Origin of the sequence: Halobacillus andaensis (assembly GCF_014636475.1) — a bacterium.
GTDB classification, from domain to species: Bacteria; Bacillota; Bacilli; order Bacillales; family Halobacillaceae; genus Halobacillus_A; species Halobacillus_A andaensis.
This window is the reverse complement of sequence record NZ_BMEL01000002.1, coordinates 576714-634384: the sequence shown is the minus strand read 5'-3', so window position 1 is coordinate 634384 and position 57671 is coordinate 576714. Positions and strand designations below refer to the sequence as shown.

The window sequence follows — 57671 nt, the reverse complement described above, 5'->3', positions numbered from 1 at the left end:
TCAATGGAACGCGGATTCGTCGGTGTCGTAGATGGATCATCTTCTAATCCCATGTTCATGATATCCTGACGGTTCGTATACCCTTGAGATTTTTCCAGATTTTCATCCAGATTTTGTCCGCATCCTACGGTGATAAGAAGAAAAAGAATAGCTGTTAATCGAAACATAAATTCACCTCTTCTCTTTTTTTCTAGTTTGACCGAGAAGAGGATGTTTATGCTTTAGATCTTAAGAGTTATGATTTTCGCGCGATCGGCAGTGTACAGCAGCGGAAGGAACCACCTGATTTTATAATTTCGGATAAATCAACTTCAACGACGATAAAACCTGCATCCTTAAGCTGTTGATTCACGTTTGAGTTTTGCGGAAGGCTGATGACCAACTGCTGACCAATGGACAAAACGTTTGTCCCCATTTGGAATTGCTCATTTTCATCGACTTCAATGCAGTGAAAGGTCTTCTTTAACAACTGAACATCTTGCTTTTCAAAAGCAGGAGAGTGTAGGAGGGCGGTGTTCTCATCAACAATATTGAACGCGCAATCTAAATGCAGAATATCGTCACGCAATTTTAATGGAATGACTTCATATTCAGGAAGCGCTTTTTGCAAATGTTCAACGGCTGCCATACTCGTACGATCACTGATTCCTACATAAATGGTGCCATGATTAATAATGACGTCCCCACCTTCAATCGAAGGACCAAACAGTCTCGTGAACGTGACGTCTTCTTTTTCTAGAAAATCAAGCAGCGGTTTAACCTCCTCCTGGCGGACATCGCTCGCAAGTGAGGAAACAAACATTTGATCTCCTATGCAAAATCCTATATCTCTCGTGAAAACCTGCTCATTTAATTGGGGGCTTGTTGGTAAGTAGTCGACTTGAATATGGTGGCTTTGAAGGACTTTTACGAAATGGGTATGTTGTTCCACGGCTAGATCAATATCAATATTTTCGTTTGCGAAATGCTTCTGTGTTTCATTAATAATTTTAGTGATCTTCATATGCTCAGGTTTACTTACGAGCACCTTCTTCAGAGCGTCATATTCATTTCGACATCCCTTTGACTGATTTGAATTCGCGTTCTTTGTTTGCATCTTGATTCCTCCATCGACCGGATTGTGTATTTCTTATATTTTCACATAAACCGACATACTCTAAACATAAATCGTAAATCTTACTATTATTTCTAATTTGAAGGCTTTCCTGCGCACACTGTTTACAAAGTTCAATCGATGACTCAATGGCCCAGCTGCTCTCTGTTTTCTCGTTCACTTCTACAGCATAAACATAAGCATCAGAACACTCTTTCAACAGACGTGCCTCTTTTAATTGTTCGGTCGATGAGTTCATGAGTATTCCCCTTTTTTATTGATTATACTATAAGGATTCCTCTTTCCGGGCTTCTAAAACAGAGAAGAGCACATTAGCAGCGTGGCGTTACAGAGGAATTACTTCCAATTGTGGGTCTTTACGATGATATAGCAAAAACCCGCTTCCTTTTTAAAAAGTAAACGGGTTTTGAGCTCTATTTAAAGCTTTCAGCATGAGCCTTCACTTGCTCTTGCCTGGGTTTATTAGGGACTTCGTGATGGTGACGGCAGCGTGGCTCGTACGATTCAGAAGCACCTACTAAAATAATCGGATCATCATAGGATGCAGGCTCCCCATTGATCAAACGCTGCGTTCGACTTGCAGGTGAACCGCACACAGGACAAATCGCATTCAGTTTCGTTACACTTTCGCTTAACGCCATAAGTTCTGGAACTTTGCCAAATGGCTCTCCCCGAAAATCAGTGTCGAGTCCGGCGACAATCACACGAATTCCTCGATCGGCCAAGCATTCCACGACTTCTACAATATTGTCATCAAAAAACTGCACTTCATCAATGCCCACAATATCCACGTCATCGCCAACCTCTGGAAGAATCGCCAGGGATTCACTAATTGGACGAGCCAGTACAGAAGTTCCGTTATGAGAAACAATGGAATCTTCTTTGTAACGATTGTCAATTGCTGGTTTATATACTCGAACGGACAAATTTCCATATGTAGCTCTACGTACACGACGGATGAGTTCCTCCGATTTTCCACTGAACATACTTCCACAGATGACTTCAACCCAACCACTTTGCTTCATTACATACACGTTCACTGCCGCTCCCTTCTCCTACTTACACGTCATTAAAAAAGCTCTCCCTTTGGCGAACGCTACAGCTGATCGCCTCAGGACAGCTTTTAAAATTCATTCTGTTTTATTTATTGCCGAAGCGAGGGTTTGCTAACCATTCGCTAACCTTTTATTCTCAAGCGGCCAGACACTCGCGGCATAGACCGCCACTGCATGGTTTTGCTTGGGCGGCCAGGACGGGGGTCAGTTCGACGTTGGCACAGGACGTGCCGTTCTTAGTCGAACTTCTTCTACCCAGGCCTAAGCCGCCCCTTTCCGCTTTTCTTACTGTCTAGCTGCAAGGGGCAGGCCTTAGCGTCGTAAGCAACCCCATTACGTGGCATAGATCGCCACTGCATGGTTTTGCTTACGCGTGTCAGGCCTAAACCGCCCCTTTCCGCTTTTCTTACTGTCCAGCTCCGGCTCGCAGGACCTAGCGACATAAGCAACCCGGCTACGTGAAGAAAGAACACTTCACTTCGCCGGTTTGCTTATGCGTACGCTCCTGAACACTCGCCTGCGCTTTTCTTTTTACTAACAAAAAACAGGCAAACGGTTTGATATTTGCCTGTTTTTGCTCAAAATTATCAATGTTCACCATAGAAGGTGTCCATTCATTATTATGAAAGGTTATATTTTTTCTTAAAGCGATCAACACGGCCGCCAGCTTTGTCAGCTTTCTGTTTGCCTGTGTAGAACGGATGAGACTCTGAACTAATTTCAACACGGATCAATGGGTACGTGTTGCCATCTTCCCACTCGATCGTTTCGTTAGATGATTGTGTAGATCCGCTTAGAAACTTGAAATCAGAACTTGTGTCTAGAAATACCACTTTACGGTATTCTGGATGAATTCCCTCTTTCATGTTCTTCCACTCCTTTTTGCCCTGAATCCTTTTGAAACAGAGTTATTGTAAGAGCCTTCGAAGGTTAGTCGTTACACCTTTTACTGAAACTCACATAGAAAGATTATATCAGCACTAGATTGTCATTGCAACAGCCTAATTGCATTATTATTTTCTAGCTCCTGCTTTTGCTGGCTTGCCCTGCTTCCCTTGCATATCCTGATCCATGAGTTCGAAAAATTCTTCGTTGTTCTTCGAAGCACGCAATCTGCGCAAGAAACGATCGGAGAAATCATGGGCATCGGACATCGTTTTGCGGATGGCCCATATCTTATCCAGTTCGGTTTTTGGCAGAAGCAGCTCTTCTTTTCGCGTTCCGGAGCGAACGATATCGATCGCTGGGAAGATGCGGCGTTCCGCTAAGCTGCGGTCAAGATGCAGCTCCATGTTCCCGGTTCCTTTAAATTCTTCATAAATGACATCATCCATGCGTGAGCCCGTATCAACGAGCGCCGTCGCTAAAATCGTTAAGCTGCCGCCTTCTTCAATATTACGCGCCGCACCGAAGAAACGTTTCGGACGGTGAAAGGCTGCTGGATCAATACCACCAGAAAGTGTACGTCCACTTGGCGGGATGACTAAGTTATACGCCCTGGCAAGACGAGTAATGCTATCCATTAACACGATAACGTCACGCTTATGTTCCACTAAACGCATCGCTCGTTCAAGGACAAGCTCCGCTACTTTAATATGGTTTTCTGGTACTTCATCAAATGTTGAACTAACCACATCAACATCAGGAGCAACAGATCGTTCGATGTCTGTTACTTCCTCTGGACGTTCATCGACGAGTAAAATAATTAATTTTGCCTCAGGATGATTGGTTGTAATGCTGTTCGCCATCTGTTTTAAAAGCATCGTCTTCCCTGCTTTAGGCGGTGCGACGATTAAGCCACGCTGCCCATATCCAACCGGCGCCATGATATCCATGATTCGCGTAGAAAGCTTTTTGCTTTCTGTCTCCAGCGTCATTTTACGATCTGGGTAAAGAGGCGTTAATGCTGGAAAGTGAACGCGTTCTTTTGCTGTTTCCGGGTTCTCACCGTTGACGGCGTCTACGTGAAGCAAACCGTAATAACGTTCATTTTCTTTAGGAGGGCGAACCTTCCCTGAAACTTTGTCCCCGTTTCTCAAATCGAATCTACGAATTTGAGAGGCTGAAATATAAATATCTTCGGCACTTGGCGAATAGTTAATTGGGCGTAAGAATCCAAATCCTTCTGACGGAATAATCTCAAGAATTCCGTCCATAAATAAGAAACCATCTTTCTCTGCCTGTGCTTTTAAAATTGCAAAAATCAACTCTCGTTTTGTTAGCTTCGCATAATAGGAAACTTTGAATTGCTTAGCTAAAGCGTAGAGTTTTTTCAAGGTCATCGTCTCTAAACTTGAAATTGTTACTTCTGACACATGATCACCACTTTAATTTATTTTTGACCTGTAGATGTTGTATACCCGAGCGTGCCTTCAATCATCGATCCTTTTGACAATCTTATGTTTGGATGAATACGTGAAGATGGGTTGGAAGGTAAATGAAGTCTGCAGAGGGTTACGGTTTATTTATCTTTTAAGAAACACTATACATTGTACAACTTGTTTGGATAAGGATTCAAGAATTTTATCAGGCAGGTGAATTTAGGAGAAATGAAAAAGGGAAGAAGACCAGATAGGCTCTGGTCTCTTTAGTTAACCCTTTTAGCAGAAAAGCTCTTCTTTTATCTAATCACTAGATTTGGTTTCTTCTTCAAACTATGATCGCCATCAATAAAACGGACGGTGCCTGACTTCGCTCTCATCACAAGCGTTTGAGTCGTTGCTTTCTGTCCTTTAAACTGAACGCCTTGCAACAGTTCCCCGTCAGTTACGCCTGTAGCAGCGAAAATGGCATCTTCTCCTCCACAAAAATCATCCATGTAGAGGACCCGGTTAACATCATCAATACCCATTTCCTTGCATCGAGCCAGCTCTTCGTCGTTGGCAGGAATGAGTTTCCCTTGGATTTCGCCTCCGAGGCATTTCAAGGCTACAGCAGCAAGCACCCCTTCAGGTGCACCACCCGAACCAAATAGAATGTCGACACCCGTATCATCAAAAGCGGTGTTAATCGCCGCAGCTACGTCCCCGTCAGGGATTAGCTTGATTCTAGCTCCAGCCTCACGAATTTCTTCGATAATACCCTGGTGGCGTTTACGGTTCAATACTGTGGCTACGACATCTTCTACATCTTTATTCTTCGCTTTCGCGACAGCAGCTAAATTATCTGCAATCGAAGCATTAATATCCACTTTTCCTACAGATTCGGGCCCGACCGCAATTTTATCCATATACATATCAGGAGCATGCAAAAGCTGGCCGTGGTCCGCAATCGCAATAACAGCAAGAGCGTTCCACGTTCCCTCAGCATCGATGTTCGTTCCTTCAAGGGGGTCTACGGCCACGTCTACTCGCGGACCATAGCCATTTCCTAGCTTCTCCCCTATGTAAAGCATCGGCGCCTCGTCCATTTCGCCTTCCCCAATGACGACCGTCCCTTTCATAGGAATGGTATCAAAAACATCACGCATGGCAGAAGTAGCTGCATCATCAGCCTCTTCTTTTCTTCCTCTTCCCATCCAACGGGCAGACTTCAATGCAGCTGCCTCTGTCACTCTTACTAATTCCATCGATAAACTTCTTTCCATGGATCTTCTCCCCTTGGCGGTACCAGGTACATAAATGCTTTATTATTGTGGTTTTACCTCTATTTCAGCTGTTGTTGTTGCTTTCCCACTGTTTCAGCTGTTGCTGTTGCTTTCCCACTGTTTCAGCTGTTGCTGTTGCGGTACCAGGTACACAAAACGCTTTATAAGATTCATTGATGCTTATGTGTATTTGTGTACCTGGTACCGTAGTGCTTGCTACATTCAGTGCTGCTGCGGTTTTTCCACTGTTTCGGCTGTTGCTGTAGCGGTACCAGGTACACAATCGCTTTATAAGATTCATTGATGCTTACGTGTATTTGTGTACCTGGTACCGTAGTGCTCTAACTATAGTCTGTGCTGATACCGTTGTGCACTTACTATAGTCAGTGCTGACACCGGAGTGCTCTCACTACATTCTGTCCTGGTACCGTTGATACCGCAGTTATTTAAATTAAGAGTTCTGGAATTGTTCGACTTCTTCTTCGGACATTTCCTCATACCAGATGTTGGCACCGAGTTCGATTAGCTTGTTCGTGATGTTTTCATAGCCTCTTTCGATATGGTCTACACCTGTAATTTCGGTGATCCCGTCCGCCATCAATCCAGCAATGACGAGGGCAGCGCCGGCTCGTAAGTCAGAGGCTTTCACTTTAGCTCCTTCGAGCTTAGAGGGGCCGGCAACGATCGCCGATCCGCCTTCAACTTTAATCGAAGCATTCATACGCCGTAATTCATCGATGTGTTTAAAGCGGGCTTGATAAATGGTGTCGGTTACGACTCCTGTCCCACCTGCCTTTGTCAGCAGCGTCGTAAACGGCTGCTGCAGATCCGTTGGGAACCCTGGGTAGACGAGCGTTTTTATATCGACGCTCTTTAATGCTTTTCCAGGTTTGACATAGAGCTGTTCATCATTCTCTTCAATCGTGACGCCCATCTCTCTAAGCTTCGCCAATAATGATTCAAGGTGTTGAGGAATGACATTATCAATTATCATCTCTTCGCCTTGAGCTGCGGCCATAATGGTATAGGTTCCTGCTTCAATACGGTCTGGAATGATCGTATGCAAGCAGCCGTTTAATTCTTCTACACCTTCAATACGGATGACGTCCGTACCAGCACCTTTGATCTTAGCGCCCATACTAGCCAACAATGTAGCCACGTCAATGATCTCTGGCTCTTTAGCAGCATTTTCGATCACTGTTTTGCCTTTGGCTTTTACAGCAGCGAGCATGATGTTAATGGTAGCTCCCACACTGACCACGTCTAAATAAATGCGAGCACCACGAAGCTCTTTGGCTCTTAAATAAATCGCACCTTGCTCGTTTGTTACTTCAGCACCTAAAGCTTCAAATCCTTTAATATGCTGATCGATGGGTCTTGGTCCTAAGTGACAACCGCCCGGCAGACCAATCACTGCCTTTTTAAAGCGCCCAAGCATGGCTCCCATAAAGTAATAGGAAGCTCTTAACTTCTTCACTCGACCATTTGGAAGCGGCATCGATATCATTTCCGATGGATCAATTTCTAAGGTTTGTCCATCTTTATGAACGGTACCGCCAATTTCCTCCAACAATTCTGATAAGGTATGAACATCAGAGATATTAGGAAGACCTTCAATGGTTACTTTTGAATTCGCCAAAATAGCTGCCGGAAGTAAAGCTACAGCACTGTTCTTTGCTCCACTTACGCGCACTTGGCCGCGCAAGCGAGTTCCACCTTCTACTAAAAGTTTTTTCATGAGTAACTCCTCACTTTAAGGTAAAGATTCTGACCTTAGTGTATGCATGTTTTTCCAATTGACTCGTTACTTTTGATTATTCCAGTCATTTAAGAATTTTTCAATACCCTGATCAGTGAGCGGGTGCTTAACAATTTGTTCAAAAAGCTTGAATGGAACGGTGGCGATGTGGGCTCCATTTAGTGCGGATTCAGTAAGGTGCATAGGGTGTCGGATGGATGCTGCGATGATCTCAGATTCAATCGCATGGCGGTCGAATATCTCTGCAATTTGAGCAATTAGCTCCACTCCGTTTTGGCCAATATCATCCAAACGACCTAAGAATGGTGATACGTAGGAGGCGCCGGCACGTGCAGCAAGAAGGGCCTGATTAGCTGAGAAAATTAATGTGACGTTTGTTTTAATATTTAAATCGCTTAACGCTTTAACAGCCTTCAAACCTTCCAGCGTCATAGGCACTTTGATGGTAATATTTGGAGCGATGGCAGCTAGTTCTTTGGCTTCCTTTAACATTCCTTCTGCATCCAATGAAATCACTTCAGCACTTACCGAGCCTTCTGTTACTTCACTTGTAATTTCGCGCAGTCGATCGTGAAAGGATACCCCTTCCTTAGCAACTAAACTTGGGTTCGTTGTTACTCCGTCAAGAAGACCGAGTGCATTTGCTTCTTTAATCTCTGAAATATTTGCTGAATCAATGAAAAATTTCATAATTAATCCTCTCCCTGAATGAGATTTTGTCGAATGATGGCGTTTTCATAGATGTGGAAAAGGAAACCGCTACATCGTAACGGCTTCCTTTTTGTTCATTATGCTTTTTGAGAAGAACCAAATTCACGCATTTTTCCAATAACTGTTTCCTTGATCGCGTCGCGGCCAGGTCCAAGATATTTACGTGGATCATATTGCTCAGGCTGTTCAGCCAATACTTGACGTACAGCTTTACCTTGAGAAATTTGGTTTTCTGTGTTTACGTTAATTTTCGCTGTACCGAAAGAAATAGCTTTCTTAATGTCAGCTGTAGGGATTCCTGTTCCACCGTGAAGTACAAGCGGCTTGTCCACAAGACCCATAATTTCTTCCATGCGGTCGAATCCTAGGTTCGGTTCACCTTTGTAAGGTCCGTGTACAGAACCTAGTGCTGGTGCAAATACGTCAACGTTTGTTTCGTCAACGAGCTGCTTACACTCAGATGGAATCGCGTATGCCGCTTCAGCGTCATCAACGATTAGGTCGTCTTCCTGCCCGCCTACACGGCCAAGTTCTGCTTCAACAGAAACTCCGTGGATGTGTGCAAGCTCTACAACTTTTTTCGTAACAGCAATGTTCTCTTCTAGAGGATCGTGGGATGCGTCGATCATTACAGAAGTGAATCCAGCATGAATTGCTTCCGCACACTTCTGGAAGCTTGATCCGTGATCTAAGTGAATCGCTACAGGAACAGTCGTACCGTAGGACTCCATAAGAGATTTAACCATTGCTACGACAACGTTAAATCCTCCCATATAACGTCCAGCACCTTCAGATACCCCAAGGATAACTGGAGATTGTTCTTCTTCAGCAGCCTGAAGAATCGCTTGAGCGTACTCTAAGTTGTTAAGGTTAAACTGTCCTACTCCGTAGCGTTCTTCCTTCGCTTTTTCTAGCATTTCTTTCATTGAAACTAACGGCATGAAAGATCCTCCTTTAAAAATGTATCTTATCTATTACTAACATATATTTGTGCATTTTCAACAAAAATATGTCACGTAAGCTGATGTACAGTATTAGAATACCAATACCCTAAAGAAGGTGCAACAGCAATCAGGAGAGATAACGCTTACATGCCAAAAAAAGATTATAGTTTCTCTTTCGAAATGGTTTTTGCTACTAAATCACGCATCATATGGATATCAAATGGTTTTGGGATAATCTCTTTCACAAAGGAGTAATCCGTATCTTCTTGTATTGAATTCGGGGAGAGCCCTGTCATAATTAACACAGGCTGGTGAATGTTTTGATTATGCAAATACTCGAGCACTTCGCCGCCGCTCATCAATGGTAGTTTATAATCCATTAAGATAAGATCTGGATGATGTTCAATAACTTGTTCACATGCTTGCTTTCCTGTTTTTGCTGTGATGATTTCATAGCCGTCGCTTTTCAACAATTCCTCAAGCAACAGGCGTATGCCTGGTTGATCGTCTACTACGAGCACTTTGTTTCCCATCTTTTTTCACTACCTTTCCACAGAAACATGCATCTCCTATACTCATTAAGTCTTTTAGGCTATATTTCTACATACTCCTGCCGTAATCCTTCATTTTTTGAAAAAAAGTGAAAGGATTAAAAATAATTCTCATCTATTAAGTTGGAAATACTCCTAAAAACTGGGCTTTTCTTTGCTTTTCTTCCAAAAATCGAGAAGTTATTATTTTGTAAAATTTAGAGGGATGTCCTCGAATCCCGTATAAATATTCACTGGATTTTATTTTTACAATATAAAAAACTGCCTTAATCGTTCTTACCTGGACAGGAAGAACTCTCAAGACAGTCCTTTATTACTTCGTATTAATTACAGCTCCGATAAAGCCATGGAACAGCTGCTGTGGACGCTCTGGACGAGATTTGAATTCTGGGTGGAACTGGCTGGCAACAAACCATGGGTGATCTTCCACTTCGATGATCTCAACGAGTCGGCCATCGGGGCTCGTACCGGAGAAAATAAACCCATTTTCTTCCATTTGTTCACGGTAATGGTTGTTAAACTCAAAACGGTGACGGTGGCGTTCGTATACGACTTCTTCCCCGTATGCTTCCATTGCTTTTGTTCCGTGCTTCAAGCGAGAAGGATAAATTCCAAGGCGCAAAGTTCCGCCAAGGTCGGAAACTTCTTTTTGCTCTGGAAGCAGATCAATGATCGGGTGAGGTGTAGCTGGGTTAATCTCAGCTGAGTGCGCACCTGTAAGCCCTAGTTCGTGACGAGCAAACTCTACCGTTGCCAGCTGCATACCTAAGCAAATTCCAAGGAACGGTACTTTTTGTTCGCGAGCGTAACGAATCGCTTGAATTTTCCCTTCAATCGCACGATCTCCAAATCCTCCAGGGACAAGGATGCCATCAACATCTGATAAATGCTCGGCTGCGTTTTCAGGCGTCACCTCTTCAGAATTCACCCATTTAATTTGAACATCTGCATCGTAGCTGTAACCTGCATGCTTCAATGCTTCAACAACTGAAATATAGGCATCCGGTAGTTCCACATATTTACCAACAAGACCAATGGTTGCTTTATCTTGTAAATTTTTCACGCGATTGACGAGCTTGTTCCACTCGGTCATATCAGCAGGCTCGGTTTGCAAGCCAAAATGTTCACATGTTAATTCATCAAGTTTTTGCTGCTGCAGCGTAAGCGGCACATCATACAACGTATCTGCGTCTCCCGCTTCAATGACAGCGCCCTTATTAATGTCGCAGAAAAGGGCAATCTTTTCTTTCATATCGTCGGAAATTTCCATCTCGGTACGAAGCACGATGACATCAGGCTGAATGCCTAATGAACGAAGCTCTTTTACGCTGTGCTGTGTTGGCTTTGTCTTCATTTCCCCTGCGGCTTTTAAATAAGGCACAAGTGTACAATGTAAATACATCACGTGCTCGCGTCCGATGTCGCTCTTAATTTGGCGGATCGCTTCTAGGAATGGCAAGGATTCAATATCCCCTACGGTTCCGCCAATTTCAGTGATAACGACATCTGCATTCGTCTCATGACCTGCACGGAATACCCGATCTTTGATTTCATTGGTAATGTGAGGAATAACTTGAACCGTTCCGCCAAGGTAGTCTCCGCGACGCTCTTTCTTAATCACGTTGGAATACACTTTACCTGTTGTCACGTTACTAAATTTATTTAAATTAATATCAATAAAGCGCTCGTAGTGACCTAAATCCAAGTCCGTTTCCGCACCATCATCCGTTACAAAAACTTCACCGTGTTGATAAGGACTCATCGTCCCTGGATCGACGTTAATGTATGGGTCGAACTTTTGAATCGTTACTTTAAGACCGCGGTTTTTCAGCAAGCGACCCAGCGATGCTGCTGTGATCCCTTTTCCTAAAGACGAGACTACGCCGCCTGTTACGAAAATATATTTTGTTGCCATGGAGTATCCCTCTTTCTATTAATTTCATTTGGTTGGCTTTTCGATCTATTGAAAAAGACATATCTATAGTATGTGTCAGAGAAAAACAAAAAACGCTCCCCACGAAAGGGGAGCGTTATTAACGTTCAAAAAATTAAAGAGCCCAAATAAAATAATACTCATTCGGCATTTGAAAGTCAACCTTAGGATTCATCTTCCTCGTCTTCATCACCAATGAAGCTGACATCATTTTCAACGACCTCTTCTTCCTCTTCGTCGAGATCATCTTCATCATAGTCACCTTCGAAGCCATCATCGTCGTCAAGATCAAGATCTTCATCCGTCAATTCGATCTCATCCAGTTCGCTCTCTTCTTCATCATCATAACCTTCTACCCCAAGCTCGTCCTCAAGCAGCTTGGAAGGCTTTTTCTTTTTCTTTTTCTTCTTACGTTTTTGTGGAAGAGCGGCGATTTCTTCTTCCAGTTGCTCAACAGGATACCAGTTCTTTAATCCCCACCGGTTTGTACCAATGGTCATAAAGCTGCCATCCAAGTTTAAATCCGTATAGAATTGTGCAATATATTGTTCCTTCTGAGATTCACTGAAGTTTTTAAGATTAGCGATTTGTTCAAAAATATCATTGAAATCTTTCGCTTCTCTCTCTTCCTCTAAAATGATCGTAGCCAGTCTAATCATGGAAATTTCTTCAATTTGCTCTTTGCTTAGTTCTTTAATCGTCACGATCCTAGCACTCCTTTAATCATTCAAATGCAAGCATACAGGCATACGAATGACATATAATCATACCCCTCATTATATGGTTAGCTTTAACAAAAATCAATCTTTCTATATGGAATAGACGATCTTATTTGGTGGTGGTACAATTTTAGCGTAAAATAAGAGCAGATTGAGCATAAAGGAGAGTCAAATCATGCTTAAAAAAGTACACCCATTTAATTGGATTGTTGCCATTATTCTACTCGTTGCTGTTGGTATTTGGCTTTACATGAGCTTTGGTTATATCTACGAAGAGCATGTAACCGAAGCGACACTTGAAGAGAAAAGCCACGATGATGATGGTTACTATGTGACGATCGACGGCGAGGAGATTGTCGTTGAAGACGAGAGCCTGTGGATGGTTCTTGAAGAAGATGAGGATTACGAAGTCACTTATGAGTGGTACGGTCAAAAACAACCGTATATGGTAGATATTAATCAAGCGCACGACGATGATTCTGTTGGCGGCGGGCATTAATAGAAGAAACGAGCTTCCTTTTTGGGAGGCTCGTTTTTTTACATCTATTTTCTTCTATCCTTGGAAAGAAAATGATTCCCAAAGCTTCCATAGGTGAAGGATCCACCATTTCCGCGGACGAGCGCCCGAGCTTCCTCGCGAAACCCACTCTCGGTGATCTCGGCTCACTCGTTCTTCCGCAGGAGTGAAAGAGGCCTCAGTCCTGGTAGTCCCTTAAAACAGAAGAAGACTTTCCCCATCTAGCTCACATTAGCTAGAAGAGATCCCTCTAAATATACTATATCAGCTTACATAGATGGTCAGGAGAAAAGGAACAGGAAAAAGTGCCGCTTTCCGCGGGGCAGGACGGAAAGCCTCCTCGGTCTGTGACCTCCGGGGTCTCTCCTGTCTGCTCGTCCCGCAGGAGTCGTCACTTTTTCCGTTCCTTTTATTAAAAGAGGCTTTCGGAACTATCCTAGAATGAATGCCCTGCTACAAGATCTATTTCCATAAGTGCACAGCTTTATTTTCGTTAAAGGGTTTTAGGAAACGGCGAGACTCCTGTGGAAGAGACGAATAAGGTGTGACCCCGGAAGGCGTTAGCCTGAGGAGGCACACCATTCGCCCACGGAAAGGGAGTCGTTTCCTAAAACCCTTTCCTCTTTCTCCTGCAAGGAAGTTTCACACGGTCAAGGTAAAAGAAAAAGCTAAGGTTTCTCTACTGTAGCTACCGAGGCTTTCTCTACACCCTTATACGCTGCCCATACAGTATAGCGTGGCAAAGCTTACATATTACGGCGGTATTGGCCGCCTACTTCATATAAAGCGTTCGTAATCTGACCGAGGCTGGCTACTTTTACCGTTTCCATTAATTCGGCAAAAATGTTTCCACCGCCGCTTGCGACTTGCTGCAGTCGTTTCAGTGCGTCATCGGCCTCTGTTTCATGCGTACGCTGGAAGCTGCGCAGCTCCGTGATTTGATGCTCTTTCTCTTCTTTAGAAGCGCGGGCAAGCTCCATCGAGTCGATCTCCTCTTCAGATGGCGGGTTCGGATTCAAGTACGTATTGACTCCGATAATCGGCAGTTCTCCGGAATGCTTCTTACCCTCGTAATATAAGGATTCCTCTTGAATCTTCCCACGCTGGTATTGGCGTTCCATCGCGCCTAATACGCCGCCGCGATCGTTGATACGTTCGAACTCTTGAAGTACGGCTTCTTCTACGAGGTCAGTGAGCTCGCGAATAATATAGGAGCCTTGCAAAGAGTTCTCGTTTTTCGTTAATCCGAATTCTTTACTAATGATCATCTGAATCGCCATGGCGCGGCGCACCGATTCCTGAGTCGGCGTAGTGATCGCTTCATCATAAGAATTGGTATGAAGGGAATTACAATTATCCTGTATCGCGATAAGCGCCTGCAGTGTCGTACGAATGTCGTTAAAATCGATTTCCTGGGCGTGCAAGGAACGCCCTGACGTCTGAATATGATATTTCAGCTTTTGGCTTCGCTCATTCGCTCCGTATTTATTTTTCATAACGATCGCCCAAATGCGGCGGGCCACACGTCCAAGTACAGTATATTCAGGATCGAGACCGTTTGAGAAAAAGAAGGACAAGTTTGGTGCGAACTTATTAATATCCATCCCGCGGCTTAAATAATACTCCACATACGTAAAGCCGTTCGCCAGCGTAAAGGCCAGCTGGGTAATCGGGTTCGCGCCTGCTTCGGCAATGTGATAGCCGGAGATCGAGACGGAATAGTAGTTACGCACTTCATGATCGATAAAGTACTGCTGAATATCACCCATCATGCGCAGAGCAAATTCAGTGGAGAAGATGCACGTATTCTGTCCCTGATCTTCTTTTAAAATATCTGCCTGCACCGTTCCCCGGACGACTTTGATCGTGTCTTCTTTAATTTGAGCCGCTTCTTCTGCATTTGGTTCGCGTCCATTGTCTTCCTTAAATTTGTTTAACTGCTGATCGATGGCCGTATTGAAAAACATCGCTAAAATAATCGGAGCCGGGCCATTAATCGTCATGGAAACGGAAGTAGTCGGATCCACCAGATCGAATCCCGAATACAGTTTCTTCATATCTTCCAGCGTACAAATGTTTACGCCGCTTTCGCCGACTTTTCCGTAAATATCCGGCCGTTCATCTGGATCTTCTCCGTAAAGCGTCACCGAGTCAAAAGCCGTGCTTAAACGTTTGGCGTCATCACCTTCGGATAAATAGTGGAATCGACGGTTTGTACGCTCAGGCGTACCTTCGCCAGCGAACTGACGCTTCGGATCCTCTCCCTTTCGTTTAAAAGGAAAAACACCTGTCGTAAATGGAAACGCGCCGGGTACGTTTTCCTGCATCAGCCACAATAAACGATCTCCCCAGTCGTGATAGTTAGGAAGCGCAACCTTAGGAATTTTAAGTCCAGACAGACTTTCTGTCGTAATGTCCATCGTGATATCTTTATCCCGTACTTTAAACGTGTACGTATCCCCGCTGTAACGCTCGTGTAGATCGTCCCAGTCATTTAAAAGCACCGTCGCTTCTCGATCCAGCTTCTCTTCATAGTCTTCGATTAACCGCTGAATGCTTTCTTTTTGCTGCTCATCGTCTAACAACGCCACCGTACCTTTTAATTGGTACAGTTTACGCGCCTGCTCGGCTTGATCATCAGCATGCTTGTGATAGTCACGGACAGCTAATGAAATATCACGCAAATATTGTTTGCGTTCATTAGGAATGATGACATTTTGTTTCTCAACTTTATCCACGCGTTCAAGCGTTGTTCCATCCTGCCAGTTATAGTCTTCATTCAGCTTATCAACAATGCCGGCAAATAGTGTGTTCGTGCCCGGATCGTTAAACTGGCTGGCAATCGTTCCGTACACCGGAAACTTGGACGTATCCTCGTGAAAGAGCATATGGCTGCGCTCATACTGTTTGCGAACTTGATTTAACGCATCTTCTGATCCTTTTTGTTCAAATTTATTAATGACAATAAAGTCAGCAAAATCAATCATATCAATCTTCTCAAGCTGAGACGGTGCTCCAAACTCAGCCGTCATCACATACATGGAAAGGTCAGTGACGTCCGTAATCGCAGCGTCTCCCTGGCCAATCCCGCTCGTTTCTACAATAATAAAGTCCATTCCAGCTGCTTTCATGACTTGAATCGATTCTTCCACAGCGGAGGACAGCTCCGAACGTGCTTCCCTCGTGGCTAATGAACGCATATAAACGCGCGGGTTAAAAATCGCATTCATCCGAATACGGTCGCCAAGCAGCGCCCCGCCCGTTTTCTTTTTCGTCGGATCCACGGATAGGATACCGATTTTCTTCTCAGGAATTTCGTTCACAAACCGGCGAATCAGCTCATCCGTTAACGAGCTTTTACCGGCGCCGCCCGTTCCAGTAATCCCGAGTACAGGTATTTTTCGTTCGACCGATTGTTCGACAACGCTTTCAAAAGTGGCGACAGCTTCCCGCTCTTCCTTCGGCGTATTCTCAACATACGTAATGAACCGGGCAATCGATTGATGATCCCCTTTTGTTAAATCCGAAACGGCTTCTTCTATATTGTTTAACGGCGGAAGAAAATCGCATTCTTCCATCATTACGTTGATCATGCCTTGTAATCCGTGTTCACGTCCATCCTCTGGAGAAAAGACGCGGGCGACCCCGTAGTCGTGAAGTTCTTTAATTTCACGAGGGATAATGACACCGCCTCCCCCTCCGTAGACACGAATATGTCCTGCTCCTTTTTCACGAAGCAGGTCGACCATGTATTTAAAATATTCGACGTGCCCGCCCTGGTAGGAAGAAATGGCGATCCCCTGCACATCTTCCTGAATGGCTGCGTTCACCACTTCTTCCACGGAGCGGTTGTGTCCAAGGTGGATCACTTCTGCTCCAGTAAATTGAAGAATGCGGCGCATAATATTAATCGAAGCATCGTGTCCGTCAAATAAGCTTGATGCCGTCACAAAGCGAATCGGGTGCTTTGACTGATAGACATTTGGCTTTTCCATACAATGTCCTCCCCTTTAGGTTAGTTCTTTTTCTTCGACCTGTAAGCCTTGAAGCAGCAGCTTGATCTGCTGTTCGGTATATGTTTCTAATGTAAAGGTACGCTGCAAGATCCAGCGTCTGAAACCCCACATTTGTCCTTGCACGAAAATGTTATTAGCAATCAGCGTTACCTGCTCTTCGGAAATGGAAAATGGAAGGCTGTTCTTAATCACTTTTTCAAGCATGGCGACCATATCGCGCTCTTTTTGCAGCACGTAATCCTGGGCATCCTTCGACAACGACTTTACTTCCTGATACATCACGAGCACTTCCCCCTGCATGTCATGCATCAGATGAAAATACGCACGAATCGCAAGAATGAGATTCGCGACGCTCTTTTCATCTTGATTAATGGACGCTTCCATCCGCTCCTTTACTCGTTCATAAATCGAATCACAGACGAGAAACAGGACATCCTCTTTTTTTCGGATGTATTCATAAAGCGTTCCTATGCTGAACCCTGAAGCCTTCGCGATTTCGCGAGTCGTCGTTTTATGGAAGCCTTTCTCTGTAAAAAGGGTTACGGCGCCTTTCACCATTTGCTGGCGTCGTTTTTCTACGAGGGCTTCATCTTTGATTGTCGAAGGTACTTGGTTTTTCTCCATTAGGAATCACCCTTCCATGCTCCGTACCAGTCCTTGGCCAGTTGATAAGGATCGGCTTCTGGATCACGCAGCTGTTCCGCCTTCTCCTGATCAGAATCGATGGTGCTTTGTACGTCGCGCCAAATTTCTTCTCGAATTAATTCATACACTTCAAGCTCGAGCTGCTTCAACCGTCGTTCTTCTCCCTGCTTCGTTTCATATAAATAATTTCGATGCTGCTCCATGCCGTTCCACAACTCATTCATTCCCTTATTTTCGGTAGAAATCGTTTTGACAATAAGCGGGTGCCATCCTTTTGGCTGGGCGATCATCATATATTCTTCGAGCGTTGCTTTTAAACGAACGACTCCTGGCAAATCGGCTTTATTAATAATGAAAAGATCAGCAATCTCCATAATGCCGGCTTTGAAAATTTGCAGCACATCTCCACTGTTCGGTGTAAGCACAAGACCTGTGGTATCTACGACCTTCATAATATCCAGCTCGGACTGTCCGACGCCTACGGTTTCCACTAACACGATATCGAAACCATACGCATCACATACACGTATCGCATCTTTTGTCGCGCGGGCTAACCCGCCTAAACTGCCGCGTGTCGCCATGCTGCGAATAAAAATCCCGGGGTCGAGAAAATGCTGGTTCATTCTCGTTCGATCGCCGAGCAGCGATCCGCCGCTAAAAGGACTTGTTGGATCCACAGCAATTACAGCCACCGTTAAATCTTGAGCGCGCAGGTGAGTGAGCAGCCGATTGATCAGCGAGCTTTTTCCTGCGCCGGGTGAACCGGTGATGCCGATATGATGAGCTTTTTTCCCAACAGAAAAAATATCGCTCATCAAGTTCAGCTTATCCGGATCATCGTTTTCAATTAAAGTAATAGCACGAGCGAGGGCCCGCATGTCTTGCTGCTGTATTTTTTCCGCTAATGAATGCATGACCGGGCCTCCTCTCGTTTATTTCGTCAACATTCGGCCAATGACAAGACGCTGGATTTCATTGGTTCCTTCATAGATTTGGGTGATTTTTGCATCACGCATGTAACGCTCCACCGGATAATCTTTCGTATAGCCATACCCGCCGTGAACTTGAACAGCTTCCACTGTAATGCGCATCGCTGCATCCCCGGCATAGAGCTTCGCCATCGCGGACGCTTTCGCGTAAGGTTTGCCTTCTGATTCTAAGTAAGCGGCCTGGTAGGTTAAGAGTCTGGAAGCTTCAATTTCAGTAGCCATATCCGCCAGTTTAAACGAAATCCCTTGGTGCTGAGCGATTGGTTTGCCAAACTGTTCGCGCTCTTTCGCATAGTTTACGGATTCATCGAGTGCGCCTTGAGCAATGCCTAATGCTTGAGCTGCAATTCCATTTCGACCGCCGTCAAGCGTCATCATCGCAATTTTAAAGCCTTGACCTTCTTCTCCGAGCAAGTTCTCTTTTGGTACGCGGCAGTCTTCAAAAATAAGCTCCGTTGTTGGAGAAGAACGAATGCCTAATTTCTTTTCTTTTTTACCAAAAGTAAACCCTGGGGTTCCCTTCTCAACGATAAAAGCACTGACTCCACGGCTTCCTGCGTCTGGATCTGTTTTCGCAAACACAACATAAAGATCGCCTACACCGCCATTTGTAATCCATACTTTACTGCCGTTGAGCACGTAGTCATCGCCGTCGCGTTTTGCCTGAGTACGCATGGAAGAAACGTCGCTTCCTGCCCCTGGCTCTGATAAGGCATACGCGCCTAGTTTTTCCCCGCTTGCCAGCTGCGCAAGAAACGTTTTCTTCTGTTCCTCTGTACCGAATTTATAGATTGGCCAGCTGGCTAACGAGATGTGCGCGGATAATGTTACACCTGTTGACGCACAGACGCGTGACAATTCTTCGACGGCAATGACGTAGCTGACGAAATCCGAACCAATCCCTCCGTATTCTTCAGGCCACGGAATCCCGGTTAGCCCAAGCTCTGCCATTTTATCGAAAATCTCACGGTCAAAACGCTCCTCTTCATCACGTTCTGCTGCGGTCGGCTCCACTTCATTTTTAGCAAAATCACGAACCATTTTTCGCAGCATGACCTGTTCTTCAGTTAATGAAAAATCCATAGTTGTTCCTCCTATTTCTTCGTTAGATGATTGCTGATAACAATTCGCTGTATTTCACTCGTACCTTCATAGATTTGGCAAACCTTGGCGTCCCGGAAAAATCGTTCAACGGCATAATCTTCCGTGTAGCCATACCCGCCGTGAACTTGAACAGCTTCAATCGAGGCATCCATCGCCGCTTGCGAAGCAAACAGTTTTGCCATCGAAGCTTCTTTTCCGCATGGCTTACCGGCTCCCTGTAGAGAAGCCGCTTGATAGACTAATAGACTTGCTGCCTCAACACTGGTGGCCATATCCGCGAGCTTAAAGGAAATGCCTTGATGCTGAGCAATCGGCTTACCGAACTGCTCCCGTTCTTTTGCATAAGCAACCGCGTGCTCAAGAGCCGCTTCAGCGATACCAAGAGACTGAGCTGCAATCCCAATCCGCCCTGTATTTAAATTAGCGAGTGCAATTTTAAAGCCTTCTCCTTCGGTGCCGAGCAGCTGTGAAGCTGGGACTTTACACTGATCAAAGCTTAACGAAACCGTGCTCGATCCATGCATGCCCATCTTCTTCTCGGCTTTTCCAATCGTAAATCCAGGTGTATCTTTTTCAATAATAAAAGCGCTGACGCCCTTCCCGCGTTTCTCATCACGATTCGTACGGGCAAACACGATAAACGTATCCGCTGCGCCGCCGTTTGTTATAAATATTTTTTCTCCATTTATGATATAGTGATCGCCCTGCTTCTCCGCTCTTGTCTTTAGACTTCCCGCATCCGACCCTGCGCTTGGTTCTGTGAGGGCAAAAGCTCCTAAATATTCCCCTGAAGCAAGCTTTGGAATGTATGTTTGTTTTTGTTCTTCCGTTCCGAAGTAAAGAATCGGGTTCGTCCCTACGGAAGTATGAACAGATAAAATGACACCAAGTGTTGCGCTGACTTTTGAAATTTCGTGGATCGCCATCACGTAAGACGTGTAATCCATTTCGGCACCGCCATACTGTTCCGGTATAGGAATCCCCATTAAGCCGAGTTCGCCCATCCGTCGCACAAGTTCGATCGGAAACCGATCCTCCCGCTCCATCCGCTCAATGGCAGGCGCCACTTCTTTCTCGGCAAAATCACGAACCATTTTTTGAAGCATGATTTGTTCGTCCGTAAACTGTAGGTTCATCTTGCTTCTCTCCCTCACCTGTTATTCGTAGCTGTAAAATCCACGGCCGGACTTCTTGCCGAGCCAGCCAGCTTTCACATATTGCCTTAGAAGTGGACACGGACGGTATTTGCTGTCCCCGAACCCTTCATGAAGGACTTCCATAATCGATAGACATGTATCTAATCCAATAAAGTCAGCCAGCGTGAGTGGTCCCATCGGGTGATTCATGCCGAGCTTCATGACGGTATCTACATCTTCTACGGAAGAAACACCTTCATATACGGTGTAAATGGCTTCGTTAATCATCGGCATTAGAATGCGGTTAGATACGAAACCAGGAAAGTCGTTTACTTCCACTGGTGTTTTATTGAGTTTTTCCGTCATTTGCTCAATGGCTTCGTATGTCTCGTCACTCGTTTGCAGCGCCCGAATAATTTCAACTAGCTTCATCACCGGTACCGGGTTCATAAAATGCATGCCAATCACTTGAGAAGGGCGCTTCGTTACAGCCGCAATTTCAGTAATCGGCAAGGAAGACGTATTTGATGCCAAAATCGCATGGTCAGGTGCAATCGCATCTAAGCTTTGGAATACTTTTGTTTTTACTTCCATCTTTTCGACGACGGCTTCGATAATGAGGTCGCAGTCAGAAGCGGCGCGAAGGTCAGTTGTTCCTTCTAGATTCTCAAACGCCTGCTGCTTTTCGTTTTCTGTCATCTTTTCTTTTTCTACAGCTTTCGTAAGCCGTTTTTTTATGCCATCTAAACCTTTTTGTAAAGCGTCTTCGTTTAGGTCATTTAATTTAACGCGGAGGCCGGCTTGAGCAAAAACCTGTGCAATGCCTGCGCCCATCTGCCCGGCCCCGATCACCATCACTTGATTAATCAGCATTACTCTTGACCTCCTGCCACTTCGATCAATACAGCATCTCCCTGTCCTCCGCCTGAACAGATCGAAGCAATGCCTAATCCGCCGCCGCGGCGTTTTAATTCATGAGCAAGTGTCAGGATAATACGGGCACCGCTTGCCCCGATTGGGTGTCCTAATGCAACTGCTCCCCCGTTGACGTTTACTTTCTCTGGATCAAGTCCAGCAATCTTTCCGCTTGCGAGTGAAACAGCGGCAAAAGCTTCGTTCACCTCGAAAAGGTCGATATCATCAATCGAGATCCCTGTTTTTTTCAACAGTTTGTTAATGACCAGTCCTGGCGTCTGCGGAAAGTCCTGCGCTTCTACAGCAATTTCTTCGTGAGCGATAATCGTTGCCAGCGATTTCACTCCAAGTTCAGACGCTTTCTCGTCTGACATAAGCAGCATAGCCGCAGCTCCATCGTTCACCCCGGGAGCGTTTCCTGCGGTGATCGTCCCTTGCGGATCAAATACAGGCTTCAGTTTTGCAAGAGCTTCGACCGTTGTATTGCTGCGTGGTGCTTCATCCGTTTCGATGACAACCGGATCACCTTTACGCTGCGGTACTTCGACAGGAACAATCTCTTCTGCTAATTTCCCCTCATTAATCGCTGAGCTGGCTCTCTGGTGGCTTTGATAGGACCATTCGTCCTGGGATTCACGGGTTAATTCTAGTTCAGATGCCGTGCGGTTTCCGTAATTGCCCATGTGCACATCCTCAAATGCACAGGTTAATCCGTCATGCACCATCATGTCTTTAACTGGTGCGTCACCCATGCGCAATCCCCAGCGAGCTTTAGGCATAAAATATGGCGCATTGCTCATGCTCTCCATTCCACCTGCGACGATGACTTCTTCTTCTCCAAGACGAATAAACTGATCGGCCATTGTCACACTTCTCATGCCGGACGCACATACTTTGTTTACCGTTTCTGTTTTCACGTCCCACGGAATACCTGCTTCTCTTGAAGCTTGGCGGGACGGCAGTTGACCCTGCCCTCCTTGTAAAACTGTCCCCATAATGACTTCATTTACATCTTCTGCTTGAACGTTTGCTCTTTTTAACGTTTCTTTAATGGCAATTCCGCCCAACTGAGCTGCCGTTAATGGTGCTAACCCACCGCCAAATTTTCCAAAAGGTGTTCTCGCTCCTGCCACAATAACCGTTTTACGCATCGTTTAGTTCCTCCTCTGTATTTGTGCAGATCCTATGTTTCAAATTTGATAACGCTTTCATTTTATGGCGATTGAACGCTCGCTCAATTCCCTCTCATAAGGAAAGTGTACAAAAATTTCTGTACACTTTCCACCATTTTTTTCTAATCCTTATTTTGTTTTCGCGGGCAAATTGTATAATTCGCGGCTATTTAGCTTAAAGCGCGGCTAAATAATTTTTTTCGCGGCGAATCTTAGATTTTCGCGGCCATTTCCAAAAAATCGCGGCAAAAGCTGATTAAGCTGTTTTCTCTACTTTTTCAGGAAAAATGGACTTCGCTAAGATTTCTGCAATATCCATTGTGCTCACTTCTTCTTCTACTTCTTTCGCTTTCGTTCCATCAGACAGCATCGTTAAGCAGAATGGACATCCACTGGAGATCATCGTTGGCTCCACTTCTAATGCCTGTTCTGTACGCGCTACGTTCATGCGGTTTCCTGATTTCTCTTCCATCCACATCATTCCACCGCCGGCACCACAGCACATGCCGTTCGAACGATTACGCTTCATCTCCACAACCTTAACGCCAGGGATCATTTCAAGTACGTCACGCGGCGGCTGGTATACTTCGTTGTAGCGGCCCAAGTAACAACTGTCGTGATACGTGATCGTTTCGTTCACTTCTGCCTCTGGCTTCAATCGGCCATCCTTGAGCCATTCCGCCAGCATTTCTGTGTGGTGATAGACCTCCGCTTCAAAGCCTAAATCCGGGTATTCATTTTTGAAAATGTTATACGCGTGTGGATCAATCGTAATGATCTTCTTCACATCATTTTTCTCAAATTCTTTAATATTCTTCTCAGCAAGCTCTTGGAATAAGAATTCATTTCCCATTCGGCGCGCGGTGTCGCCAGAGTTCTGTTCTTTGTTTCCTAGAATCGCAAACTTGATGCCTGCTGCGTTCATCAGCTTCGCAAACGCCATGGCAATTTTTTGACTGCGGTTGTCGTACGATCCCATGGAGCTCACCCAGAACAAGTATTCAAACTCTTCTCCTGATTTCTTCAATTCTTTCACGGTTGGAATGTGAACATCTTCTTCTCCATCGCGCCAGTTTTCTCGATCTTTCTTAGACAGACCCCACGGATTGCCTTGACGCTCGATATTCATGATCGCGCGCTGTCCATCTGGATCCATTTTTCCTTCTGTAAGGACAAGGTAACGACGCAAGTCTACAATTTTGTCCACGTGTTCGTTCATAACGGGACAAGCATCTTCACAGTTACGGCATGTGGTACATGCCCATAGCTCTTCTTCCGTAATGACATCACCAATGAGGCTCTTATTATGGACCGTATCCATGCTGGCCGCTGCTTCTTCAGACCCATGCGTTTGTGCCATTTGAGCCAGCGTATTTCCTTCTGTATTCGAAAACGCATAAGCCGGCACCCAGGGCGCCTGACCGGTTACAGCTGCTCCTTTTTCAGTTAAGTGATCACGTAATTTAATGATCAAATCCATCGGCGACAGCATTTTTCCTGAACCAGAGGCTGGACATACATTTGTACAGCGTCCGCATTCTACACAAGCATAGAAGTCTATCATTTGCAGCTGGTTGAAATCTTCTATTTTACCAACACCAAATGATACATCCTCTTCATCTGCTTCTTCATCGATTTCAAAATCAATTGTTTTTAATTTTCCAGGAGGATCTTGTCTGCTTAAAAACGTGTTAACCGGTGCCGCAATTAAGTGTGCATGCTTTGATTGCGGGACATACACGAGGAATGTAAGTAAAATTAACGTGTGAATCCACCACATTATAAAGAATATAGTAGCTGCTGCAACAGGAGGCAGCCAACCGAAAGCGCTTGCAATTGAGCTCGCAACAGGTTCTGTCCAAGTGGGCTCATGACCATGCCAGATGATTCCCATCCCGTTTCCTATGAGAACAGATGCCATCAGGCCGCCAATGAACAGAAGAACTAATCCAGCTTTAAACCCACGCTTAAGTCGGACAAGTTTTTCCACATAGCGGCGGTGAAACGCCCAGATTACGGCAACAATAATGGTAAGGGTTACAATCTCTTGAAAAAACGTAAATCCAGGATAGAACGGTCCAAGCGGCAAATGTGAATCAGGAGCTAGTCCTTTCCAAATAAAATCGATCGCTCCAAATTGCACAAGAATAAAACCGTAGAAAAACATAACGTGAATAATTCCAGACTTCTTATCTTTTAAAAGTTTCTTTTGACCGAATACATTGACCCATACCCTATTGAGACGATCTTTGATTTCCCCATCAAATTCGAATTTACGACCAAGTTTAATGTATGCGATACGAGTTCGCACAACACGAACAAATAAGTATAAACCGTAAGCTGTAACCCCAAGAAATAGGATCCAATTGGCGATTAACAACGGATTCATATGTTCTCCCCCTCTTCGTTGTTAGACCAGAAACTGCTAATTTTCTGAATCTTATAGCTTTACTATAAATTATGAATGAGCATTCAGTCAACAAGTTTCCGAAATTTTTCATGTTCAAGAATGCCCTTAATAGGGAATACTTACTAAATAATCTTGGAAGGAGGCCCACAATGATTTTACCAACGATCGTCATAGGCATCATTCTCATCGTAATTCTAGCCATCATCGATTTTAAATTAGGAAGAAAAGACCATTTAGCAAAACAGCGTTTTCTTCCATTTGAAATTACGACCGGAAATTATCAATTATACAAAAACGGTTCCCCTTTGTATGAAGACCTCTGCCAGGAGATCGCGAACGCCAAACATCATGTGGATGTATTTTTTTACGTCATCAACGTGGATAAGGCAGGACGAAAACTGCTGGATTCTTTAAAAAAGAAAGCAAAAGAAGGAGCCGAAGTGCGATTGCTTGGAGATCGAATGGGAAGCTACCAAATTAATAAAAGGGTTCGTAAAGAACTCAGGGACGCAGGCGTTCAATTTCAATTTGCTGAGACTCCACGTTTCCCCTACTTTTTTTATAAAGTGAATCGCCGCAACCACCGAAAAATTGCTGTAATCGATGGGAAAATCGGATACGTAGGCGGTTATAATATTGGGCGGGTCTATTTAGGAGAAAGTTCTTATTTTCAAGATTGGCGTGATTACCATTTGCGCGTGACGGGACCTGTTGTGAATGACCTGCATAAAACGTTTCTCGATGACTGGGGATTAGCTACGAAAGAAATCGATCAGCCATTCATTCGTAACCGGGAGGAAGAACATACCGTCCGCATACGAGCTACAGACGGAGGAGAACTCGAGGACGATTTTTTCGAGATGATTCAAAACGCCAAATTTGAGCTTCTCATAGGAACACCGTACTTTATCCCTACTGAAATGCTTATGGCAGCCTTAAAGGAAGCCATTGATCGCGGAGTAAATATTCACGTGATGATTCCAATGAAGCCCGACCATCCACTCGTGAAGGAAGCCGGACTCCCTTTTATGTATGAGTTATACCGGCATGGAGCAAACATAAGCTTTTTTGATGCCGGATTTTATCACGCTAAAGTAATGATGGTGGATCGCACCTTCGCATACTTAGGTACAGCCAATTTTGACCGCCGCAGTATGTTTTTAAATAAAGAAGTGAACATGTATATTTACGAAGATGAATTTGTAGAAGACTTACGCAAAACTTATTTAAATGATGTAAAAGATGCACGTGTCCTGGATAAAGAATGGATCGCCAATCGTTCGCTTGCCACTCGAATCAATGAACAAATCGCAAAGTTTTTCCGACCGCTTCTTTAATTTAATATCGATGTAATCATTGGCGTGACCCAGCCAATAAATTTAAATCCTAAATAAATGCCTACAATTCCTGCAATACCGGCTAATGCTGGCGGGGCAGGAATTGGGAGTTTAAATACGGCAAATATGGCACCTACAATGAAACCCGCAAGTAGTGCTAAACCTACTTCCTTCATTGGTCATTCCCCCTTATCTTTACTATACCCATCTACTTATTTTAGATGAATGAAAAAAACCGCTTCAACTATTTTATGCTGAAGCGGTTTTTGTTGTGGTTTTTTCGTTTTATTTTAGTACTTATGCGTGTCGTGTCTACCGGGCCACTTCCGCTTTTCTTCTGGCCAACTCGGCTCGCAGAACTTATTGACATAAGCAATCCCATTACGTGGCATAAACCGCCACTACATGGTTTTGCTTATGCATACAGTTCTAACCGCTCGCCTCCGTATTTCAACTGTCCAGCTGCAGCGGCCAGACACTCGCGTCATAAGCAATCTACCTGCGTGAAGAAAGACCACTTCACTTCGGCATCTTGCTTATGCGTGGCGTGTCTATCAGGCCGCCTCCGCTTTTCCACCTACATTTTCTCTGGTGCGGAGACTCCGATTAGGTGCAGGGCGTTTTGCAGTGTGGTGCGTACGGCTTTCATTAGTGCTACGCGTGCTACGGTACGTTCTTGATTGTCTGGATCGAGTACTTTTTCTGCGTTGTAAAAGCTGTGTAAGTTCGATGCTAAATCGAATGCGTACTGTGTTACTCGGTGCGGTGTGCGTTTTTCAGCTGCATCGGATACGACTTGCGGGAATTCGCCTAAGCGTTTGAGTAAGTCTTCTTCTTTTTCAGAAGTCAGATGGCTTCCTTCAAATTGTCCGGCTGATAATCCTTTTTCTACCGCCTGGCTCAGCATTGTACAGATACGAGCGTGGGCATATTGCACGTAGTAGACCGGGTTTTCGTTCGATTCAGAGCGAGCTAAGTCCATGTCAAAGTCAAGGTGTGAGTCGCTTGAACGCATGGAGAAGAAATAACGCATGGCATCAATCCCTACCTCTTCCATGAGTTCACGTAACGTCACGGCTTTGCCTGTACGTTTACTCATTTTGACTTTTTCGCCGTCTTGGAACAGATTCACCATTTGAATAATTTCGACTTCAAGGGTGTCTTCGCTGTAACCGAGGGCTTGGATAGCCGCTCTCATTCGTGGAATATATCCATGGTGATCGGCTCCCCAAATGTTTATTAACGTATCAAATCCGCGGTCGAGCTTATTTTTGTGATAAGCAATATCCGGTGTTAAATACGTGTAGCTTCCGTCATTTTTAATTAAAACACGGTCTTTATCATCACCAAATTTCGTTGTTTCAAACCATGTAGCATCGTCTTTGTCGTAGACGTAGTTTTTATCCTTTAATACTTGAAGGGCATCTTTGATTTTATCGCCTTCATAAAGCGACGTTTCAGAGAACCACTCGTCAAACGGTACACGAAACTCTTCTAAGTCGTGCTTAATTTTATCTAATTCAAACTTCAGACCGTACGAACGGAAAAATTCTAAACGCTCTTCTTCTGGAGTGTCGACCCACTTGTCGCCATCCTCCTCAGCCAGCTTCTCGCCAAGCTCAATGATATCCTTGCCGTGATAGCCGTCTTCAGGCATGTCCCATTCTTTACCAAGAGCCTGCATGTAACGAGCTTCTACAGAAAGAGCTAAATTTGCCATTTGGTTTCCGGCATCGTTAATGTAATATTCACGTGATACATCGTATCCTGCCGCATCCAATACATTGCAAAGCGAATCGCCGACGGCCGCTCCACGAGCATGTCCAAGGTGAAGCGTGCCTGTCGGGTTAGCCGAAACGAACTCCACTTGAATTTTATGACCGTTTCCGACATTTGTACGTCCGTATGCCTCTCCCGCCTCAAGAATAGATGGAACTAAGTCAGTTAAGTACTGGTTGTTCATATAAAAATTAATGAAGCCAGGTCCCGCAATTTCAATCTTTTCAATCGACGCTTTCGAACGGTCAAACTGCTCCACTAGTTCTTTCGCAATTTGACGCGGATTCTTTTTCGCTACACGTGCCAGCTGCATCGCCATATTTGTCGCATAATCGCCGTGAGACTTATCCTTCGGCTGTTCCAGCACGACGTCCGGCATTTCTTCGTCGGCTGCTAACCCTGCTTCCTTAACCGCACGGACGATTTCATCTTTAAGCTTTTGTTCCGTCTGCTCTACAATATTCATTCGCTTTCCTCCTCAAAAAGTAACGTCAACCGATGACGCTGCGTCACTTCATGATTCAGCGTCATTTGATAGCTAATAAATAAACGTCCACGATCTCCATCTCCCATAGAACGGTACTCAATTTGATCGGTGAAAGTTTTCATATGAAAATCACCATACGTATGGTGATAAATATTTTCTGTCTCTAGCTTTTTTTGAAAGACCTGCCGCATATCTACGCCGCCTGTTCGCTTAATACTCACATGCCCAGGCTTCACCGTTACCATCGTATGAATCGGTTCACCTTCTTCGGGAGTCTCCGTAAACTTAAGAACTTCCGTTTCTCCACGCGAGAAAAATTGGCCAGGCTCCGACAGCGTCATTTCTTCTTTACGGTCTGCATCGCGGATCTCTGTGACGAGCTTAACGCGCACATCTTTAGCTGTCATTCTATCGCTCCTTGTTTAAGCGTACATCCTTAACCTTTATATTATAAGAATTCACAACCGAAAACTCAAGTCCTGTCTAGTTTAAGAGAGCGTTTACCTGATCATTTACCGACTGAATTTCTCCAATATAGGACGGTACGGTAGCCACTGCATAAATCACAATAATCCCTACCGTCATGGCAATAAACCACTTTCGAGGAACCTGCTCTTTAAAGGGCTGGGTTTCTTTGAAAACGGAAAATAAAATAAGCGGAAATACTAACGAAATAACGATTAAATCCTGCTGCCAGTGACGCTCCACCTCTTGAACTGATGATTGTAAAAGTAACACTTCTGTAGGATTCTCAGAAAAATCGAGCTGTCCTACCTGGTTTTCTGCTATTCCTTCTTTAATGACAACCGAAGACCCTTCGCTTTCATACGAATATCCAGAAGGATTCCAATCATTATTTATCGTGATAAAAAGCAGCGCTGCCATAATAATCGCATAAACGGATGTGAAGGCAATGATTCTTTTATTCATTCTAGCCATATCTCCTTTATTCCAAGCTTCTTCAACAAAAAGAAAAATCCGTTACATACGAGTAACGGATGAATTCTATTCTATCATCTATTTCACAAAACCTAAAAGCATTTCCCTGATGAATTTACTAGCCGCGATGGCTGTCTGTTCTGTCGGATCGTAAGCGGGGGCCACCTCAACAAGGTCACATCCTACGACATTTACGTCTGAATGGACAATCTCGTGAATGGATGCGAGCAGTTCCTTTGATGAGATCCCTCCCGCTTCAGCCGTTCCCGTGCCCGGCGCATAAGCAGGATCAAGCACGTCAATGTCGATCGTGACATATACATTTCCACCTGCAAGATCAGGCAAAACTCGCTTCAGCGGCTCCAGCACTTCATAACGGTACATGTGCATCCCGCTTGCTTTCGCGTACTCAAATTCTTCACGCATGCCGGAACGAATACCGAATGAGTAAACGTTCTCAGGACCAAGCAATTCGCACGCTTTGCGGATTGGAGTGGAATGGGAAAGGACTTCTCCCTCGTACTCCTCTCTTAAGTCGGCATGGGCATCAATATGGATAATCTTCAGGTTCGATAGCGTTTCGTGAAACGCCTTAATGACCGGCCAGCTGACGAGATGTTCTCCACCAAGCCCGATCGGAAACTTTCCTTTTTTCAAAAGATCTTTCATGTAATCTTCGATAATATCAAGGCTTTTCTGTGCATTTCCGAATGGAAACATGAGGTCGCCGGCGTCGTGGTAGGCGACTTCTTCGAGATGACGGTCGAGATATGGGCTGTATTCTTCAAGGCCGATGGAAGCTTCACGAATCCGGTTTGGGCCAAAGCGTGACCCAGGACGGAAGCTGACGGTATAGTCCATCGGCATGCCGTAGATGACGGCCTGCGCTTCTTCTTCGGTAGCCCGGCTCATGATAAATACCTTGCCTGAATAGGATTCGTCAAAATAGTGGGGCATTGGTTTAACCTCCTTTATTGCGCTAAGGGTACCAGGTACCCAATTCTTTTTCTATAATTGAAGGGGAGCTAATTGTTCTTGTTCTATATTGTGAAGAGCAATATCCTTTCTCTCTTTCTATATCAAATGCTATTCAGTCAGCTCTTTTACAAACTTTGGCAGCACAAATGAGGCGCCGTGGAGTTCATTTGTGTAGTATTTGGTGTTGATGTCTGTAAAGCGCTCGGCTGGGATTTGCTGGGGGTCGTAGATTTTACTTCCCATGGTGAATGTCCATAAGCCGCTCGGATACGTTGGGATGTTAGCTGTGTATACTTTTGTAATAGGAAACGTTTCTTTTACGTCTGCACATACTTGACGGATGAGATCAGCTTTAAACCATGGGTTGTCCGTCTGAGCGACAAAGATGCCGTCTTCTTTGAGAGCTTTCGATATTCCCTCATAAAAGCCTTTTGTAAATAGGTTAACGGCTGGACCGACGGGCTCTGTAGAATCAACCATGATGACATCATATTCGCGTTCGCTCTTGGCGATATGCATAAATCCATCGTCTACTTGAACATCCACTCTTGGATCGTCTAACGTACCTGCGATGGAAGGCAGATACTGCTTCGAGTATTCAATCACTTTGCCGTCGATTTCGACGAGGACCGCTTTTTCAACGCTTTCGTGCTTTAACACTTCACGAATCACACCGCCGTCTCCCCCGCCAACGACCAAAACTTTCTTCGGACTTGGATGGGTAAATAACGGCACATGAGAGAGCATTTCGTGATAAACAAACTCATCTTTTTCCGTCGTCATCACCATATCATCAAGGACGAGCATGTTGCCCCACTCCTCGGTTTCCAGCATTTCTAATTCTTGAAAATCTGTTTTTTCTTTATGCAAAGACCGGTTCACTTTTGCTGTAATCCCAAAGTTATCGGTTTGTTTTTCTGTAAACCATGTACTCATTTATGATTCTCCTTTCACTTCCTGTAAACAATCAAATTATAGAGCAATCTATGGAAAAAGCAAGAGAATGTTTAATTTACTCCTCATTTTCCCATAATAATAGCAATTATAACAGGTGGGAGATTGGGAGAATGCTATTATTTATTCGTTTATCATGGAAGTGGGTGCGCCGCAGTTTTAAAGCGTTTTTTACGTTAGGACTCTTGGGAATTATTGCTGTGCTCGGACTGCTCGCTTACGCCATTGTGCTCGGTCCTCCGTCGCTGTCCACCGCACAAAACACAACCTATTATTTAGCTGATGGCGAGGAAATGGAAGGATATGACGTCGGGGCCAGCAGACAGTGGATCAGCTTAGATGAGATGCCTGAGGAAGTGATTGATGCGACCCTGGCCATTGAGGATCATCGTTTTTATAATCATTATGGTTTTGATTTTAAACGAATGGCATCAGCCGCGTTAACAGATTTAAAAGCGATGAGAATGGTCGAGGGCGCCAGTACCATTACGCAGCAGTACGCCCGCAATCTTTACTTATCTCATGAAAAAACGTGGAAGCGAAAATTGAAAGAAGCGTTTTATGCGATCAGGCTGGAGATTTTCTATGAAAAAGATGAAATTCTAGAAGGTTATCTCAACACGATTTACTATGGCCACGGCGCTTATGGTATCGAATCGGCCAGTCGTTACTTTTTCAATAAAAATGCAGGCGACTTAACATTGGCAGAGGCCACGATGCTGGCAGGTGTGCCTAAAGGGCCGAGTTACTACTCTCCACTCGCTGATAAAGATAATGCGGAATCGCGGCAGGAGAGAATTTTATCGCGCATGAATGACCTGGAGTTTATTACAAACTCGGAGAAAAATGAAGCGGTCACGGCTTCCCTCGACTATTATGACCACTCCGCCGAAGAAGCTAAGGCGGTCGGACCTTATTTTCAAGATGAAGTCGTCCGCGAGGCTGCACGCTTGCTGGATGTAGAAGTAGAAGCTGTCGAGTCTGGGGGCTTTCATATTTATACGACGCTCAACCCAGATCATCAAAAGGACCTGGAAGAAGCGTTAGACGAAGAATTTAATGGGGCTGTTGATATTGAAACAGCTGCTGTTGTGATGGACAGTAAGACCGGCGCAGTCACTGCGATGGCCGGCGGCCGGGATTACAGCGCGAGCTCATTCAACCGCGTTACGCAATCGAAGCGTATGGTCGGAAGTACAATTAAGCCATTTTTGTATTACGCGGCATTAAACAATGGCTATTCTCCATTAACGATGCAGGAAAGCAAGCCGACTACGTTTGAGCTTGAAGATGGCGATGTTTATTCGCCTAGCAATTACAATAGTTACTACGCCAACGATGACATCACGATGGCCCAGGCACTTGCTTTATCTGATAACATTTACGCGGTAAAAACCAATCTCGACATTGGACCGAAAACATTCGTGGATACGCTGCGTGATTTTGGCTTTAATGAAGATCTGCCAGCCGTTCCGTCTCTTGCACTTGGTACAGCTTCGATTTCTCTTTACGATATGGTTGACGGATATTCGAAGTTAACAGGCGGCTCACCAAAAATTCAAAAGCATACAATCACAAAAATTACTGATCACAGGGAGAACGTTTTATACGAATATGAAAAACCTGAGTCCGTCGAAGGAAAAAAACTAGATAAAGAAGCAGCTTTTTCGGTGACCCACATGATGACAGGGATCTTCGATTCTGCATTAAACGGATACATGAACGTTACCGGCTCCAGTATTGCGGATCAACTTTCACGAACGTATGGGGGTAAGTCAGGTACAACCGATTCGGACAGCTGGATGATTGGCTTCAGTCCTCAATATGTGATGGGCGTATGGAGCGGTTATGACGACAACCGGAAAATGACTCAGCCGAGAGATCAGCAGTACTCGAAAGAGCTCTGGGCGAATACGATGGAACGGATCCACGAAGGACTGCCTGTGTCCGCGTTTACACCACCTGGAGATCTAAGAGGGGTCTACATCAATCCAGAGTCCGGAAAATTGTCTGGGCCCGCATGTCCTGAAGAACGCCTCGTATATGTAAAGAAAAAAGATGTACCGAAAGAGACATGTGAAGAAGAAGATTCAGATATTAAAGAAATCGAGGAAGAGCTGCAAAAAGACCCATGGTACCGAAGCATCGTTGACTGGTTTCAATAGAGGCATCTTTTCTGTACCTTTTTCTGTACCTGGTACCGAGTATGCCAACTTCTGTACCTGGTACCCAGAGAAAAAAGAAAAAAACTGAAAAAAGACAAAGAAAACGACCGGCACTGACCGGTCGCTTTCTTTGTCCTAGCATACATGTATAACCCATGTGTTATTAAATATATTATTCTCGCTGCGCATTAGTCAAGATTCGGCATGCCAAAAGTTATTGAACATTTTGTGAACAAAATGACAAATGCTTACACAATCGCGATGTCCGCAATGTCATCGAGTGAAAATTCCACTGGGTCCTTTGCCTGCAAATCTAACGCCTTGATTTTGCGGCTGCGCTTATCCACGGCTGTAATCTTCAAACGCCAGCTTTCATAATCAAATCCATTGTGCACACTAAGATCGACAGTCAATTGATCATGCAGCGCTCTCTGCAGGATGAAGTCAATTTCAGCGGCTTTTTGCTCATCAAGCATTCCTTTTTCGACGCGTTTATCCTCCTTCCACACTTTCTTAATCATCTCGACGTGCTCAGGTAACATCAGTGAGGTCCATTTAATCGTTCCTCGATCTCGACTATCCATTTTTGACTCCCCTTTTACTACGAACGTTTGTTCTTATCATAGCACATACGTTCTCGTTTTACACTGGTATTTTACGGAAAGTTACTCATCCTTCATAAAAAAATCCCCCTCCTATAAATGGAGAAGGATTGTTAAGCAATATCATATTATTGCACGCCGAGGCTGTCTTTCAGCTCTTGTGCTGTATTTTCCCAAAGTTCTGGTTTAAATTCACGTAAATATTCACCTAGAATATGCCTTGATTTTTCATCCATATGGTCAACGACAAATCGTCCTTTTAAAGATTTATCCATATGGTTCACGTGTTCTGGAAGCAGCTTATAGCCGCGTCGAATCTCACGGTCCACGACAATTTCACTTCCGGCCACACCGTAAAAGCAAGGGTTTCCTTCTCGATAATCGACCGTCACCCATACAATCCAGTAAAGCTTGCCGTTCGGCACTTCTGAACGGTCTGTTAAAAAGCGAATGCGCTTCTCCACCGCACTTCTTGCGTGAAGAGCACCCATATCCATAAACGCTTCTTCTTCATTTGGATCCACAATGACTGGGGTCATATTTTCAAGACTAATCGATCCAACGCCATAGCCCCCGTGCCCATCGGTGGAATCATCTTTTATAATCGTGAATTGATTTTTCTTTTTATCGCTGCCTTCTTCTTGCTTGTTATTTTTAAATTGATCAAATTCCTTCATTGGTACCTGGATCCTCCTTTTAAGCTGGCTGTTGCTCCTATTCTAACATAGGGTGCGACCCAATTTCAGAGTGCAGACCTTTGCAAAAAAGGAATTTTTTTAAGAAAAAAGGAAGGAATTCGAGATTTTTTGACGAAGTAAAACGTGAAGAGATTTATTTATAGGATAAAAGGGGAGAACGTTATGCCGATCGTAACAGTCCAAATGCTTGAAGGGCGTACCGATGAACAGAAAAAGGCGTTAGTTGAAAGTGTGACTAACTCCGTTACAGAAACCACGGGCGCTCGCAAAGAAGCAGTGACGGTAGTGATTGAAGAAATGAAAAAACAACACTATGGGGTCGGTGGAAAACGCCTCATTGATTAGGCAGAAGCTCTCAAGCGCACAGCGCTTGGGAGCTTTTTCTGATCGGTTAATCAAACGTTTGTTTAACGTCTGCTCAGTCCCTTTACAGACACAAAAAAAGATACACTGACGAACAGCATACCTTTTTCCTCTTACTGAATGCGGCGGATATTTTCAATGAATCCCCAAGCCTCTTCAATATCCTCATCCGAGTAGTTTTGTTTACTTTTCACTGAAAATACTTTTTCCGAGATCTCATCCTTAGGCAGATGCTCAAAGAAAAGCATCGTCGAGACAAGTTCTAAGAAACGAGAACTTTTTTCGTTCATCTCGTCGATTCGGCTGTTTAGCGGCGGCAGTTCCGTATAGTAATGCTCCATAAATTCTTTACCCGAATCGGTAACTTCATAGCGATATTGGTAGTAATTCTTCTTTTCTTCTTTCGTTTCACTTATAAATCCGAGATTACACATCTCTTCAATACGAAGAGTTAATTCCTCAGAATAAGGACCGTAAAAATGAAATTGGTAACGCTCCTCAAAAGGCACGTCACACTTTTTCAGGATATAGATCATTTTTTGCAGCCTTTTTCTTCCTACAATTGCGTCAGAGCTTGAGAAGAACTGCATCAGCTTGGCATGGTTCTCCAACATAGCGTCCCCACTCCCTATCCATACAAAATTTCCATAATCCGTTTCTTCGTTTTACTGCGATTCGACATTCCTTCAAGCATGTCCTGCGGGATGTATAATTTGTGATCCGTTCGTTTCTTCCCTGAGATCGACTCTACAATCTCAGATAACCTTGAAAGTTCTTTCAGTTCCTGGTTTGGCTGAAGAAGGTGAATCGGCAGACGCTCCCCTTCTTCACCTGGCCGGTAAAAATCGTACGGCAAATCTGAGCTTGAATCAACCACTAAATAATAATCCGGGTGAATCCCCGCTTTTTGGAAAAGCTTATATAGCTCCATCCATTCCGACATTTGCTGATTCGGATTAAATTCAATGTATTTAAATAAACGACGGTTCACAAACCGATCGCATAAATCTGATAAAATTTCGTCGTCTTCCTGCATCCACATTTGGAAATAATAAAGCGCAATCGACTCATCAAGCCCTAAATATTCACTAAGTGTCGGCTCGCCTTTAAAGAAAGACAAGAAATGAGTAGGCTCCAGCTTAAAGCGATACCCCTGATCATACAGCTCCTTGGCCCGATGCAGAATTTTAGATAAAATGACTTCCGCACTTCGCGTCACTGGGTGAAAATACACTTGCCAGTACATTTGATAACGACTCATTATGTAATCCTCAACCGCATGCATGCCGCTTTCTTTAACAACGACTTGATCTTCCATCGGACGCATCACACGCAAAATCCGCTCCATATCAAAATGACCATAGCTTACTCCTGTAAAATACGCATCGCGCTGCAGGTAATCCATGCGGTCCGCATCGATCTGACTTGAAATCAGACTGACCACCAGCTTGTTTTGATACGTTTTATTAATCACGTCCGCTACTTGCTTAGGAAAACTTTTATCTACTTTCGAAAGGACTTCGTTTACCTTTGTATCACCAAGTAAAATGGCCTGCGTAAAATCCTCATGATCCAGCTTGAACACTTTTTCAAATGAATGCGAAAAAGGCCCGTGCCCTAAATCATGCAGAAGCGCCGCAGCTAAACAGAGCAGGCGTTCTTTCTCATCCCAATTCGGCCGATCCTTAAAGTTAGAGATAATGCGCCTCACAATTTCATACACTCCGAGCGAATGGTTAAACCGGCTGTGCTCGGCCCCATGAAACGTCAAATAACACGTCCCCAGCTGACGAATCCGGCGAAGACGCTGAAACTCAGGTGTACCAATCAAATCCCATATCACCTGATCCCGGACATGAATGTACCGATGAACAGGATCCTTAAATACTTTCTCTTCACTTAATTGCTCATCACGATAAGCCATCAGACGATCCTTCCCTCACGACATTTCCTCCTATTATATACCTTTGGTACCAGGTACACAAAGACAAAATTTTATCCTGCATTCTGTTTTTTCGTTTCAGCTTCGCGAAATTGACAGCACTGGGTACCAGGTACACAAAAGCTATGTATGATTCGTTGATGGAAATGTGTATTTGTGTACCTGGTACCCTTTTGCTCTCTCCCATTATATATAGTGCTGCACCATTATTCTCTTTCCCCTATTCTATAGCTTTTACTCCATTACTGCTGTCCACTTTTTCTGTTATAATAGTTCTGCTATGAAAAAGGAGAAAATTTTTATGTCAAAGCAATTATTACATCCAGCGGTTTACCGTTTTATCGATCAAAGCAATATGGGGCCGACTTTCTCAGCGCTGCAGTCCTTCGCCATTGATGACGCACTGGCCATTTCTGTCGGTGAGCATGAATCACCAACGACTGCGCGCCTTTGGGTCCATCACGATACGGTTGTGCTCGGCATCCCGGACGCCCGTCTTCCCCATATTTCGGAAGCGATCGATTACTTAAAAGAGCAAGGCTATCAAGTCGTCGTCCGCAACTCAGGCGGCCTCGCCGTCGTTCTTGACGAAGGCGTACTGAACCTATCGCTTATTTTTCCAGACGCCAAAGAAGTTAACATTCACGACGGCTATGAAGCGATGGTCGAATTCATTCAGCACTTGTTCGCTGACCTCACCGACCAGATCGAAGCCTACGAAATCACCCAGTCCTACTGCCCCGGGACCTATGATTTAAGTATTGGGGGAAAAAAGTTTGCTGGGATATCCCAGCGTCGTGTGAAACGAGGATCTGCGGTTCAAATTTATTTAGATGTTACCGGAAGCGGAGCCGAACGTGCCGCACTGCTGAAGAACTTTTACAAGGTCGGCCTCAATGACGAGCCCACACGCTTCCAATATCCAGATGTAGACCCTTCGGTCATGGCTTCACTCAATGAGCTGCTTGGCGCAGATTTAACAGTGGAAGATGTGCGAACCCGTATCCTTTATCAGTTAAATGAATGGTCAGATCGTATCGTAGCGAATTCATTAGAAGGTGAAGAAATTGAAACGTTCACGAAGCGTTTTGAACAAATGATTCTTCGCAACAATAAAGCACTGGAGCAGATTCAAGACTAAGCTCCAGTGCTTTTTTATTTAAGGTACCAGGTACCGAAATACATATTTTTATCATTGTTTCTTATTTGGCTTTTCGGTACCTGGTACCTACTGCTGTTGCTGTTATAGAGATTGAGCTGCTGTAATAATAGCCAGCTTGTATACGTCGTCTGAATTACAGCCGCGAGATAGATCATTCACTGGCTGATTCAGGCCTTGAAGGATGGGTCCTACCGCGTCAAAGTTTCCTAAACGCTGTGCAATCTTGTACCCAATGTTTCCGGCTTCAAGACTTGGGAAGATGAACGTGTTCGCTTCCCCTTTTAATGGAGAATCTGGCGCTTTTTTCTGAGCTACAGAAGGAACAAACGCTGCATCGAACTGAAATTCCCCGTCAATTAGAAGCTCTGTATTTTGCTGCTTTGCCAATTCTACAGCTTCATTTACTTTTTCCGTTTCAGGTGATTTCGCTGAACCTTTTGTAGAAAAGCTTAGCATCGCTACTTTCGGATCGATATCAAACAGTGCTGCGGTGTCCGCACTTGCTAACGCGATCTCTGCTAGATCCTGGCTGTCTGGTGAAATGTTGATGGCACAATCCGCAAACACATACTTTTCTTCATCCCTTACCATGATAAAGACGCCGGATGTCTTTTTGATTCCTGGCTTCGTCTTAATGATTTGAAGGGCCGGGCGAACCGTATCTGCTGTTGAGTGAGCCGCTCCACTCACTAGTCCGTCGGCTTTGTTCATATAAACGAGCATCGTTCCGAAATAGTTGCCGCCTTGCAGGATTTCGCGAGCCTGCTCATCCGTCGCTTTTCCTTTACGGCGTTCTACAAAGCTTGCAACCATCTCGTCAAAAGCTTCATAATTGGCTGGGTCCAGAATCTCTGATGTTGAAATGTCTACTCCAACCTCAGCCGCTTTCTGTTCTACTTCATCTTTATTTCCAACTAGTACAGGTTTCACTAAACCTTCTGCTCCTAGTTTGCTTACTGCAGTAAGGATTCGTTCATCTAAAGCTTCAGGAAAGACGACCTTCTTGCTTTCGCCACTCATTTTGGCTTTCAATGTATCAAATAGGTTACTCATCTTTTAACCCTCCAATTTCTTTTCTGTACTATATAATAAGACCTTTTGTGTTTAATTAAAAGTGTTTCGAAACGAATTTTTTAGATTAAGCGATTACATATTATCTTTACCCTATTTTTTTGTTCACAATACTTTCAAATTAGCTGAAATGATAATTTATGTAGAATTGTGTTATATTGAATAAGGATGAAAATACTATAACAATTCACATAAAAGGAGCGATCCTATCATGCCTGAAGCAGTAGTCACAATGGACGGATGGTATTGCTTGCACGACTTCCGCACCGTCGACTGGACAGCTTGGAAGCAAGCGAGCAATGAAGACCGTGAACAAGCCATCCATGAATTTCAAGCTTTAATTGAAAAATGGGAAACGACTGAAAAGAGCAAACAAGGAAGCCATGCTCTTTACACGATTGTTGGACAAAAGGCAGATCTCGTCATGATGATTCTCCGTCCAACTATGGAAGAGTTGAATGAGATTGAAACAGCTTTTAATAAATCAAAGCTGGCTGAGTATATGACGAAAGCTTATTCCTATGTTTCTGTAGTGGAACTCTCCAACTATATGGGCAATGCGGATGAAAATGATCCTGAAATCCAAGGCCGCTTAAAACCCATTTTGCCAAAATGGAACCATATTTGTTTCTACCCAATGGACAAGCGACGCCAAGGAAATGATAACTGGTACGTTCTTGAGAAAGATGAGCGTGCGAAGCTTATGTATGCCCACGGTATGACTGGCCGTCAATACGCCGGCAAGATCCGTCAAATCATTACGGGTTCAATTGGGTTTGACGACTGGGAATGGGGCGTTACCTTGTTCGCGCATGATATGCTTCAATTTAAGAAGCTTGTCTATGAAATGCGCTTTGATGAAGTGACTTCACGCTACGGTGATTTTGGTTCGTTCTACGTAGGTAACCTGCTGAAAACGGATGAAATCCCACAATTTTTACACGTATAAGTTCGACCACGATCCTCGCTGGCATAAGCCGCGGGGATTTTTTTGTGAACATTACGGAAGGTTAAAGAACCTTAGCGAGTTTTTATGAACCGCGTGAAAAACTTATAAACTTTTCAGCTAAAATACGAACATTCCCCCATGATTCTCTCCTTCAATTTTTATTCATATCTTAGGCAGGCTTATTCATATAGTGATAGAGAGTCAGTTTGCGAAGTGAGGTGACAGCATGGCTGTCGTACCATTCAACGAAGAGGATGTTAAGCTGCTGGCAAGATTAATAAGAGCGGAAGCTGAGGGGGATGGAAAGCAAGGAATGCTGATGGTAGGGAACACCGGGGTTAACAGGGTGCGTGCGAACTGTTTAGATTTTAAGGACATTCGCAACATCCGCAATATGGTCTTTCAAAGTCCCGGTGGGTTTGAGGCGACACAAAAGGGTTATTTTTATCAAAGGGCGAGACAGAGGGATATTAATTTAGCACGGCGAGTGATTAATGGTGAGCGTTTTTCTCCAGCGACGAACACCCTGTGGTTCTTTATGCCGGAGGGAGAATGTCCGGCTACATGGTTTGGGCAGCCGAATGTAGGGCGTTATAAGTCTCATTGTTTCTTTGCCCCGACCCGAGCTGATTGTCCTACTGTTTATTAAAAATACGAAGGAGTGGTTGTTTTGGCGAAGAAGCACCAAGGTGTTCAAGGAATGCAAGGGATGAATGCGGGTATGCCTTACTATCTTGGCCATCCATATATGTACCAGTATGCAATGGCAGGGGCTAGTGGGGCGAATGGATACTACAGTACAAACGGAAATAATGGAAATAACGCAAATAACAACAACAACAATAACGGAATGAATGGCATGAATGGGATGCAGGTGCCTTACATGTCAAATGGAAACAATAACAACAATAATAATAACGGACCTAACAATGGGAATAACAACGGAAACGGGATGAACGGCATGCTTCCTGAAGAAGAATCCTACATTGAAAATATTCTGCGATTAAATCGAGGCAAAGAAGCTACGATATATATGACGTTTGAAAATAATGAGGAATGGAATGCGAAGGTTTTTAAAGGAATTATTGAGGCAGCCGGACGCGATCATATTATTATAAGCGATCCTCAAACCGATAAACGCTACATTCTGCTTATGATCTACTTGGATTACATTACATTTGACGAAGAAATCAATTACAGCTATCCCTACAATGGAGGAAATAACGGATTGGCCAACTATTCATCCCGTTAACCTTCGCTTATTTTCCCAGAAAGGGGTGATCTAATGAGACATCCCTACGAACCGTTAGTTCGATTACAGGTTGCTTCCCTTTGTATTGCTATTTTACTTGCTATTGTTGCTATTTTTCATTTAGATAACCAGTGGCTCATCCTCTTTATGTTCTATATTTTATCAATAAGTTTACTTGTCGAAAGTTTAATTGAATATAAAAAGCAGCAACTTGCTTCTTGTATAAGCCAGTTGCTGCGTGCTGTTATCATCCTTCTGTTTACAACGATCCTCTTCTTTTAAAAGTGCTTAATAACGGCATAACCGAGCAAAATCCAGCCAATGAGAAAGGATAATCCGCCGAGTGGCGTAATCATGGCAAACGTTTTGATTCCAGATGGAGCATAAATGTATAAGCTTCCTGAAAATAAAATAATTCCGATTAAGAAAAACCAACCCGCTCCGGTCAATAATCCTGTCTGGATTTTGCTCATTAATAATCCGGTAACGAATAAAGCCATCGTATGGAACATTTGATAATCAACGGCTTTCTCCCATTGACTTAACCCTTTTGCTGAAACCTTTCCCTCTAAACCATGAGCTCCAAATGCACCGAGTGCTACGGCTAGAAATCCATTCAGCGCTCCTAATAGTAAAAATATCTTCACTGTATGTCACTCCTTAAAAATCAAAAATCGACTTTCCGTTTGCATCGTCATGATCTTCTGACGGTTTATCGGTTGATGAAGGCTTTTGGACAGGCTGATCGCTGCCCATCATCTTCCTGATCTCCTCTACGGTAGGTTCTTGAACCGAGCTCGTCTGACTAGCAAAAGATGAAGAAGATGAGGCGCTTCCTTCATCGAGTACGAGATCAGCCAGAAGCTTCACCGCCCGTACATGCTCACGCACACGCGAATCCTCTCCGTGGTTTAACATCGCTTCTTGTATCTCACTCGACATCTTTTTGAGTATCGTTTGATTTGAAATCGCCATTTCATGTGACTCCTTTTATCTATAATTCTTATCCGCACCTATCATAACATGGTTTACAAATCAACGGCTATCCTGCATGTAAAAAGGACTTCCCCATTCAGGCAGGAAGCTTGGATGACTTGAAGATATGGGTTCACACCCTTCCTTCATTTTTGCCTGGTGAAAAGGAACGGGAAAAAGCGCCGTTTTCGTCTCCTGTCTGCTCATCCCGCAGGAGTCGCCACTTTTCCCGTTCCTTTTATCATTACTAGCTGATGGAACCATCGCATAATGGACGCCCTGCCGCCATCTCTAGTTCCATAAGTGCACGGTATGTCCTTAACTTTTTCTCGTCAACTTTTCCACTTCATTGCGCCAGGAATAAAGCTAACTATGTTTCCTCTACAAGCTGCCCATTTTACTTCGTCACAAAATATTCAATAAACAAAGCTATTAAAAATAATGCGCTTGGTGCACTCACGCAAACAAGACGTTTCGACCACCTGCTCTTAAACGCTCGATCTCTTTTCGATTCCGAATAAAAATTCGCCCGATTCTGATCTCCGCTGATGAAAGCTCCTGTTAACACCCCCGCTAACAGTAAAGGCACCAAAGCAATAAACGCCGTTATTCTTAAAAATAAATGCCACTCTCCCATCCCCCACCAAGCAACAGAAGCACCAAACAGCATCAACACGCCGATAGCTGCATACTTCAGCATAGTATCCCTCCTGCTATTTCCTACGTGTGAAACAGAAAAATGTTTCATCAAAAAGGGGCTGCGCCAAATCGATAAATGTCATCTAAAAAGACGAATGCATTCAAAAATGGATCCTATATATTGTAGTCAACATACGAAGACTCCTGCAGGACAGCACGAGTCCGAAGCCCCCACAGGAAAGCAGCCTTTGCTTTCCGAGGAGTCTGAGGCCGTGCCCACGGAAAGCGAAGGATGTTGACAAAGCGGTGACTGCTAAATACAGAAAGACCCGATCAAATTCAAATGAATTGTTCGGGTCTTTCTTGGATTACTATCGTTTTGTCCCAGCCTTCGCTTTTAAATAAAACCTAAAGCATTCAAGAAAATAAGAATAATTAATATTGGCGCCACAAATTTAATAATGATATACCATACATTACCTATTGCAGAGCCAGTAAAATCAGTAGCTTCCAATGCTTGCTGCTTCGTAAAGTACCAGCCGACAAATAAAGCCATCGTCAAGCCGCCCAGCGGCAATAGAATATTAGAGGCTACGTAATCCATAGAGTCTAGAATGCCATTATCTCCAATCGGTGTTACCCCTGACCAAATTCCAAAACCAAGAGAAACAATAATACCCAGTGCAAACATAATGGCTCCCATAAGCACACTCGTAAAGCGGCGAGACCAATTAAATACACGCATAAAGTACGCCGTCGGAACTTCCAAAATTGAAACCGAAGACGAAAGCGCTGCTAGTACAAGGGCGAAGAAAAATACAAGCCCTACAATTCCGCCAAATGGCAGCTGTTCAAAAATACTCGGCAGTGTAATAAATACGAGCGGCGGTCCGGATGAGGGGTCAATGCCAAAAGCAAAAACCGCAGGGAAAATAACAATCCCTGAAATAATCGCAAAGAATGAGTCCATCAAGCCAATTCCCATCGTCGCCCCAGGAAGCTTATGCTCTTTAGAAAGGTAGCTCCCATACGTAAGCATAGCCCCCATCCCTAAGCTAAGGGAGAAAAATGCCTGACCTAGCGCTGCAATGTAAATCGAAGGTTCACTAAAGGCTGACCAGTCTGGTGAGAACAAAAATCTCAATCCTTCTGAAGCCCCTTCTAACGAAATACTATAGAATGCAAGAAAAATTAATAGGATAGCAAGGATCGGCATAAATATTTTATTAGCCGCTTCAATACCTTTTTTAACACCACTGACAACAATAAAAATCGTTAAAGCCATAAATAATGCTACCCAAAACAATGGCTGCCAGGAATCAGAAATAAACATGCCAAACGCACCTTCATATCCTCCTGCAGGCTGAGTAGCAAAATTACCTGTAATGTAATTTGTAAAGTAATAAATTGACCATCCTGCCACTACGCTGTAAAAACCTAAAATTAAAAATGCACTTAATACACCGAAGAATCCAGTTAAAAACCATGGGGTTCCTGGTGCCAGTTTTTTATAGGAACCTACTACGTCACTTTGAGCTTTACGTCCAATACTAACTTCAGTTAGCAGAAGAGGTACAGCAATTAAAATAACGAATAAGAGATATAATATTAAAAAGGCGCCTCCTCCATTGTTACCTGCTACAAAAGAGAAACGCCATATGTTTCCTAAACCGACGGCTGATCCCATTGCAGCAAGCATGAAACCAAGCTTCGTGCCCCACTTCTCTCTTTCCATAAATTTTTCATCTCCCTTCAATCTAGTTCTAAATATTCATCAGCATACCACACTTTTTTTGTAGAGAATATATAAAATCTGATATTTCAATATATTTACAGATTACGACTTTTTTCCATTGTGGAACCGGCATTTTTCACCATTTTACGCTCATACTGTAGACAAGCGGTGCCTGTTGTTCGTAAGACGGTTTGAGAGGGCATCTCTCTTCCCTTAAAACCGTACGCTTTACATCCTCTTGGAAATTGCGGGTTCCACGTCGTATGAAAGTGCTGACACGTAAAACAATTGACTTTAGTCATTTTCCCACCTCTTCTATGACGAAGCAATATGATAGAATCATAGCACAGGTGCACTTGCACCACTAGGGGGCTAGTTATATGAATAAATGGTTTGCACCGGGAAGCGATCACCCCTTCATTATGTTTGGGATGAGTCATCTATTGATGCTCGTTCTATTTGGTTTAGGCGTCATCCTTCTATTTCTCTATAAAAAGAATCTTTCTAAAGGTAGTAAAGCACATGCCATTGTTAGATGGACACTGCTTTTCGCCCTTATTCTTTCTGAAGCCAGTTATCAGTATTGGGCTTATACTCACGGCCTTTTTACTACTTATGAACATCTTCCGCTTCATTTGTGCGGCGCTGCCTCTCTCATCGGTATGATTTCGCTGCTCACTTATCATAAAAAATTAATTCAAATCAACTTCTTTATTGGAATTCTTCCAGCCGTTATTGCCCTAATTACGCCTGAAATTCCTCATGGTTATGAGCATTTTCGATACTGGAAGTTTTTCATCCATCATATGGCTATTCCGTGGACAGGCTTGTTTCTCGTTGTAACAACGTCTACTCCTATTCATTTTCGAGTGATGTGTGAAACGTATTGTTACCTCGTCGTTTATGCCTTAGCTGCCGGAATTTTTAATTCAATCTTTCACACCAACTATTTATACTTATCTGAGCCTCCTGCCTCGTTCCCAGCTCTTGCACTTCTCGACACAGGACTGGGCTACCACGTCAATTTAGGGCTCATCGTTTTTGGTGTTTTTTATCTATTACTTGTATTCTATAGATGGACACAATCGAGAAAAAGGAGTGAAAGCTATGAAGTTTAAGGAAATGAAAGAGTTTCAGCCATTTACTGAAATGTTAAGCCGCTGCTATCCAATGATGGAAATTACGAAAGAAGAGGATATAAAAGAGGCGACGAAGCACCGAGAACGGATGGATCAGTACGAAACCGTTTCTCACATCGGCTGCTATGATGAAGAGAAGCTTAAGGCGGGTTACATCCATTACATGTTTCCGATGAACGTGTATGGCCAAACACTGCCTTCCACAGGTGTAGGAACGTTAGCAGTGGATCTCCCTTACAAAAAGCAGGGAATCGCCAAAAAAATGATCACTTACGCCATTGAAAAATCAAAGAATGAAGGCTTCCCTCTCATTCAGCTGTATCCTTTTCGTCCTGATTTTTATCGTAAAATGGGTTTTGGATTTGGTCCGCAGCTCAATGTTTTCCGCTTTTCCCCTCACCAGGTACCCTCTTATTCTGAAGCAGAAGCTGTGGTACCGTTAGGAGAAAGTGACACAGAAGAGATCAAGCGCTGCTATCACAACTGGGCAGAGGACACCCATGGCGCATGCGATAAACAAGATTATGAATTCCGTCATATCGGCTTCACCCATACGCATACGGTCGGATGCCGGATAAACGGACAGCTTCAAGGGTACGTCGTTTATGAAATGAAGCATCAGCACGACTTTACCCATGAGTTGAAAATTCTTGATTGGTTCGCAAACACCAATGCAGCCTTTCAAGCTTTCTTGAACTTCCTTCATCAGCAAAAGGACCAAGTGAGCACGATTATATTCCCGACGTTTGACGATGACTTTGCTTTTTTACTCAATGATCCAAGGCATGACGCCAATCGTTTAATTCATCGCATTTATCATCAAACCCACGAAAGAGGCACAGGTTTAATGTATCGCATCATTGATGTTCCACTGTTTATGGAATATATCCGGGATTATTCTTTTGGTTCTCAAACCGTTGCGATAAACTTTGAAGTCACTGATTCTCTTATGGACAAGCAAGAAACGTACGCCTATCAATTCAAACACGGCAGGCCTGAACGCCACGAGGAACCTCTATCTCACGGGGTGACGGTATCCTTAGCTATTGATGATCTTTCTTCTCTATTGATGGGCTGCATTTCTTTACAAAAGCTTCTTGCCTACAATAAGGCGGAGGCTTCTGGAAGTGAGGATGAGATTAAAAAAGCGATTAACCTCTTTAAAGAACCTAATAAGCCTGTAAGCTGGACTTTTTTCTAAACCAATAAAAACTCCCTTTTCTGAATACAGAAAAGGGAGTTTTATCTGCAAGTTTTTATACCTTGTGTAAAAATTCCTGGCGTTAGGTAGATTAAAGGGTTGGAGAAACAGCTCCCTTTCCATGGGCGAATGGTCTGCCTCCTCGGGCTATACGCCCTACGGGGTCACACCTTATTCGTATCTCCCATAGGAGTGTCGCCGTTTCCCCAACCTTTTTCCGATAAAAGATCACTAGAAAAATGTACGGATATGCCTTTCCCTAATGGAATCAGAGATGCTGGCAGGCCATCCATTATACGATGGTACCGTGAGTCAATTATTATAAAAAGGAATGGAAAAAGACGGAGCCGCGCGCTCCCATGTCTACATCCGTCCAAGCTTTTCGACAACATGCCTCCCTTTTCTGATCGTACAGAAAAGGGAGGCTATTTTACATATCATTCGAGTTTTGGTTTTCTAATCGGGTCAGTCTGGCCTCAAGCAGCTCATATTCTTCACGCGTCACAAAACCAAGCTCTTTCACATGATCCTGCATGCGCGCCTGCGCTTGTTCATTCCATTCATTATTTTTTTCTTCTCCTTTAGACATCCAGGAATTCAACATTTCTCTGGCTTCTGATGGAGAGACTTCACCTTTACTTACCATTTCATTTAATACTTTTTCAAATTTCTCCTTACCGCTGATAGCCGCTCCTAGTCCTAAATAAAAACCTTTTCGTAATAAACTCATCGTAACTCCTCCTCGCTATTGTCTTATCTTTTTGATCATACGAAAATGTTTGATTCCAATAATGAAGAAACTCAGCCCGCCAATAGAGGTCACGATCCACCCTAGCGTCATGTAGGGTGATCCTCCAGTTTGAAGCATATATATCAATCCACCAGCCCCTCCGATAAGCAACAGAAACGAAACCCATGAATAAAAGAGGTAAAACTGATGAAATAATCGCTGCTGCTGATTTTCCGTTTTCCACTCCCGTTCTTTATCGCCATCCTCCAGGTACTCTATTAAGGCTCTTGGCAATGACATTAACGGTTTAACGGTGTCTTTGGCTACATCTTTATAAAGAGAAAATGTAGAATTCTCTCCTGTCATCCATTTTTTAATAACAGGTCTCCCCCACTCGACTAAATCAACTTGAGGGTAAACGGAAGTGAGCACGCCTACGATGATAGAAGTCGCTCTTCCAAGGAAGGCGTAATCTGCTGGCAGCTGGATCGGCTGTTCTTTAATAAACTCTTGCATATCTTCTAAAATATCATTCATTAAATGAGCATCGAGTTTGTCAAAATCGCCATCCAAGTACATATCCGTCGTTTGCTTGATCATCTTTTTTACTTTTTCCGTATCGGCATTGTCCAATAAAAAATCCATTTCCCACAAACCATCAATCACTCGGTCATAGTCATCAAGAATGAAGCCCTGAACCATCATACGAATGGAATTTGCATCACGCTGCTTCACCTCTCCCACCATGCCAAAGTCGATGATAACGACTGTCCCGTCTGGCTTTAGCATTAGATTTCCAGGGTGAGGGTCTGAGTGAAACATTCCCGCAAACAAAAACTGTTCCACACATAAATCAAATAACACTTTTGCGATTCGCTCACGATTAATTTGATGACGATTAATAAATGCTAAATCAGTTATTTTCGCGCCCTCAATCCATTCCATGACGAGCACGCGTTTCGTGGACAAATCATTGTAATAGTCAGGTATATAAACATTTTCAAAGTCTTTAAATCTTTTTTTAAAATGATTCCCGTTATCTAATTCCATCGTAAAATCAAGTTCATTTGTAATCACAGCCACTACTTCTCTGTACAAAGCAGGCAAATCTGCTTTTTTACCATACTTTGTAAATTTGGATAGGATAAAGAACACGATACGCAGCGCTTTAAAATCCATTTGAAAGATTTCTTTCACCCGATAGCGTTGTACTTTAACAGCTACGGGTGTACCATCATGCAGCTCTGCTTTATAAACTTCTCCTATGGAAGCCGAAGCAATAGACTTTTCATCAATATAACGCAGGTGGTCATCAAGAGAAACACCCCAATCCTCTTCGATTGTCTGCTTAGAATATGCAAAAGGAACCGGCTCTACTCTGTCGACTAAACCTTCTAATTCCCGAATAAATGATTGAGGCAATAAATCTCCTCGAGAGCTGAGGAACTGCCCAAACTTAATGAGCAGCCCTCCTAGACGAATTGCATTTCTTCTATATTCCTCCGCCTGCTTTCTGAGCAGACTTTCCCACTTCTGCTTCGTTTCTTGATCCCAAATTCGTTTTGTATTTTTGAACCAAAGAATTTGCACTAGAAACTTAACAGACATCCACACAATGATGGTGATTCGATAAATCGATATGTATTTTAACCTTTGATTCATCCCGATCTCCCCAATCTGTTCGACACACACATTATCCATTACCCTGCGCCTCTTATTATTAATCAGCATTTCCTAAAGAAAATCCTGGCATTCCTACGTTTCCAACAAAGCAGACAACAAGGAAGTGAATATATAATCCTAAACTTTTAATGGCAAGAAAATCACTTTTTTATCATTTTACGACCGAGGGTTATTCAGCCATTCGACCTATAAATAATAGAGAGAAAATTATCACTAATGTAAAAGACACATGGATAAGTCAATATTTATTTAAAAATCCATATAATCTTCTAACAACTATCATATGTAGTCAATTATGTCTATAAAACAGGCCTAAAGTTCGACAAACTAATTTACCCTTCTACTTAAAAATCCTTCCAATTTACTATTCGAAATATTTTGAATATTTAGCGCGAACGCCTTATAATGGAAATTGCGGGTCACGAAATAAATTCCACATTAGGAGGTATTCATGCACATGAAAAAACAAATGACTGCATTACTATCAGTCAGTGCACTTACGCTGTCGTTGTTCTCCCCTGCAGCAGCTACAGACGTTAGTGCCAGTTCAACGTATGAAAACTGGAACAAGGAACGTTATACAGATCGTATCGATATTGATGGACAGCTTCAGAAACAATCGGAGCAGGAAGGTTTTGAGCAGGAAGCGAATCAAAAGGTGAAGGAAAGTGCTGAAAATACGAACTTCAATGAGGACGCCTCGTCTTCAGGTACAGAGAGCAATGCCAATTCAGCAAGTACTACATATAGTCCAGGAGAAACAAAACTATTTTTAGACCGGGACTTAGCTTTTAAAGAGTTTACTCTTCGCAGTGTCGGTGAGCATTCTGAAGTTTGGGTTGCAGATGATTTATCATTTGAAGAGGGAGACCCTCGCGATCCTCATGTTGTTACTCAAGAACAAGCCGATACGATGGCTGAAGAATTCGACAGCAACATGTACCCAGTGGCAACTGACTTTTTTGGTACCCCTGACTCATTAGATGGCAGTAACTCGCCACTGCCAGAAATGGTTGGCCTTCCTGAAGGATATTACGAAGGTGACGGCGACAAGGTAATGATTATGGTCGATAATGTCAAAGATGAAAGCTACTACGACCCAGAATACCCATTCTTCGTAGCTGGTTTCTTCTGGCAGACGATAGAAAACTATATAGACCGAAACATGATTACGATCGATTCTAGAGATTGGGATACTCGATTAGAGAGCACATTCTTTAGCACTACAATCCACGAGCTGCAGCACTTAATTCACGCGGACAACGATTCCGATGAAACGAGCTGGTTAAACGAAGGAATGTCTACGTTCTCTGAGTTCTTAGGCGGCTACGGCATGTCCGAAGGATCGATCAATTTCTTTCTTGACCACCCAGAGAACTCTCTAACAAACTGGGACGAGCATTACGATGCAGAAACTGGCCCTGAAACCATTGCTGACTACGGCTTAGTCCAGCTGTTCACGCTTTATAACTACGAAAGGTTTGGACAGGAGTTCATTCGTTACGTAGCTACAGATGAGTTGAACAGTATTGAAAGCTTTGAAGAAGCTTACAAAGAGTTTGACCTCGACGTAACATTTAACGAAGTTTATCAGGACTTCACGTCTGCTTTAGTATTGGATGATAATAAATACAAAGGCGGAAAATACGGCTTTGAAAACATCGATCTTCGCGACCTTCCTGTAAACGGGCAGGACGAGCCGCGCGGCATGACCGTAGACTTTGAAAAAGCAGAAGACTATGAAAAAGAAGGTGTACCTGCCTGGGGTACAGACTTTAAAGAGTTCAACATTGAACCAGATCAGAATGTGAAAGACTTCAGCTTTAACGGCGTTGACTTTATGCCAATTCTTTGGGAAACAACGGAGGATCCTCTAGGAAGCGGTGACCAGGTATTGTTTGGCGGCTCCGGAGACGAAGTTGACAACAAGCTGATCTTTGAAGCTGACCTTACTAATACAGATTCACCTACTCTTAACTTTGACCACTACGTAGATATCGAAGAATCATGGGATTATGGAGTTGTCCAGGTTTCTACCGATAACGGCGAAACATGGACATCCTTAGAAAATGAAAACACTCGAACGGATGTAGTCGATGAAGGCTATCCTAAGATTAAAGAAAACGTCCCAGGGTTTACTGGTCACTTTGAGGAATACCAGAACGAAACATTCGACCTTAGCAAGTATGCAGGCCAAGAAGTATTAGTTTCTTTCCGCTACTTAACAGACTGGGGTTACAACGATGCAGGCTGGTTCATTAACAACATCAAAATCCCTGAAGCCGGAATTTCCTATAATGGAAACAATAATGTTCAGGAAGACTTCATTAACGAAAATGAGCTGAAAGAAAACTACGTGAACTACGGCGTGACTTTCATTAAAGAAAACGAAGCCGGCAATCACCAGGTAATCGAAGTGGATCCATTTAACGTAACAGAAGAAGACGCTTTACAAATTCAGAAGGTGTTCCGTCCTGGTAAGACGTACATGACGACATACTACGCGGCACCTCAGGATGACCTGAATCCTGCAGAGTTTGAATATGAATTGACGTACAAAGAAAAAGGTCCAAAAAAAGATAAATAATTTTAAAGAATAGCCAACCAGCTCCCCGCACTGGTTGGCTTTTTCTATAAATCCTCTTTACTCCCCTCCCCTCTTGTGGCATGCTTTTATCAAAAGGCAGGAAAGGTGATCCATATGCAGATCCAAGAATTAGAAGTTCGACAATTACATACTGTAGCCCAGTGGCTGCATGGAATGAACGAGCAGGATAAGCATTATGTTGCTTGGTTAGCCTCTGATCCGAATGAGATATTTGAACAAATATGGACGCTGACGCAGTTTCATGAGCCGCTCGCTTATGTGGCCTGGGAAGATGATAAGATTATCGGCTTTATTGGCATTCTTCCTTTTTTCGAACAGAAGCTTTGCCGTCTGCTTGGTCCTTTCTCATTAAAAAGCGGCACAGATGTATTTGAAGGGTTATGGGAAAAAGCTTCTTTAACGATCCAGCTTCATTTTGATGCTGTTAAAGTAGCCTGCTTTAAGGCGAACCAGGATCTTGTCGCTTTTGCTGAGCGTCACCAATTTCATTTATACAATAGAGAAAAAACAATGGCCCTCCACCACTCTCGCTTTTCCCCTTCTTCAGAGAAGGCTGAGAAAATTGAAGAGATTCAGGAATATGAGCATGCAGCTCTTCATGAGCTTCATCCATCCGGGGCTTACTATACGACAAATGAAATGATAGAACTGGCTGAAAAAGAATCCAATAAGCTATGGGGCTTTAAAAATTCAGGTAACCTTGAAGGGTACCTTTACTTTGAGTTGGTTTCTCCCGATGAAGGTGAAATTTGCTTTGTGAATGTTCATCCTGATGCACGCGGGCGAGGAATTGGCTCCGCACTGATGGAGCATGCGCTTCAATATGCGTTTTATGTATTTGATGCCGAAATCGTTACGATTTCAGTAAGAATAAATAATGAATCGGCCGCTCAATTATATGAACGATTAGGCTTCGTCGAGATTCATACCATTTTTGCTTATGAAAAAGAAGTTGGCGCAGAATCAAATAATACTTTATTGCATTAAAGAACCAGAGTGAATATACTTCTGGTTCTTTTTTATATAAGAGATTGGCTCGAGGATAAAAAGGGAATCATTCACTAGTTATTTGTTAAGGAGGCTAAAATCATGAGACAACATATCGAACGAGTGGTGCGTCAGATGAATGACCACTCGACTATTAAAGAAATCCGCCCCGTGAGTGGAGGTGATATTAATGAAGCTTTTTACGTAGCGACCGAGAACCAAACCTATTTTATAAAAGGCAATCAAAACGTACCCTCTCATTTCTTCAAAGCTGAAGCGATGGGTTTAGAAGCGATACGCGAGACGGAAACAGCAGCGGTTCCTAAAGTCTACTATTACGACGAACCGGCAGAGGGTGAAGTCGGAATGATTGCTCTTGAGTGGATTGAAGGAAAAGAATCGGCTCAATCGTCTGAGATTCTTGGACAAAAGTTAGCCAGGATGCATCAGCATACTTCCAATCATTATGGCTTTGGTAACCCTACGTTTGTCGGTGAACTCGATCAGCCGAATGATTGGAAAGAAAGCTGGGTCGAGTACTATCGGGAGAATCGACTTCGTCATCAATATAAACTTGCGCTGAAAAATGGACGGTTAGGCACTCAAAGACGGGAAAAGTTAGAAAAACTAATCTACCAGCTTGAAAGATTTATTCCTGCGAGTCCTTCTGCTTCTCTTTTACATGGTGACTTATGGGGCGGAAATTATTTAACGGGGGCAGACGGCGAACCTTATTTAATTGACCCTTCGATCTTATACGGCGATCCCTCTTTTGAACTTGCCTTTACGGAACTGTTCGGCGGCTTTTCCAGCTCATTTTACGCAGCCTATGAACAGATTTCTCCTTTAAGAAGCGATTATGAGGAGGTAAAGCCTGTTTATCAACTGTTCTATTTACTCGTGCACTTAAATCTATTTGGAGAAAGCTACGGACCGAGCGTTGATCGAATTTTGCAAAAATATATCGGTTGAGAGCAGGATTTTCCTTTAATATAGAGAATTGTAAAGGAAACTAAAATTTTCTATTGGATTTTCATTGTATTCGTATTAAAATAAGTAACGCTGTATATTTATTCTTATATTATTCATAGACAGGAGAGCTCTTTATGAAAGCAAGAGATTTTAGTGCTTTTTCTCACTTGAAGTTTATTATTCCATCTTTATTAGGCATCATTTTATTCATGGTTCCTTTTTCTGATGATGGCAGTGTCACGATATTAATCGCCATTCTCGCGGGATGGCTTCAAGAGGAATTAGCTGGTGCATTATCTTTCATTATGATGTTTATTATTTCGATTACAGCCATCTTAACTGTTCTCGTTAAAATAATAGGACCAGATAAGCTAAACGGCACCCCGTTCTTTAAATCGTTATTTAACGTTCCAGCTGTTTGGGTTATTACTCGTGTACTTGGTATGATCTTCGCCATTATGGTCTACTTCCAAATCGGACCTGAAGCCATTACTTCAGATGTGACAGGAGGTCTGCTGTTAGACGACTTACTGCACGTATTGTTCGCTGTTTTCCTATTTGCTGGATTGTTCTTACCTTTATTACTTAACTTTGGACTTTTAGAGTTATTTGGTGTTTTACTAACGAAGATTATGCGTCCTTTATTTCGACTGCCAGGCCGTTCATCCATTGATTCCTTAGCTTCCTGGTTAGGAGACGGAACGATTGGCGTCCTGCTTACGAGTAAGCAGTATGAAGAAGGATATTATACAAAACGAGAAGCCGCCGTGATCGGGACGACCTTCTCCGTCGTTTCCATCACCTTCAGTATTGTCGTTATTGAAGAGGTGGACCTTGGCCACATGTTTATTCCATTTTATTTAACAGTGGCTATAGCCGGTTTCATCGCTGCTCTTATTATGCCTAGAATTCCGCCGCTGTCACGGAAAGCAGATACGTATGTTACGGAAGAAGCAGATGATATTGATGAAAAAATACCTGAAGAACACAGCACTTTCTCTTATGCTTACGCACAGGCTGTTCAACGCGGAAGCAAGGCAAAAGGGCCTGGTAACTTCTTTAAAGAAGGTGGTCAAAATATATTAGATATGTGGATGGGTGTCGCTCCTATCGTTATGGCGTTAGGAACGATTGCGCTCGTTATCGCAGAATTCACACCAGTATTTACTTGGCTCGGGTACCCATTTATTCCGTTACTCGAACTCTTACAAGTTCCGCAGGCGCAGGCCGCTTCTGAAACCATTCTCGTTGGTTTTGCAGATATGTTTTTACCAGCCATTATCGGTTCTGGTATTGAAAGTGAAATGACTCGCTTTATAATCGCCAGCCTTTCTGTTACTCAGCTTATTTACATGTCTGAGGTCGGTGGATTGCTGCTCGGTTCTAAAGTTCCGGTTAACTTGAAGGATTTATTCATTATCTTCCTTCTTCGTACGATTATTACGCTGCCTGTGATCGCGTTAATCGCTCATATCATCTTTTAAAAACCGACTAGGACAAAACTGAATAAAGCATAAAATAATCCGAACGATTCTTTAGAAATCAGTTCGGATTATTTATGTTAATGAGACTCTACACCATCGCTCCGGCAAAACACTCCGCTTTCCTTGGGCACGGCCTCAGCTTCCTCGGAAAGCAAAGAGCGCTTTCCTGCGGGATCTTCGACTCGCGCTGTTCCCACAGGAGTCTGCGTGTTTTGCCTACGCTAATGATCTGCGTGTATACAATCGTTCGTTTTTTGACCTCCCTGCTTTAGTTATGTTCCGACCTCGTTTTTTAGGATAAATGTTCTTTAAAAATCTCTGCTATACGATGTGTAGATTGAGGATTCTGCCCTGTGATGAAATTTTGATCAACGACAACATGCTCTGCCTCAGGACCTCCTGATTCATAGCTTGCGCCTGCTTCTTTTAATTCATCCTCCAGCAAAAAGGGAACAGCTTCTGCTAATCCTGTGCCTTGCTCTTCTTCGTTGGAATAGCCGGTTATTTTTATGCCTTTTACAATTGAAGAATCATTCACATCTTTATTTCCAACAAATGCGGCTGGCCCGTGACAGATCGCACCAATGAGTTTTTCATTTTGTTTAAAATGATCAAGCAGTGCGGAAATCTCGTTATTATTGGGAAAATCGAGCATCGCCCCGTGCCCTCCACAAAAGAAGATCGCATCGTAATCATCCGGGTTGATATCTGTTAATTTTGCAGTGTCATGAATCGGTTCCATGACGCCATCCCACACTCGCGGAAGTTCATTGCTGTAGCTGTTTGGGTCAATTGGAATTTTTCCACCTTTTATACTCGCGCCCGTCACTTCAAACCCCGCATGCGTCCACTCCGTTGCTGGCTCTACAAACTCTGAGAGCCACAATCCAGTCTGCTGATCACCAATTTGATCTACATTCGTCGCTACCATTAGTATTTTCTTCATAAAAAATACCTCCCTGCATTTTCGCTTATTCTCTCACAAGAATAGCTTTTTCAAACGCCGGGGAGGCACTTCTTTTATTTAATTCGTTCGATATCGATTGTGGTTATTGATTTCTGATAGCTGCTTTCTTAATAAAGCTGCGCGACATTCAATAAGAGGCTGAGTGAGTGCTCGAATCGTACTTGTGGATAGCAAGTAGACGATAAACCCTGACATAACAAAATATAGGGTGAAATCGAGAACGTTATTAATTTGTACCCATCCTTGCTGTCTGAACAGCTGAACGATAAATCCATGCAGTAAATAAACATATAAAGTTTGACCGCCTAATGGCGTGAAGCTATAGTGTTTATTTGGTATCCAGGCCATCACGCTTACTGTCATTAGAGCGCCAATGATATATACTCCCAGGCGAAGCAACCCGCCTAATTCAGGTTCTCCCATCGTGGCATACGATTTAGAACCCAGAAGCCAATCCGAATTAAGTTCTGGAGCAAGGGCAATAATGACGGCAAGAGCCACCATAAATACAAGGCTCGCTGCTCTTGTACCAAATGCTCTCCATTTCTTCACGGTATCCTTCGTTAGCCAATATCCCGCTAAGAAAAACGGAAAGAA

The 57671-nt window shown here is 43.6% G+C and carries 56 protein-coding genes (2 of these 56 cut by a window edge); 15 read left to right on the top strand and 41 right to left on the bottom strand.

Annotation, left to right across the window (positions count from 1 at the left end):
- The 13 genes from IEV27_RS10495 to rpoE all read right to left on the bottom strand — a co-directional run.
- Positions 1-167: the start of a hypothetical protein gene (locus IEV27_RS10495; RefSeq protein ID WP_188377410.1), read on the bottom strand. The gene continues 241 nt to the left of window position 1, outside the view; 167 of the gene's 408 nt are visible here — the first part of the coding sequence; its start codon is at positions 165-167; the stop codon falls past the left edge of the window.
- Between the two features lie 68 nt (positions 168-235).
- Positions 236-1096, bottom strand: a complete 861-nt coding sequence (locus tag IEV27_RS10490) for a dimethylarginine dimethylaminohydrolase family protein (RefSeq protein ID WP_188377409.1) — start codon at positions 1094-1096, stop codon at positions 236-238.
- Positions 1047-1352 (bottom strand): hypothetical protein, encoded by a 306-nt coding sequence (locus tag IEV27_RS10485; RefSeq protein ID WP_188377408.1) that lies wholly within the window; start codon positions 1350-1352, stop codon positions 1047-1049. Before IEV27_RS10485 ends, IEV27_RS10490 begins: the two co-directional genes overlap by 50 nt.
- Positions 1353-1527: 175 nt before the next feature.
- Positions 1528-2148 (bottom strand): thymidine kinase, encoded by a 621-nt coding sequence (locus IEV27_RS10480; RefSeq protein WP_188377589.1) that lies wholly within the window; start codon positions 2146-2148, stop codon positions 1528-1530.
- Positions 2149-2789: 641 nt separating this feature from the next.
- Positions 2790-3035 (bottom strand): type B 50S ribosomal protein L31, encoded by a 246-nt coding sequence (locus IEV27_RS10475; protein WP_188377407.1) that lies wholly within the window; start codon positions 3033-3035, stop codon positions 2790-2792.
- A 147-nt stretch (positions 3036-3182) separates the two neighbouring features.
- Entirely contained in the window at positions 3183-4484 is a 1302-nt protein-coding gene (gene rho / locus IEV27_RS10470; RefSeq protein WP_188377406.1) for a transcription termination factor Rho, read from the bottom strand.
- 305 nt (positions 4485-4789) lie between these two features.
- Positions 4790-5755, bottom strand: coding sequence for a class II fructose-bisphosphatase (gene glpX, locus IEV27_RS10465; protein ID WP_188377405.1), 966 nt, complete (start codon positions 5753-5755; stop codon positions 4790-4792).
- 451 nt (positions 5756-6206) lie between these two features.
- A complete protein-coding gene (gene murA, locus IEV27_RS10460) occupies positions 6207-7493 on the bottom strand; it encodes a UDP-N-acetylglucosamine 1-carboxyvinyltransferase (protein ID WP_188377404.1) in 1287 nt (428 codons plus the stop codon).
- Positions 7494-7559: 66 nt separating this feature from the next.
- The gene (gene fsa, locus IEV27_RS10455) at positions 7560-8204 is read right to left on the bottom strand and encodes a fructose-6-phosphate aldolase (RefSeq protein WP_188377403.1); all 645 of its coding nucleotides are present in this window, start codon (positions 8202-8204) and stop codon (positions 7560-7562) included.
- Between the two features lie 98 nt (positions 8205-8302).
- Complete coding sequence (gene fba, locus IEV27_RS10450; RefSeq protein ID WP_188377402.1) at positions 8303-9166, bottom strand: class II fructose-1,6-bisphosphate aldolase; 864 nt, start codon at positions 9164-9166, stop codon at positions 8303-8305.
- 164 nt (positions 9167-9330) lie between these two features.
- Positions 9331-9702, bottom strand: coding sequence for a response regulator (locus IEV27_RS10445; protein ID WP_188377401.1), 372 nt, complete (start codon positions 9700-9702; stop codon positions 9331-9333).
- A gap of 331 nt (positions 9703-10033) precedes the next feature.
- On the bottom strand, positions 10034-11635 hold the full coding sequence (pyrG, locus tag IEV27_RS10440; RefSeq protein ID WP_188377400.1) for a CTP synthase: 1602 nt from the start codon (positions 11633-11635) through the stop codon (positions 10034-10036).
- A 182-nt stretch (positions 11636-11817) separates the two neighbouring features.
- Positions 11818-12357: a DNA-directed RNA polymerase subunit delta gene (gene rpoE, locus IEV27_RS10435; RefSeq protein WP_188377399.1), complete on the bottom strand. Its 540-nt coding sequence runs from the start codon at positions 12355-12357 to the stop codon at positions 11818-11820.
- Positions 12358-12547: 190 nt separating this feature from the next.
- Here rpoE and IEV27_RS10430 point away from each other — a divergent pair, with 190 nt between their 5' ends.
- Positions 12548-12871, top strand: a complete 324-nt coding sequence (locus IEV27_RS10430; protein WP_188377398.1) for a hypothetical protein — start codon at positions 12548-12550, stop codon at positions 12869-12871.
- A 764-nt stretch (positions 12872-13635) separates the two neighbouring features.
- On the opposite strand, the gene icmF is transcribed toward IEV27_RS10430, so the two are convergent.
- The 8 genes from icmF to IEV27_RS10390 form a co-directional block, all read right to left on the bottom strand.
- Positions 13636-16884: a fused isobutyryl-CoA mutase/GTPase IcmF gene (gene icmF, locus IEV27_RS10425; RefSeq protein ID WP_188377397.1), complete on the bottom strand. Its 3249-nt coding sequence runs from the start codon at positions 16882-16884 to the stop codon at positions 13636-13638.
- Positions 16885-16899: 15 nt separating this feature from the next.
- Positions 16900-17529 (bottom strand): TetR/AcrR family transcriptional regulator, encoded by a 630-nt coding sequence (locus IEV27_RS10420; RefSeq protein WP_188377396.1) that lies wholly within the window; start codon positions 17527-17529, stop codon positions 16900-16902.
- Positions 17529-18464 carry a methylmalonyl Co-A mutase-associated GTPase MeaB gene (meaB, locus tag IEV27_RS10415; protein WP_188377395.1) on the bottom strand — a complete coding sequence of 312 codons (936 nt, stop codon included), beginning with the start codon at positions 18462-18464 and terminating at the stop codon, positions 17529-17531. The genes IEV27_RS10420 and meaB overlap by 1 nt, the downstream gene beginning before the upstream one ends.
- An 18-nt stretch (positions 18465-18482) precedes the next feature.
- Positions 18483-19622, bottom strand: a complete 1140-nt coding sequence (locus IEV27_RS10410; protein ID WP_188377394.1) for an acyl-CoA dehydrogenase — start codon at positions 19620-19622, stop codon at positions 18483-18485.
- Between the two features lie 11 nt (positions 19623-19633).
- Complete coding sequence (locus IEV27_RS10405) at positions 19634-20779, bottom strand: acyl-CoA dehydrogenase (protein ID WP_188377393.1); 1146 nt, start codon at positions 20777-20779, stop codon at positions 19634-19636.
- Positions 20780-20800: 21 nt separating this feature from the next.
- The gene (locus IEV27_RS10400) at positions 20801-21652 is read right to left on the bottom strand and encodes a 3-hydroxybutyryl-CoA dehydrogenase (RefSeq protein WP_188377392.1); all 852 of its coding nucleotides are present in this window, start codon (positions 21650-21652) and stop codon (positions 20801-20803) included.
- Positions 21652-22845: an acetyl-CoA C-acetyltransferase gene (gene mmgA / locus IEV27_RS10395; protein ID WP_188377391.1), complete on the bottom strand. Its 1194-nt coding sequence runs from the start codon at positions 22843-22845 to the stop codon at positions 21652-21654. Before mmgA ends, IEV27_RS10400 begins: the two co-directional genes overlap by 1 nt.
- 277 nt (positions 22846-23122) lie before the next feature.
- Positions 23123-25255 (bottom strand): heterodisulfide reductase-related iron-sulfur binding cluster, encoded by a 2133-nt coding sequence (locus IEV27_RS10390; RefSeq protein WP_188377390.1) that lies wholly within the window; start codon positions 25253-25255, stop codon positions 23123-23125.
- A 170-nt stretch (positions 25256-25425) separates the two neighbouring features.
- Between IEV27_RS10390 and cls the strand changes: the two genes are divergently transcribed.
- On the top strand, positions 25426-26613 hold the full coding sequence (gene cls / locus IEV27_RS10385) for a cardiolipin synthase (RefSeq protein ID WP_188377389.1): 1188 nt from the start codon (positions 25426-25428) through the stop codon (positions 26611-26613).
- Here the strand turns inward: cls and IEV27_RS10380 are convergent.
- From IEV27_RS10380 to speE, 6 genes are all read right to left on the bottom strand, one after another.
- Positions 26610-26789: a XapX domain-containing protein gene (locus IEV27_RS10380; protein ID WP_188377388.1), complete on the bottom strand. Its 180-nt coding sequence runs from the start codon at positions 26787-26789 to the stop codon at positions 26610-26612. The two genes, cls and IEV27_RS10380, sit on opposite strands and share 4 nt — an antisense overlap.
- 401 nt (positions 26790-27190) lie before the next feature.
- Positions 27191-28858: an arginine--tRNA ligase gene (argS, locus tag IEV27_RS10375; protein WP_188377387.1), complete on the bottom strand. Its 1668-nt coding sequence runs from the start codon at positions 28856-28858 to the stop codon at positions 27191-27193.
- A complete protein-coding gene (locus IEV27_RS10370; RefSeq protein WP_188377386.1) occupies positions 28855-29286 on the bottom strand; it encodes a YwiB family protein in 432 nt (143 codons plus the stop codon). Before IEV27_RS10370 ends, argS begins: the two co-directional genes overlap by 4 nt.
- A 76-nt stretch (positions 29287-29362) precedes the next feature.
- Positions 29363-29809, bottom strand: a complete 447-nt coding sequence (locus IEV27_RS10365; RefSeq protein WP_188377385.1) for a hypothetical protein — start codon at positions 29807-29809, stop codon at positions 29363-29365.
- An 87-nt stretch (positions 29810-29896) separates the two neighbouring features.
- Positions 29897-30730: an agmatinase gene (gene speB / locus IEV27_RS10360; protein WP_229735122.1), complete on the bottom strand. Its 834-nt coding sequence runs from the start codon at positions 30728-30730 to the stop codon at positions 29897-29899.
- 174 nt (positions 30731-30904) lie between these two features.
- A complete protein-coding gene (gene speE / locus IEV27_RS10355) occupies positions 30905-31732 on the bottom strand; it encodes a spermidine synthase (protein ID WP_188377383.1) in 828 nt (275 codons plus the stop codon).
- A gap of 131 nt (positions 31733-31863) precedes the next feature.
- Here speE and IEV27_RS10350 point away from each other — a divergent pair, with 131 nt between their 5' ends.
- Positions 31864-33915, top strand: a complete 2052-nt coding sequence (locus IEV27_RS10350) for a transglycosylase domain-containing protein (RefSeq protein WP_188377382.1) — start codon at positions 31864-31866, stop codon at positions 33913-33915.
- 248 nt (positions 33916-34163) lie between these two features.
- Here IEV27_RS10350 and IEV27_RS10345 read toward each other — a convergent pair whose 3' ends face one another.
- Both IEV27_RS10345 and IEV27_RS10340 read right to left on the bottom strand, forming a co-directional pair.
- Entirely contained in the window at positions 34164-34499 is a 336-nt protein-coding gene (locus tag IEV27_RS10345) for a YolD-like family protein (protein WP_188377381.1), read from the bottom strand.
- Positions 34500-34645: 146 nt separating this feature from the next.
- Positions 34646-35194, bottom strand: a complete 549-nt coding sequence (locus IEV27_RS10340; RefSeq protein ID WP_188377380.1) for a YwhD family protein — start codon at positions 35192-35194, stop codon at positions 34646-34648.
- A 183-nt stretch (positions 35195-35377) separates the two neighbouring features.
- On the opposite strand from IEV27_RS10340, the gene thmT reads away from it, so the two are divergent.
- A complete protein-coding gene (gene thmT, locus IEV27_RS10335; RefSeq protein ID WP_188377379.1) occupies positions 35378-35560 on the top strand; it encodes a 2-hydroxymuconate tautomerase in 183 nt (60 codons plus the stop codon).
- Positions 35561-35691: 131 nt separating this feature from the next.
- Here the strand turns inward: thmT and IEV27_RS10330 are convergent, their stop codons facing one another.
- Both IEV27_RS10330 and IEV27_RS10325 read right to left on the bottom strand, forming a co-directional pair.
- Positions 35692-36192 carry a YwgA family protein gene (locus tag IEV27_RS10330; protein ID WP_188377378.1) on the bottom strand — a complete coding sequence of 167 codons (501 nt, stop codon included), beginning with the start codon at positions 36190-36192 and terminating at the stop codon, positions 35692-35694.
- 14 nt (positions 36193-36206) lie between these two features.
- Positions 36207-37502 (bottom strand): HD domain-containing protein, encoded by a 1296-nt coding sequence (locus tag IEV27_RS10325; RefSeq protein WP_188377377.1) that lies wholly within the window; start codon positions 37500-37502, stop codon positions 36207-36209.
- 319 nt (positions 37503-37821) lie between these two features.
- On the opposite strand from IEV27_RS10325, the gene lipL reads away from it, so the two are divergent.
- A complete protein-coding gene (gene lipL, locus IEV27_RS10320; protein WP_188377376.1) occupies positions 37822-38661 on the top strand; it encodes an octanoyl-[GcvH]:protein N-octanoyltransferase in 840 nt (279 codons plus the stop codon).
- A 102-nt stretch (positions 38662-38763) separates the two neighbouring features.
- On the opposite strand, the gene pta is transcribed toward lipL, so the two are convergent.
- Positions 38764-39735 carry a phosphate acetyltransferase gene (gene pta, locus IEV27_RS10315; RefSeq protein WP_188377375.1) on the bottom strand — a complete coding sequence of 324 codons (972 nt, stop codon included), beginning with the start codon at positions 39733-39735 and terminating at the stop codon, positions 38764-38766.
- Between the two features lie 229 nt (positions 39736-39964).
- Here pta and hemQ point away from each other — a divergent pair, with 229 nt between their 5' ends.
- The 4 genes from hemQ (at position 39965) to IEV27_RS10295 (ending at position 42236) form a co-directional block, all read left to right on the top strand.
- Positions 39965-40702, top strand: a complete 738-nt coding sequence (gene hemQ / locus IEV27_RS10310) for a hydrogen peroxide-dependent heme synthase (protein WP_188377374.1) — start codon at positions 39965-39967, stop codon at positions 40700-40702.
- 226 nt (positions 40703-40928) lie between these two features.
- Entirely contained in the window at positions 40929-41351 is a 423-nt protein-coding gene (locus tag IEV27_RS10305) for a cell wall hydrolase (RefSeq protein WP_188377373.1), read from the top strand.
- A 21-nt stretch (positions 41352-41372) separates the two neighbouring features.
- Entirely contained in the window at positions 41373-41954 is a 582-nt protein-coding gene (gene gerQ / locus IEV27_RS10300; protein ID WP_229735114.1) for a spore coat protein GerQ, read from the top strand.
- Positions 41955-41987: 33 nt separating this feature from the next.
- Positions 41988-42236: a hypothetical protein gene (locus IEV27_RS10295; RefSeq protein ID WP_188377372.1), complete on the top strand. Its 249-nt coding sequence runs from the start codon at positions 41988-41990 to the stop codon at positions 42234-42236.
- Here the strand turns inward: IEV27_RS10295 and IEV27_RS10290 are convergent.
- From IEV27_RS10290 to IEV27_RS10270, 5 genes are all read right to left on the bottom strand, one after another.
- On the bottom strand, positions 42233-42601 hold the full coding sequence (locus tag IEV27_RS10290; RefSeq protein WP_188377371.1) for a DUF423 domain-containing protein: 369 nt from the start codon (positions 42599-42601) through the stop codon (positions 42233-42235). The two genes, IEV27_RS10295 and IEV27_RS10290, sit on opposite strands and share 4 nt — an antisense overlap.
- A gap of 13 nt (positions 42602-42614) precedes the next feature.
- Positions 42615-42929: a YwdI family protein gene (locus IEV27_RS10285; RefSeq protein ID WP_188377370.1), complete on the bottom strand. Its 315-nt coding sequence runs from the start codon at positions 42927-42929 to the stop codon at positions 42615-42617.
- Positions 42930-43326: 397 nt separating this feature from the next.
- Entirely contained in the window at positions 43327-43629 is a 303-nt protein-coding gene (locus tag IEV27_RS10280) for a DUF5316 domain-containing protein (RefSeq protein WP_188377369.1), read from the bottom strand.
- A gap of 336 nt (positions 43630-43965) precedes the next feature.
- Positions 43966-45303: a sodium-dependent transporter gene (locus IEV27_RS10275; RefSeq protein WP_188377368.1), complete on the bottom strand. Its 1338-nt coding sequence runs from the start codon at positions 45301-45303 to the stop codon at positions 43966-43968.
- Between the two features lie 95 nt (positions 45304-45398).
- On the bottom strand, positions 45399-45605 hold the full coding sequence (locus IEV27_RS10270; protein WP_188377367.1) for a uracil-DNA glycosylase: 207 nt from the start codon (positions 45603-45605) through the stop codon (positions 45399-45401).
- Between the two features lie 78 nt (positions 45606-45683).
- On the opposite strand from IEV27_RS10270, the gene IEV27_RS10265 reads away from it, so the two are divergent.
- Positions 45684-46421: a YwaF family protein gene (locus tag IEV27_RS10265; protein ID WP_188377366.1), complete on the top strand. Its 738-nt coding sequence runs from the start codon at positions 45684-45686 to the stop codon at positions 46419-46421.
- Positions 46411-47643, top strand: a complete 1233-nt coding sequence (locus tag IEV27_RS10260) for a GNAT family N-acetyltransferase (protein ID WP_188377365.1) — start codon at positions 46411-46413, stop codon at positions 47641-47643. The genes IEV27_RS10265 and IEV27_RS10260 overlap by 11 nt, the downstream gene beginning before the upstream one ends.
- A 430-nt stretch (positions 47644-48073) precedes the next feature.
- Here IEV27_RS10260 and IEV27_RS10255 read toward each other — a convergent pair whose 3' ends face one another.
- Both IEV27_RS10255 and IEV27_RS10250 read right to left on the bottom strand, forming a co-directional pair.
- The gene (locus tag IEV27_RS10255; RefSeq protein WP_188377364.1) at positions 48074-48373 is read right to left on the bottom strand and encodes a phasin family protein; all 300 of its coding nucleotides are present in this window, start codon (positions 48371-48373) and stop codon (positions 48074-48076) included.
- 15 nt (positions 48374-48388) lie between these two features.
- Positions 48389-50074 (bottom strand): ABC1 kinase family protein, encoded by a 1686-nt coding sequence (locus IEV27_RS10250; RefSeq protein WP_229735098.1) that lies wholly within the window; start codon positions 50072-50074, stop codon positions 48389-48391.
- Positions 50075-50513: 439 nt separating this feature from the next.
- Between IEV27_RS10250 and IEV27_RS10245 the strand changes: the two genes are divergently transcribed.
- From IEV27_RS10245 to IEV27_RS10230, 4 genes are all read left to right on the top strand, one after another.
- Complete coding sequence (locus tag IEV27_RS10245) at positions 50514-52643, top strand: M6 family metallopeptidase (RefSeq protein ID WP_188377363.1); 2130 nt, start codon at positions 50514-50516, stop codon at positions 52641-52643.
- Between the two features lie 114 nt (positions 52644-52757).
- Positions 52758-53651: a GNAT family N-acetyltransferase gene (locus IEV27_RS10240; RefSeq protein ID WP_188377362.1), complete on the top strand. Its 894-nt coding sequence runs from the start codon at positions 52758-52760 to the stop codon at positions 53649-53651.
- A 102-nt stretch (positions 53652-53753) separates the two neighbouring features.
- Complete coding sequence (locus tag IEV27_RS10235) at positions 53754-54623, top strand: fructosamine kinase family protein (protein WP_188377361.1); 870 nt, start codon at positions 53754-53756, stop codon at positions 54621-54623.
- A 134-nt stretch (positions 54624-54757) separates the two neighbouring features.
- On the top strand, positions 54758-56107 hold the full coding sequence (locus IEV27_RS10230) for a YjiH family protein (RefSeq protein WP_188377360.1): 1350 nt from the start codon (positions 54758-54760) through the stop codon (positions 56105-56107).
- A 292-nt stretch (positions 56108-56399) separates the two neighbouring features.
- Here IEV27_RS10230 and IEV27_RS10225 read toward each other — a convergent pair whose 3' ends face one another.
- Both IEV27_RS10225 and IEV27_RS10220 read right to left on the bottom strand, forming a co-directional pair.
- A complete protein-coding gene (locus IEV27_RS10225; protein ID WP_188377359.1) occupies positions 56400-57053 on the bottom strand; it encodes a type 1 glutamine amidotransferase domain-containing protein in 654 nt (217 codons plus the stop codon).
- 78 nt (positions 57054-57131) lie between these two features.
- On the bottom strand, positions 57132-57671 hold the 3' portion of the coding sequence (locus tag IEV27_RS10220; protein WP_188377358.1) for an acyltransferase family protein. The gene runs 477 nt beyond the window's last position; only the last 540 of its 1017 coding nucleotides appear in the window; its start codon lies off the right edge, out of view — the gene reads right to left on this strand; the stop codon is at positions 57132-57134.

Bases quoted from the DNA above. Each gene is read 5' to 3' on its own strand.
- IEV27_RS10490 (WP_188377409.1), bottom strand. From the start codon at position 1,096: ATGCAAACAAAGAACGCGAATTCAAATCAGTCAAAGGGATGTCGAAAT.
- IEV27_RS10485 (WP_188377408.1), bottom strand. From the start codon at position 1,352: ATGAACTCATCGACCGAACAATTAAAAGAGGCACGTCTGTTGAAAGAG.
- IEV27_RS10475 (WP_188377407.1), bottom strand. From the start codon at position 3,035: ATGAAAGAGGGAATTCATCCAGAATACCGTAAAGTGGTATTTCTAGAC.
- glpX (WP_188377405.1), bottom strand. From the start codon at position 5,755: ATGGAAAGAAGTTTATCGATGGAATTAGTAAGAGTGACAGAGGCAGCT.
- murA (WP_188377404.1), bottom strand. From the start codon at position 7,493: ATGAAAAAACTTTTAGTAGAAGGTGGAACTCGCTTGCGCGGCCAAGTG.
- fsa (WP_188377403.1), bottom strand. From the start codon at position 8,204: ATGAAATTTTTCATTGATTCAGCAAATATTTCAGAGATTAAAGAAGCA.
- fba (WP_188377402.1), bottom strand. From the start codon at position 9,166: ATGCCGTTAGTTTCAATGAAAGAAATGCTAGAAAAAGCGAAGGAAGAA.
- IEV27_RS10445 (WP_188377401.1), bottom strand. From the start codon at position 9,702: ATGGGAAACAAAGTGCTCGTAGTAGACGATCAACCAGGCATACGCCTG.
- pyrG (WP_188377400.1), bottom strand. From the start codon at position 11,635: ATGGCAACAAAATATATTTTCGTAACAGGCGGCGTAGTCTCGTCTTTA.
- IEV27_RS10430 (WP_188377398.1), top strand. From the start codon at position 12,548: ATGCTTAAAAAAGTACACCCATTTAATTGGATTGTTGCCATTATTCTA.
- icmF (WP_188377397.1), bottom strand. From the start codon at position 16,884: ATGGAAAAGCCAAATGTCTATCAGTCAAAGCACCCGATTCGCTTTGTG.
- IEV27_RS10420 (WP_188377396.1), bottom strand. From the start codon at position 17,529: ATGGAGAAAAACCAAGTACCTTCGACAATCAAAGATGAAGCCCTCGTA.
- meaB (WP_188377395.1), bottom strand. From the start codon at position 18,464: ATGCATTCATTAGCGGAAAAAATACAGCAGCAAGACATGCGGGCCCTC.
- IEV27_RS10410 (WP_188377394.1), bottom strand. From the start codon at position 19,622: ATGGATTTTTCATTAACTGAAGAACAGGTCATGCTGCGAAAAATGGTT.
- IEV27_RS10405 (WP_188377393.1), bottom strand. From the start codon at position 20,779: ATGAACCTACAGTTTACGGACGAACAAATCATGCTTCAAAAAATGGTT.
- IEV27_RS10400 (WP_188377392.1), bottom strand. From the start codon at position 21,652: ATGCTGATTAATCAAGTGATGGTGATCGGGGCCGGGCAGATGGGCGCA.
- mmgA (WP_188377391.1), bottom strand. From the start codon at position 22,845: ATGCGTAAAACGGTTATTGTGGCAGGAGCGAGAACACCTTTTGGAAAA.
- IEV27_RS10390 (WP_188377390.1), bottom strand. From the start codon at position 25,255: ATGAATCCGTTGTTAATCGCCAATTGGATCCTATTTCTTGGGGTTACA.
- cls (WP_188377389.1), top strand. From the start codon at position 25,426: ATGATTTTACCAACGATCGTCATAGGCATCATTCTCATCGTAATTCTA.
- IEV27_RS10380 (WP_188377388.1), bottom strand. From the start codon at position 26,789: ATGAAGGAAGTAGGTTTAGCACTACTTGCGGGTTTCATTGTAGGTGCC.
- argS (WP_188377387.1), bottom strand. From the start codon at position 28,858: ATGAATATTGTAGAGCAGACGGAACAAAAGCTTAAAGATGAAATCGTC.
- IEV27_RS10370 (WP_188377386.1), bottom strand. From the start codon at position 29,286: ATGACAGCTAAAGATGTGCGCGTTAAGCTCGTCACAGAGATCCGCGAT.
- IEV27_RS10365 (WP_188377385.1), bottom strand. From the start codon at position 29,809: ATGAATAAAAGAATCATTGCCTTCACATCCGTTTATGCGATTATTATG.
- speB (WP_229735122.1), bottom strand. From the start codon at position 30,730: ATGAGCCGGGCTACCGAAGAAGAAGCGCAGGCCGTCATCTACGGCATG.
- speE (WP_188377383.1), bottom strand. From the start codon at position 31,732: ATGAGTACATGGTTTACAGAAAAACAAACCGATAACTTTGGGATTACA.
- IEV27_RS10350 (WP_188377382.1), top strand. From the start codon at position 31,864: ATGCTATTATTTATTCGTTTATCATGGAAGTGGGTGCGCCGCAGTTTT.
- IEV27_RS10345 (WP_188377381.1), bottom strand. From the start codon at position 34,499: ATGGATAGTCGAGATCGAGGAACGATTAAATGGACCTCACTGATGTTA.
- IEV27_RS10340 (WP_188377380.1), bottom strand. From the start codon at position 35,194: ATGAAGGAATTTGATCAATTTAAAAATAACAAGCAAGAAGAAGGCAGC.
- thmT (WP_188377379.1), top strand. From the start codon at position 35,378: ATGCCGATCGTAACAGTCCAAATGCTTGAAGGGCGTACCGATGAACAG.
- IEV27_RS10330 (WP_188377378.1), bottom strand. From the start codon at position 36,192: ATGTTGGAGAACCATGCCAAGCTGATGCAGTTCTTCTCAAGCTCTGAC.
- IEV27_RS10325 (WP_188377377.1), bottom strand. From the start codon at position 37,502: ATGGCTTATCGTGATGAGCAATTAAGTGAAGAGAAAGTATTTAAGGAT.
- lipL (WP_188377376.1), top strand. From the start codon at position 37,822: ATGTCAAAGCAATTATTACATCCAGCGGTTTACCGTTTTATCGATCAA.
- pta (WP_188377375.1), bottom strand. From the start codon at position 39,735: ATGAGTAACCTATTTGATACATTGAAAGCCAAAATGAGTGGCGAAAGC.
- hemQ (WP_188377374.1), top strand. From the start codon at position 39,965: ATGCCTGAAGCAGTAGTCACAATGGACGGATGGTATTGCTTGCACGAC.
- IEV27_RS10305 (WP_188377373.1), top strand. From the start codon at position 40,929: ATGGCTGTCGTACCATTCAACGAAGAGGATGTTAAGCTGCTGGCAAGA.
- IEV27_RS10295 (WP_188377372.1), top strand. From the start codon at position 41,988: ATGAGACATCCCTACGAACCGTTAGTTCGATTACAGGTTGCTTCCCTT.
- IEV27_RS10285 (WP_188377370.1), bottom strand. From the start codon at position 42,929: ATGGCGATTTCAAATCAAACGATACTCAAAAAGATGTCGAGTGAGATA.
- IEV27_RS10280 (WP_188377369.1), bottom strand. From the start codon at position 43,629: ATGCTGAAGTATGCAGCTATCGGCGTGTTGATGCTGTTTGGTGCTTCT.
- IEV27_RS10275 (WP_188377368.1), bottom strand. From the start codon at position 45,303: ATGGAAAGAGAGAAGTGGGGCACGAAGCTTGGTTTCATGCTTGCTGCA.
- IEV27_RS10270 (WP_188377367.1), bottom strand. From the start codon at position 45,605: ATGACTAAAGTCAATTGTTTTACGTGTCAGCACTTTCATACGACGTGG.
- IEV27_RS10265 (WP_188377366.1), top strand. From the start codon at position 45,684: ATGAATAAATGGTTTGCACCGGGAAGCGATCACCCCTTCATTATGTTT.
- IEV27_RS10260 (WP_188377365.1), top strand. From the start codon at position 46,411: ATGAAGTTTAAGGAAATGAAAGAGTTTCAGCCATTTACTGAAATGTTA.
- IEV27_RS10255 (WP_188377364.1), bottom strand. From the start codon at position 48,373: ATGAGTTTATTACGAAAAGGTTTTTATTTAGGACTAGGAGCGGCTATC.
- IEV27_RS10250 (WP_229735098.1), bottom strand. From the start codon at position 50,074: ATGGATAATGTGTGTGTCGAACAGATTGGGGAGATCGGGATGAATCAA.
- IEV27_RS10245 (WP_188377363.1), top strand. From the start codon at position 50,514: ATGAAAAAACAAATGACTGCATTACTATCAGTCAGTGCACTTACGCTG.
- IEV27_RS10240 (WP_188377362.1), top strand. From the start codon at position 52,758: ATGCAGATCCAAGAATTAGAAGTTCGACAATTACATACTGTAGCCCAG.
- IEV27_RS10235 (WP_188377361.1), top strand. From the start codon at position 53,754: ATGAGACAACATATCGAACGAGTGGTGCGTCAGATGAATGACCACTCG.
- IEV27_RS10230 (WP_188377360.1), top strand. From the start codon at position 54,758: ATGAAAGCAAGAGATTTTAGTGCTTTTTCTCACTTGAAGTTTATTATT.
- IEV27_RS10225 (WP_188377359.1), bottom strand. From the start codon at position 57,053: ATGAAGAAAATACTAATGGTAGCGACGAATGTAGATCAAATTGGTGAT.